Origin of the sequence: Allorhizobium borbori, from assembly GCF_014196535.1 — a bacterium.
GTDB classification, from domain to species: domain Bacteria; phylum Pseudomonadota; class Alphaproteobacteria; order Rhizobiales; family Rhizobiaceae; genus Ectorhizobium; species Ectorhizobium borbori.
Genome location: NZ_JACIDU010000009.1, coordinates 112,507 through 166,544, shown reverse-complemented (window position 1 = coordinate 166,544; position 54,038 = coordinate 112,507). Strand labels below are relative to the sequence as shown.

Sequence of the window (54,038 nt, the reverse complement as noted above, 5' to 3'; positions counted from 1 at the left end):
CTTGTTGATCGGCACGAGGATATCGCGCAGGTCGTCACGCACGGCATGCAGCGAAATGGCCAGCATGACGCCAATCTCGTCGCCGGTGCGGAAGATCTCCGGCACGATGCCCGAGGTGGACAGCGTGATGCGGCGCTTCGACAGCGACAGGCCATCGCCGTCCGAGGCGATCAGCAACGCCTTCTTGACGTTCTCGAAATTGTAGAGCGGTTCGCCCATGCCCATCATCACCACGTTGGTGATCTTGCGGCCTTCGGCCGGAACCATGGCGCCAACCGGTGTTTCGGCATCGGGAAAGTCGCCGAGCCGGTCGCGGGCCAGCAGAAGCTGCGAGAGAATTTCTTCCGCCGTCAGGTTGCGCACCAGCTTTTGCGTGCCGGTGTGGCAGAAGGAACAGGTGAGGGTGCAGCCGACCTGCGAGGAAACGCAGAGCGTGCCGCGGCCTTCATCGGGAATATAGACGGTTTCGATTTCCACCGGACGGCCGGCGCCACGCGGCGGAAAGCGCAGCAGCCACTTGCGGGTACCGTCGTTCGATACCTGCTCCTCGACGATTTCGGGGCGGGCGATGGTGAAGTGCCTCGCCAGCATGTCGCGCATGTCACGGGCGACATTGGTCATGGCGTCGAAATCGGATACGCCGCGCACGTAGAGCCAGTTCCAGATCTGCGCGACGCGCATCTTGATCTGCCGTTCCGGCACGCCCTTTTCGCGCAGCAGGGCACCCATCTCCTCGCGCGACAGGCCGATCAGCATCGGCTTCTCGCCGCTGGCATAGGTGACGGCGGACGTCTCAGGTGCTTTCTCGATCACGGCCCCGGTGGCGGACATCGGCGTTATCCCATCATTTCGCTGATGGCCCGGCCGGATCGTTCCGGGGGCGCTGTCAGTCTTTCAAAGTGTTTGCTTGCTGCTGCCCGTTCATGCACTGGTCGCGGGCATTTTCCGGGCGTTTATCATCAAAACGCGGCCAAGTCATCCGGTTTGCACCGAAAGCGTTAAAGCAGGGCGCAAAAAGGCGAAAGCCGGCGCTGTGGCCGGCTTTCCCGTTCTTTCGTGCGGGCAAGGCCCGGAGGCTTACTTGCAGGTCTTGATCTGGTCGAGGGCTGCAGAAATGCCCGACAGCGAATAGGTGTAGCTGGTCTTGGTGCCGCGACCGGATGTCGCCTGCACGGAAAGGTTCTTGCCACCCTTCATCGCCGCGATCAGCGCCGGTTCCTCGGCGGCATTCTCGACCCAGGCAGACTTTTCCTTTGTGAAGAGAGTGAAGGCCTTGTTGTCGATCGTCACCGTGACCTTGGAATTGGCCTGCAGCGGATAGCCCACCATGACCTGCGGTTCGTAGGAAATATTCTGGCCGGGGCGCTGCGAGACGATGAAGAAGACATCGCCGTGATCGACGGAGGCCGGCTGCTTTTCGGTCGGCACGGCCAGCACGTAGCACAGCGTGCCGTTCTGGGCCTTGTAGGAATAGGCGCCCCAGGCCTTGAACTGCTGGATGCGGGTGGGCGATTGGGCAGAGGCCATGCTTGCGCCCGCCAGGAGGATTGCGAGGGTCGTTGCGATGCTTCTTACAAACATGGGGTTGTCCTGCCATTCTGTGATCGTCGGGCATCCTGCAAAGACGAGGACGCGCTCAAAAATTCGATTTATTTTGACTTAATCGAGGTTACCAAATCGTCAACGCGGTTGCGTTTACTGCCGGAAAGGCCCGAAAGCGGTCAAAACGGGACGGAAATCCGGGAGAAGTCCAGCTTCCGTACCGCCCGTCGTTTTCTGATACAAAAAATCCGGCAAGAGTGTGATCCTGCCGGATGTTGCTGCTAAAGTCGGGCAAACTGGTTAACCAGCTTTTTCCGGCGTCTTGATCGTATCGGACAGCGCCCGGTCGGCCGCCTCGTAATGGCGTTCGCGAACATGGCCGCGGATCATTGCGAAAGCAGCGGTCAGGACCGCCATATCGTCGGAAAAGCCGATGACGGCAAAGATGTCCGGAATGACGTCGGCGGGCATGACAAAATAGGCAAGTGCCGCAAAAAGCACGCCTTTTACGCGGGTCGGTGTCTCGCGGTCGGTGGCGCAATACCAGGCGGCCACGGCATCACGGGCGAAGGGAATCCTGGCGGCTACCTTGCGCAGTTTCGGCCAGAAACCCGTGCGCACGACGTCTTCCCTGCGCGCCTCGGTTTCCTCGTCGCCCGGCAAGAGAATTTCGCCATATTTCACATCGTCCATCCGGTTTCCCTCCTGAAGAAGCCGAAAATTACCGATCAAGATATGGTGATGGAATGCGGCGAAATCAAATCAGGCCCCTTCGCCCGCGGTGCTCATGAAGGCCGCCAGCTCGAAGTCGAGTTCGGTAAGACCCTTGGCGCTGTGGGTCGTCAGCGTCACATCGACACGGGCCCAGACATTGAACCACTCCGGATGGTGGTCGAGCTTTTCCGCCTGAATGGCGGCGCGGGTCATGAAACCGAAGGCCTCGTTGAAATTGCGGAAACGGAAGGAACGGAAAATGCCGGTGCCGTCTTCCGTACGCTCCCATCCCGGCAATGTCTCCAGCCACGCCTTGATCGCGATGTCTTCCAGCTTTTGCCGTTTCATGCCAACCTCCTACGCAATCGTGGAACCGAAAGCATAACACATGAGCGTCCAATCCGTTCTCTTCGTCTGTACGGGAAATATCTGCCGCTCGCCGCTTGCGGAGGGGATTTTTCTCCATCTGGCGCGGGAGCGGGGCGAGGCGGGGCTCTACACCGCCGATTCCGCCGGAACTGGCGGCTGGCATCAGGGGAGCTTGCCTGATAGTCGCTCGATCAGAGTTGCAGCCCGGCATGGCATCGATATTACCGACCAGCGGGCCCGCAAGATTGTCGAGCGGGATTTCGAGCGCTTCGATCTCATCCTCGGACTGGACCGAGGCCACGTTCTTAAGCTGAAGGCCCACGCACCGAGCGCATTCGAAAATCGCATTCACCTCTTCAGCCGCTTTGCGACCGGGCGCGATTTCGATGTTCCGGACCCCTATTACGGTGGCCCGGATGGCTTTGATGATGTTTACAACATGCTGTTTTCGGGTTGCGGCCTGTTGCTCGACAGGCTGCGGGCCTCCCGCGGATCGTAAAGCGGGAAGACCTCTTCCGTGAGATAGGGACCGCCGCCGACCGATTCCTTCGAGGACAGCAGCACGAAACGCCTCGCCATGAAGGGCATGGTCTGGAAGTCGCCGCGCCCGGAAAGGTAGTGCACGACATCGTCGACACGGGTGTTGCGCAGGCGCGCGAGCGTGACGTGCGGCGTGAACTTGCGTGGGTCCGGCGGCAGGCCGATCCGCTGGCAGATGCGTTCGATTTCGCCCTGGAGCGCGAACATTTCCGGAGAGGGCGTGACGCTGGCGAAGATCGAATGCGGTTTCTTGGAACCGAAGGCGCCCAGGCCGGACAGCGACAGGGTGAATTGCGGCCGGTCTATGCGATCCAGACGGTTCACCAGTTCATCGGCGGTGCGACCGTCGATATCCCCGAAGAAGCGTAAGGTGATGTGATAGTTCTCGACATCAATCCAGCGGGCGCCGGGTATGCCGCCGCGCAAAAGAGAGAGACTCAAGGCCGCTTCGCGCGGCACTTCGAGGGCGGTGAACAATCTCGGCATGGCGAGGTCTCCCCGAATCTTTTGCAGATGCGTAACAGCGGAACACGCAATGCGGTCTTGCGCAAGCTCTATTTCTTTTTCTCCGAAATCAGTGCAACGAATTTCTCCACGATGGGGAGACTGCGCGACACCATCACGCTCACGCCTTCCCCGGTCGGATGCATGCCATCGGAGAGCTTCAGGCGTTCTTCCGTCACCACGCCATCAAGGAAGAACGGATAGAGCAGTACATCGTATTTCTCGGCCAGCCGCTTATAGACCGGATTGAAGCGGGCGGCGTAATCCTCGCCCATGTTGGGTGGCGCCAGCATGCCGATGAGCATCACGGCAATCCCCCGCTCCTTGAAGCGGGCCAGCATGGCATCGAGATTTTTCTCGCTGTCTTCGGGCGCGATGCCGCGCAGTGCATCATTGGCGCCGAGTTCCAGGATGACGCCATCCGTGCCGTCCGGCACTGACCAGTCGGCGCGGGCAAGGCCGCCGGAGGTGGTGTCACCGGAGACGGCGGCGTTTTCGATGACGATATCCAGCCCCTTGTCTTTCAGCGCCTTTTCGAGCTGTGCCGTGTAGGAGTCCGTTGCGGGAAGCTGGTAGCCGGCCATCAGGCTGTCGCCGAGGCCGACGAGATGCAACGGCTCGGCCTGCACCATGCCGGCGGTGGTGAGAGAGAGCGCGATGACAGCGATTTGAAGGAGGGCTGCTTTAAATCTCATGCGGAGGTTCCTAGATTGGCAGGCGGTGTTGCGTTGCAGCGCCCGCCCTTCGTTTCCCGAATATAGGACGCTTTCCGTGACTGAAAACATCATCGACCTCAGGAAAGCGGATTTGACGCTGGGAAGTGCTGCGGCTGCCGTGCATGTGCTGAAAGGCATCGACCTTTCGATACGGGCAGGTGAGGCCGCCGGCATCGTTGGTCCATCGGGGTCGGGAAAATCGACCTTGCTCATGGTGCTGGCCGGGCTGGAGCGGCTCGACAGCGGCGAAATCATCATTGCCGGTGAGCCGCTGCATGGCCTTTCCGAAGATGCGCTGGCCGATTTTCGCGGCCGCAATATCGGCATCGTCTTCCAGTCCTTCCATCTGATTTCCAACATGACCGCACTCGAGAATGTGGCCGTGCCGCTGGAACTCGCCAATGTTCCCAACGCCTTCGCCATTGCCGAGCGGGAGCTCAAGGCCGTCGGGCTCGGGGAACGCCTCAGCCATTATCCCGGCCAGTTGTCGGGCGGTGAGCAGCAGCGCGTGGCGATTGCACGCGCGCTCGCACCGTCGCCGAAAGTGCTGATCGCCGACGAGCCGACCGGCAATCTCGATACGGAAACCGGCCGGCAGATCGCCGATCTCCTGTTTTCCAAACAGGCCGAGCGCGGCATGACGCTGGTGCTGGTGACCCACGATCCCTCGCTGGCCGCCCGTTGCTCGCGCCAGATCGGCGTGCGCTCCGGCCGTATTGAAAGCGACAGTGCCCGTATTTCCTTGAAGGAGACGGCATGAGCCGCGCGTCGTTCCGGCTCAGGGTGGCGCTTCGGCTGGCGCTTCGGGAAATGCGTGGCGGGCTGAAGGGCTTCTATATCTTCCTCGCCTGCATCGCGCTTGGCGTCGGTGCCATTGCTGCCGTCAATTCGCTGTCGCGGACCATGACGGATGCCATCGCTTCAGAAGGTCGCAGCATTCTGGCCGGCGATGTGCGCTTCGAACTGAACAATCGCGAGGCCACGCCGGCGGAAGCCGAATGGCTGGCGGGGCTCGGCACAGTTTCGGTTTCGACCGGGCTGCGCTCCATGGTGCGTTTGCCCGATGGCGCCGACCAGACACTGGCGGAGGTGCGCGGCGTCGATGGACTTTACCCGCTTTACGGCACGCTGGAGACAGAGCCGAAGCAACCTTCCGCCGATCTTCTGGCGGAGAAGGACGGGGCCTTTGGCGCCATTGCCGCGCCGCTTCTGTTCGAGCGGCTGGGATTGAAGCCCGGCGCCGAACTCCTGCTCGGCAAGGCGAAGCTCAGGCTGACCGCCTCGCTCGTCAACGAACCCGATGCGCTGTCCGAAGGGTTCGGTTTTGCGCCGCGGGTGATGGTATCGCGTGACGCCTTGCAGGCTTCCGGCCTCATCCAGACCGGCAGTCTGGTGGAACATGCCTATCGCATCAGGCTGAAGGCGCCGCTGGGGGACGAGGATGCGATCAGCGCGCTCGCGACCAAGGCCTTCCCGGATGCCGGATGGTCGATCCGCACCAGCGAACGCGCTTCGCCCTCGCTCACCGATAATATCGCCCGCTTCACGCAATTCCTGACGCTGGTCGGCCTGACGGCGCTCATCGTCGGCGGCGTGGGCGTCGCCAATGCCGTGCGGGCTTTTCTCGATTCCAAGCGCAGCACCATTGCAGCCTTCAAGTGTCTCGGCGCGCCGGGTTTCGTGGTGACACTGATCTATTTCGTCCAGATCCTGCTGATTGCCTCGATCGGCATCGCCATCGGGCTCGTCATCGGGGCGGTGACGCCGCTGGTGGCGGCAGGCTTCCTGCGCGATGTGCTGCCGGTGTCGGCGGCGCCGTCGGTCTATCCCTCGGCGCTCGGGCTTGCAGCACTGTTCGGCTATCTGACCACCGCCGCCTTCGCCATTCTGCCGCTTGGCCATGCCCGTGAAGTGCCGGCCACTGCGCTGTTTCGCGAGCAGGGCTTTGAAAAGGCAGGACTGCCTTCCTGGCCCTATCTGCTCGGCGCCGCAATCACGCTCGCGGCCCTTGCAGCGCTTGCGGTCTTCTCCGCCCATGACTGGCGGATAGCCGTGGTGTTTCTGGTGGCCATCGGTGCGGCCTTCGTCGTTTTGCGGCTCGTGGCGGCGGGAATTTCGGCACTGGCCCGGAAAAGCCCGCGCGTTCGATCGCCAGCACTTCGGCTGGCCATCGGCAATATTTATCGTCCGGGCGCGCTGACCGCGTCCGTGGTGCTTTCGCTCGGGCTCGGTCTGGCACTTCTGGTAACCCTGGCGCTGATCGACGGCAACCTGCGCCGCGAACTCGGCAGCACCTTGCCGGAGCGCGCGCCGAATTTCTTCTTCGTCGACATCCAGAGCGCTGAGCGCGACGGTTTCCGCAACATCGTCCGCCAGCAGGCGCCGAACGGCGAGTTGACGGAAGTGCCGATGCTGCGCGGGCGCATCCTTGCCTTCAACGGCGAGGCGGTGAACGCCTCCAATGTGCCGCCGACGGCGCGTTGGGTTCTGCGCGGCGATCGTGGCGTGACCTATTCCGAAACCGTGCCGAAGAATTCGACGGTGTCTGCCGGTGAATGGTGGCCGAAGGATTACTCGGGCGAACCGCTCGTGTCCTTCTCGGCCAAGGAGGCGGGCGAGATCGGCCTCAAGGTGGGCGACAAGGTCACGGTCAACGTCCTCGGTCGTTCGATTACCGCGAAGATCGCCAATCTCCGCGCGGTGGATTGGGAATCGCTGTCCATCAACTTCGTCATGGTGTTCTCGCCCAACACCTTCAAGGGCGCGCCGCATGCCTGGCTGGCCACGCTGTCCGATCCGGGTGCCAGTGCGCAGCAGGAAGGCGCGGTTCTCCGGGCGGTGACCAACGCCTATCCGACCATTACCAGCGTGCGCGTCAAGGATGCGCTGGATACCGCGAACCGCCTTGTCGGGCAGATCACCACGGCGATCCGTGCGGCGGCGGCGATTGCGCTTGTGGCCTCCGTTCTGGTGCTGGCCGGCGCGCTGGCCGCCGGCAACCGGGCGCGGGCGCATGATGCGGTGATCCTCAAGACGCTGGGCGGCACGCGCCGGTTGCTGATCCGCGCCTTCACCTATGAATATCTGATCCTCGGCTTTGCGACGGCGGTGTTCTCGCTGCTCTCGGGTGGCGTGGCGGCGTGGTATGTCGTTTCACGGATCATGAATCTGCGTTCGCTGTTCCTGACGGATGTCGCGGTGACAACGGTCGTGGTGGCATTGGTGATGACCGTCGGTATCGGCCTTGCCGGCACCTGGCGCATTCTCGGCCAGAAGGCCGCACCGATGCTGCGGGAGTTGTAAGCCCCGCGCGGGCAATCAACTTTTCGTCAGGCGGCACGGTTCGTCGGCTTCTTGGGTGCGCGGGCCTTGTAAGTGAAGGCCAATCGCCTCATATTTCAGATATGCTTGCTGTAGCTCCGCAGCGGCGCACGGGTTTATGTCTCAAAGTAGTATCCCGACACCGTACAACTTCGGAGCTTCGAAAGAGGAAACAATGGCTGACTTCAACAATTACCAGAACCGGATGACGCAGACGCGCGCCCAGGCCGGCGTCGATATCGATCAGGGCCTGCGCAGCTACATGCTGAAGGTTTACAACCTGATGGCGCTGGGTCTGGCGATTACCGGCCTTGCCGCTTTCTTCACGTTCAACATGGCGGTTTCCGGTGGCCAGTTGACGGGCTTCGGTCAGGCGCTCTATGCCAGCCCGCTCAAGTGGGTCGTCATGCTCGCCCCCGTGGGTCTCGTGTTCTTCATGAGCTTCAAGATCTCGTCCATGAGCGTTTCGGCTGCCCAGGCCACGTTCTGGGTCTATGCCGCGCTGATGGGTGTGTCGCTGTCGTCGATCTTCCTGGTCTTTACCGGCCAGAGCGTCGTGCAGACCTTCTTCGTCACCGCCGCTTCGTTCGGCGCGCTGTCGCTCTACGGCTACACCACGCGCAAGGATCTTTCGGCGCTCGGCTCTTTCCTGATCATGGGTGTGTTCGGCCTGCTGATCGCATCTGTCGTCAACATCTTCCTGGCCTCCTCGGCGCTGCAGTTCGCCATCTCGGCCATCGGTGTTCTCGTCTTCGCCGGCCTGACGGCCTACGATACGCAGAAGATCAAGGAAATGTACTTTGATGGCGATGATGCCGTCGTGGCCGGTCGCAAGGCGATCATGGGCGCGCTGACGCTCTACCTCGACTTCATCAACCTCTTCATGTTCCTGCTGCAGTTCATGGGCAACCGCAACAACGACTAAGAAGAGAAGACCCTCGGGTTTGGGAAAGGCGGCCTTCGGGCCGCCTTTTTCATGTCTGCTGTCGGGAGAAGAGAGGTCAATCCTTGTCGACCAGTTTCAGTACCTTGTCGAAGACCTTGAGCACCTGGCGCAGGTCGTGCCCGCGCTTCAGGATCATGCCAGCGGTGTTGACGACGCTGTAGGCGCCCTGCCTGGCGGCAAGCTTCGGGTTCTTTTCGATGCGGTAGAGCGGCATTTCGCCGGAACGCTTGAAGACCGAGAAGACGGCCTTTTCCCTGAGGTGATCGATGGCATAGTCGCGCCACTCGCCTTCGCCCACCATGCGACCATAGACCCACAGAATGGCGTCAAGCTCCTTGCGGTGGAAGGTCACGGGCAGGGGATCGCGGCTTTGCCGGTATTCCCCGAGATTGATCACCGGCGGGTGATTTTCTTCGGCACTTGCATCCGAATAGTCGCTCATGGGCCTCGCCGCATCCGATTCATGGCAGGTTCATGACAGTCTGAACGGGAACGGAGAAAATGCAAGCAACGAAAACCATCTTGCTGGGGCGTCGCAGGATTTTTTGCGCCGTCGCAATTCGAACAAAACAGCGCCGCAATTCTGGAGGCATTCTAACGGCGTTGGTTTGGTGCGCTTCGCGCCCAAAAAGGTCCGGGTCGGTAGCGCATTGACCCTTACCCCAGCCCCCAAATGCCCTTCGGGCCCGGACCGCCAACAGCCTTCCGAAAATTATGGAATGAAAACCGTCGCGCCTATGATGGATGACGGTGCGCCGTTTTCCTGAGCGGTTTGCAACAGGATCGCAAAACCGTCCCGATCCTCGCTTTTCATCACGGTTGTCGGCAGGGTCAGCCGCATGGGCAACCCTTCCCACCTGCCAACGGTCTGCACGTCGTAGACGCTGTTGAGATAGGACGCCTTGCGCCCCTTGTTCTCGCCCTTCAATACTTCGACAGTCTGTTCCCGGTGAAAATAGGCAACGACCACTTCCGCCTTGCCGACGCCATTGCCGATATCGATATCCACCTCATCACCGCGCATGGAGGCGGAAACCGGCACGCTGAGGCCGGTGCCCTTGGTCTTCAGCGTATCGAGCCGTGTGTTGATGGCTGCAAGATCGGCGCCATTCACATGGTCGCGACCGTTGATGACCGCCTGCGGCGTGTAGACATTGCTGCGCCCCAGCCCCTTGGCATAGGCATATTGCCGCTCGGTATTTTCCTTGGTGCCGAGCGTATCGGACCAGCCGAGATAGTTCCAGTAATCGACGTGATAGGCGAGCGCCACGACATCGCCCTGGTGGACCAGTTTTTCGAAGGCCGCATCGGCGGGCGGACAGGAAACGCAGCCCTGCGCGGTGAACAGTTCGACAACGCCCTTCAACGCCTGCGTTTCACCGCAGGACGCAACTTGCGGGGCCAGCAGGCCGGCAAGCACGGTCAGACCGGTCAGAAGCTTTGGCGGCATGGACTTCCTGTTTCCTCAAGGGTTTGTCAGGCCGGGTTCCGGCACCATTCTTGTCCGAAGCATAGCGTCGAGCGCCGCCGCATCGAAGTCACGTTGGGGTGAAGGCGGTGTGAGAGTGTCGCTCGTCAAAAAGCCGCCGGATCAAGGCCGGCGGCTCTTCAGTTTCATGAGGCAACGGGATTATGCGGCGAGGTCGCGCAGAACCGTCTGCAGGATGCCGCCATTCTCCATGTAGGTGACCTCATCGAGCGTATCGATGCGGCAGAGAAGCGGAATGTCCTTCACGGTGCCGTCCGCGTAGGTGATCCTTGCGATCTTCGTCTCGCGGGGCTTGATGTCGCCTTCGAGACCTTCGATCGTCACGACCTCGTCGCCCTTCAGGCCCAGGCTCGCCCAGGTCGTGCCTTCCTGGAAGGTGAAGGGCACGACGCCCATGCCGACCAGGTTGGAACGGTGAATGCGCTCGAAGGACTGGGCAATGACGGCCTTTACGCCGAGCAGGTTCGTGCCCTTCGCAGCCCAGTCGCGCGAGGAGCCGTTGCCATATTCGACACCGGCGAAGATGACGAGCGGAACGCCTTCGGCCTTGTACTTCATGGCCGCATCGTAGATCGACAGCTCTTCCTTGGACGGGTAGTGGATGGTGTAGCCACCTTCCTTGCCGTTCGGGCCGAGCATGTGGTTGCGGATGCGGATGTTGGCGAAGGTGCCGCGCATCATGACTTCGTGGTTGCCGCGGCGCGTGCCGTACTGGTTGAAGTCAGCGACCGAAACGCCGTTCTCCAGCAGGTAGGCACCGGCCGGGGAGGTTGCCTTGATCGAACCGGCCGGGGAAATGTGGTCAGTGGTGATCTTGTCACCGAAGAGGCCGAGAACGCGGGCGCCCTTGATGTCGTGCAGGCCTTCGCCCTTCTTCTTCATGCCGACGAAGTAGGGCGGGTTCTGCACGTAGGTCGACTTGTCGTCCCAGGCATAGGTCTGGCCTTCCGGAACCTGCACGGCCTGCCAGTTGGCATCGCCCTTGAACACGTCAGCGTATTTCGTTTCGTAGAGTTCGCGGGTGACGTATTTCAGGATGAATTCCTGAATTTCCTTGGAGGTCGGCCAGATATCCTTGAGGAACACCGGCTTGCCGTCCGAACCGATGCCGAGCGGCTCGGTTGTCAGGTCCTTCTGCACCGTACCGGCGAGCGCGTAGGCGACGACGAGCGGCGGCGATGCGAGGTAGTTTGCCTGCACATCCGGCGAGATGCGGCCTTCGAAGTTACGGTTGCCCGACAGGACGCCCGCGGTGATGAGGCCCTTGTCGTTGATCGTCTTCGAGATCGGCGCCGGAAGCGGGCCGGAATTGCCGATGCAGGTGGTGCAGCCGAAGCCGACGAGGTTGAAGCCGAGCGCATCGAGATCGGTCTGGAGACCGGACTTGGCGAGGTATTCGGCCACGACCTGCGATCCCGGTGCCAGCGAGGTCTTGACCCACGGCTTGGACGTCAGGCCCTTGGCAACGGCGTTGCGGGCAAGAAGACCGGCGGCGATCAGCACGCTCGGGTTCGACGTGTTGGTGCACGAGGTGATGGCGGCAATCGCCACGTCGCCGTGGCCAAGGTCGAAGTCCTCGCCTTCCACCGCATAACGGCTGGAGAGCTGGCCCGGCTTCTTGTAGTCGGCTTCGAGCGCGGTCGCAAAGTTCGGGGCGATGGTTTCGAGCGGCAGGCGGCCTTCAGGACGCTTGGGGCCGGCCATCGAGGGCACGACATCGCCGAGGTCAAGCTCCAGCGTATCGGTGAAGACGAGGTCGGCGCCGTCGCCTTCGCGCCACATGCCCTGCGCCTTCGAATAGGCTTCGACAAGCGCGATACGATCCTTGGTGCGGCCGGACATGGTGAGGTAGTTGATGGTTTCGCCGTCAACCGGGAAGAAGCCGCAGGTGGCGCCGTATTCCGGGCCCATGTTGCCGATGGTGGCGCGGTCGGCCAGCGACATGGAATCGAGACCGGGGCCGAAGAACTCGACGAATTTCGAGACGACGCCCTTCTTGCGCAGCATCTGCACGACGGTCAGCACGAGGTCGGTGGCGGTGACGCCTTCCTTCACCTTGCCCGTCAGCTTGAAGCCGATGACTTCCGGCAGGAGCATGGAGACCGGCTGGCCGAGCATGGCGGCTTCCGCCTCGATGCCGCCCACGCCCCAGCCCAGAACGCCGAGGCCGTTGATCATGGTGGTGTGGCTGTCGGTGCCCACGCAGGTGTCGGGGTAAGCGACTGTTTCGCCATCCTCGTCCTTCGTCCAGACTGTCTGGCCGAGATATTCGAGATTCACCTGATGACAGATGCCGGTGCCGGGCGGAACCACACGGAAGTTCTTGAATGCCTGCTGGCCCCACTTGAGGAAGCGGTAACGCTCGCCGTTACGCTCATATTCCAGTTCCACGTTGCGGGCGAAGGCCTGCGGCGTGCCGAATTCGTCCACAATGACCGAGTGGTCGATGACGAGGTCGACGGGTACGAGCGGGTTGATCTTTTCCGGATCGCCGCCGAGGGACTTGAGGCCGTCGCGCATGGCGGCAAGATCGACCACGGCGGGAACGCCGGTGAAGTCCTGCATCAGCACGCGGGCAGGACGGTAGGCGATTTCAGCTTCTGTGAGGCCCTTGTTGGTCAGCCATGCGGCGACGGCTTCGATATCGGCCTTGGTGACCGAGCGACCGTCTTCGTTGCGAAGCAGGTTTTCCAGCAGAACCTTCATCGAATAGGGCAGCCTGGAAACACCGGCCAGACCGTTCTCCTCTGCTTTCGGAAGGCTGAAATAGACGTACTCTTTCCCGTTCACTTCAAGGGTGGAGCGGCATTTGAAACTGTCGAGTGATTTGGACACTTTGGACCCCGTCTCTCATTGAGCCTACACAATCGTGTGGACGCCTATGCACTGTCATGCAATGAGGATGCGGGTGCGGCCATTTCCGCTGTCCGCACGTAAAACTGCTCTCCGCAGTTTTTTGTTCGGCGCCTGGATGAAAATCACGCCGGCCGCTGGCGTGGTTGAAACTGATATAGATACTTTCTAAGAAAGGTTCCAGACCAGAACGCGTTGAAACGCGACATTTTTTACGGTGCGATGCGAAATCGCCGGAAAGCGAGCCTGCCATGGGGCTGATAGCGGAAAACCTGGCCGCCAGACGCGGCGAAGATCTTCTTTTCGTTGATATTTCCTTTTCCCTTGATGAGGGAGGCGCGCTTATTCTGACGGGGGCGAACGGCTCGGGAAAATCGACGCTTCTGCGCGTGGTGGCGGGACTTTTGCGACCTGATTCCGGCTCTGTTTCCTATACGCCGCAGGGTGGTGGCGAGGCTCGCCCGGCTGGAGAGGCGGCGCACTATCTCGGCCACCGCAATGCAATGAAACCGGAACTGACGGTGGAGGAAAATCTTTCCTTCTGGAAGGATTTTCTGGGTGATGCTGGGGGTGGCGCCGGTCTTTGCGTTGGCGAGGCGGCGGAAACGGTCGGGCTTGGCGGCATCGCTCACCTGCCCTTCGGCTATCTCTCCGCCGGTCAGCAGCGACGATTCGCCTTTGCCAAGCTTCTCGTCGCCTGGCGACCGGTCTGGATTCTCGACGAACCGACCGCCGCGCTCGATGCGGCAGCGGATCGCATGTTCGCCAGCCTCGTTTCCGGCCATCTTGCCAGGGGCGGCATCGTGCTGGCCGCCACGCATCAGCCGCTGGGGCTGGAGGGAGCGAAGGAATTACGGATGAAGGGATTTGCAGGAACGCCGCAGGATCGCGCGGCATGATGTCACTGTTCCTTCGTGACCTGAAGCTCTCCGTGCGCGCCGGTGGCGGGGCGTTGATCGGGGTGCTGTTCTTCATGACCGTGGTCGCCGTCGTGCCGTTCGGTGTCGGGCCCGATCTCAACCTGCTCTCGCGTATCGGCCCGGCCATCGTGTGGATCGGGGCGCTGCTCGCCGCCCTGCTCGGGCTCGACCGGCTGTTTCAGGCCGAACGCGACGACGGCTCGCTCGATCTCATCCTGATGCAGGAAACGCCGTTGGCGCTCACCGTGTTCGTGAAGTGCCTGGCACACTGGGCAGGCACGGGCCTGCCGCTCGTCATCGCCTCGCCGCTTCTGTCACTGTTCATGAACATGAACGAAGTGGCGATCGGCGCGGTGATGCTGACGCTTCTCGTCGGCTCGCCGGCGATCACGTTTATTGGAGCGGTGGGGGCCGCCGTTGCCGTGGCCTTGCCGCGCGGCGGGCTTCTGGTATCCATTCTCGTGCTGCCGTTTACGATCCCGGTGCTGATTTTCGGCGTGTCGGCCACCTATGCGGCGGTAGAAGACCCGGCCCCCTTCCTGCCGCCGTTCATGATCCTTGCGGCGCTGACACTCCTGTTTGCCGCGCTCGGCCCCTTGGCGGCCGCAGGGGCGCTCAGACAAAGCTCGGATTGACCGGGATCAATTGCAGGCGACCAATTCTGAGGTTAGAAAGGCTCCATGAGCACCACAAGCCTTGTCCTGAACAAAGTCACCGGTCTGGCCAACCCGACGCGCTTTCTGGCGCTCTGTCGTAGCATTCTGCCGTGGATGTCGGGCATCACCGCCCTGCTGTTTGCGGTCGGGCTGTATATGAGCTTTTCCAGCACCAGCGATTACCAGCAGGGTTACACCGTGCGCATCATGTATGTGCATGTGCCGGCGGCGTGGCTAGCGATGATGTGCTATTCGGTCATGGCGGTTTCGGCCATCGGCACGCTGGTCTGGCGTCATCCGCTGGCCGATGTCAGCCACAAGGCGGCGGCTCCTCTGGGCGCTGCCTTCACGCTGATTTCGCTGATTACCGGTTCGCTGTGGGGCAAGCCGATGTGGGGCACCTGGTGGGTGTGGGATGCGCGGCTGACCTCCGTCTTTATCCTCTTCATCATGTATCTCGGCCTGATTGCGCTTAACCGCGCCATGGATGAGCCGGCCAAGGCGGCGCGCGTTTCGGCAGTGCTGATCCTCGTGGGCTTCGTCAACATCCCGATCATCAAGTTTTCGGTGGAATGGTGGAACACGCTGCACCAGCCGGCGAGCGTCGTGCGCATGGATGGGCCGACCATCGATCCGTCCTTCCTGTGGCCTCTGCTCGTCATGGCGACGGCTTTCACCATGCTGTTCTTCACGCTGCATATTGCCGCCATGCGCAACGAAATCTGGCGTCGCCGGGTGACATCGCAGCGCCGCATGGCCGCCCGCATGGCTGGCCGCGAGGAGTGATGCCATGAGCCATACGTTCTATATTCTCGCGTCCTATCTGGTGGCCGGTGCCATATCTCTCGGTCTCTGTCTCTGGGTCTGGCTTGATGGCCGCGCCCGCCAGCGGGAAATTGCCGAACTGGAAGCCGCCGGTCATCGGCGACGCTCGGCGGCCAAGACGGCCGGTGGTGAAGTGGCATGAGCGAGGAGACGCAACCCACCAAGGGTGGTTTCGGCCGCTACGCGCTGGCGCTCATACCGCTGGTGCTGTTTGCCGGTTTTGCCGCCATCACCGGCAAGGTGCTTTACGATCAGCAGGTTCATGGCAAGGACATATCCGCCATTCCCTCGGCGCTGATCGGCATGGTGGCACCCGCGCTCGACATGCCGCCGCTCGAAGGGTCGGATACTCCGCCGCTGACGGATGCCGCCATCAAGGGCAAGCTGACGCTGCTCAATGTCTTTGCGTCCTGGTGCATACCCTGTCGCGAGGAACATCCGATCCTGCTCGAGCTTTCGAAGGATCCCCGCATCAATCTCGTCGGCATCAATTACAAGGACCGCAACGACAATGCGCTGCGCTTCCTTGGCGAGCTTGGCAATCCCTACAAGGCGATCGGTGTCGACCCGAACGGCAAGGCCGCTATCGACTGGGGTGTCTACGGCATTCCGGAAACCTACCTCGTCGCCCCGGATGGCAGGATCCTCTACAAGCGGGTCGGGCCGTTCGACCCCGTCAGCCTGAGGGAAGGGCTGATGCCGGCCATCGAGAAGGCCCTTGCGGCGCCATTATCCTGAAGTAGCATGGCCCCGAATCATTTCGGGGTTTTTCATGGCCGGTTATTACACGCCTATCCTGCTGCTTTTCGCTTCCAACATCTTCATGACCTTTGCCTGGTATGGTCATCTCGGCCATGAAAAGACGCCGCTATGGATCGCGGTGATGACCTCGTGGGGTATCGCCTTCTTCGAATACTGGCTGGCAGTGCCGGCCAACCGCATCGGCCATCAGGTCTATAGCGCCGCCCAGCTCAAGACGATGCAGGAGGTGATTACCCTTCTCGTCTTCGCCGCCTTCTCTGTGTTTTACCTGAAGGAGTCCATCGGCTGGAACCATCTGGTCGGCTTCGGACTCATTGCCTGCGGCGCAGCCTTTATCTTCAAGCCTTAAAGGCCCGCCTGCCAGACCTTGATGGCTTCGACCGGCCAGACGAGCATCAGCACGTTGAGCGTGAGATTGTCACGGATGACGAAGAGCGTCAGAAGCTCAAAGGCGATGGCAAGCGCCACCGTGACCCAGACCGGCATGCGCGCGGCGAAGAAGAAGCCGAGCGCCATGAACACGGTGTCCATGCCGGAGTTCAGGATGCTGTCGCCGGTATAGCCGAGCGCCATGGTGGCGGTGCGGTAGCGGTCGATGACCATCGGCGAGTTTTCCGCCAGTTCCCACGCGGCCTCGATCAAGACGGCAAACGAGAGGCGGGCAAACAGGGGCTGCCTGCGAAACAGCAGCCAGCCGAGCCCGTAGAACAGGAAGCCGTGGATGATATGAGAGGGCGTGTACCAGTCCGACAGGTGCTGCGAATTGCCCGGTGTGTTCGCACCCGGCTCGAACAGCTTGATATAGCCGCATTCGCAAATCGGAATACGGCCCATGAGATGCAGGATGACGATCTGGGCGAGCAGCAGGCCAAGGGCGACGCCGAGCCAGAGCGTATTGCGGCTTGCGGTCGGAGCGGCCTCGGCTGTCACGGTTTGTCCTTCATGATGGGTTCTACGGAGTGTTTCATGATGAGCGGCATCTGTGCCATCGTGAAAAGGACGGTGATGGGCATCGTGCCCCACACCTTGAAGGCGACCCAGGTATCGGTCGAGACCGTTCGCCAGACGGCCTCGTTCAACACGGCGAGGAAGAGGAAGAACACGCCCCAGCGGAGCGTCAGCTTGCGCCAGCCCTCATCCGTCAGCTTGAAGGCGGAGTTGAAGACATAGCCCAGAAGCGACTGGCCGAAGAACAGGCCGCCGAGCAGGATGGTGCCGAACAGCGCGTTGACGATGGTCGGCTTCATCTTGATGAAGGTGTCGTTCTGTAGCCAGAGCGTCAGCGCACCGAAGACGAAGACGACGATGCCGGAAATGAGCGGCATCATCGGCAGTTTGCGGGTGAGAAGCCATGATACGGTCAGCGCCACGGCTGTTGCGATCATGAACAGGCCGGTGGCGATGAAGATCGGCCCACCGAATTCGGTGAGAACCGGAAAGCGGCTCGCCAGCCATTCGCCGCGGGCATTGGCGAAGAAGAAGACCAGCAGCGGCCCGAGTTCCAGCGCCATTTTCAGGAGCGGGCTGATCTCGGCGGCCATTTCGGCACTTTCTTTCTGATTGCTCTCGATGTCCACGCGTCAAACTCCCGCAATCGCCTTGGCGAAATCACCTGCCTCGAAAGGCTCCAGATCGTCGATCCCTTCACCGACACCGATGAAATAGACCGGCAGCTTGTGCTTGGCGGCGATGGCGACCAGGATACCGCCGCGAGCCGTGCCATCCAATTTTGTCATAATCAGGCCGTTGACGCCCGCCACATTGCGGAAGATCTCGACCTGGCTCATGGCGTTCTGGCCGGTGGTTGCATCGAGCGTCTGGAGAACGGTGTGCGGCGCATCCGGATCGAGCTTGCCGAGCACGCGGACGATCTTTTCCAGTTCCGCCATCAGTTCCGCCTTGTTCTGCAGGCGGCCGGCGGTATCGATGATGAGCACGTCGCTCTTCTTCGCCTTCGCCTGTTCGAAGGCATCATAGGCGAGGCCCGCGGCATCGGCGCCAAGCCTGGTGCCGATGAAGTCGGAGCCCGTGCGCTCGGCCCAGATCTTGAGCTGTTCAATGGCAGCGGCGCGGAAGGTGTCGCCTGCGGCAAGGGTGACCTTGAGGCCCGCGCCCGAAAGCTTGGCGGCAAGCTTGCCGATCGTGGTGGTCTTGCCGGTGCCGTTGACGCCGACGACGAGGATGACGTGCGGCTTGTGCGAGAGATCGAGCTTCAGCGGCTTCGCGACGGGGGACAAAACCTTCTCAACCTCGGCGGCCATGATGCGGGCGACATCCTCGCCGCTCACATCCTTGCCGTAACGCTCGGAAGACAGCGCGCCGGTGATGCGCATGGCGGTTTCGACGCCGAGATCGGACTGGATCAGCAGGTCTTCAAGTTCGTCGAGCGTGTCTTCATCCAGCTTGCGCTTGGTGAACAGGGCGGAAATCTTCAGGCTAAGCTGGGAGGACGTGCGTGAAAGCCCGGCCTTGAGACGCTGGAACCAGGTGAGTCTGGGGGCTTCTTCCGGCTCGACCTCTTCCTCAGGCTCATTTTCGCTCAGCGCGAAGCCGGCTGGCAGGGCCGGGGTGTCGGTCCCGGCCATCCGTTCGTCCACCTGTTCTTCGGCTGGTTCGATGACCGGTGCGGCCTCCAGGCTTTCGGAGATCACGGTTTCCAGCGGTTCCTCGGCGCCGGCAACTGTCTCCGGTTCGCGCTCGACCTCCTCCAGCACCTTTTCGAATTCGGATGGTTCGTCTTCGGCCGGGATTTCGGCTTCCGCCGCATCGGGTGCGGGCGTCTCAGCCTCCGGCGGGCGCTCCTTGCCGAAGGAGAAGATACGTTTGATGAAACCGGCCATGGGGTGTTATCCGTACTCTTTGAACAATCAGGCGGCGCGGGCCGCCTCGACATCGATGATGAGGTGGCGGCCATTGTGACCGGCGATGGTCGCCGACACAAGGTCACGGGGTTTTAGACCCGGCGTCGCGACACCGGTGAAATTTTCCGTATGCGCCATGCCGTTGTTCTCGATCAGCAATGTCTGACGCGTGCCGGTCATGCGATTGAGATGGGCGGCGTAAAGGACTTCACCGCGTTCGCGCAGGCGCGCGGCGCGGGCCTTGACAAGCGCGCGATCGATTTGCGGCATCCGAGCGGCGGGGGTTCCCGGACGCGGACTATAGGGAAAGACGTGAAGCTGGGCGATGCCGCAGGCTTCCGCCAGCCGCGCGGAATTTTCCGCAGCCTCGTCCGTTTCTGTCGGGAAACCGGCGATCATATCGGCGCTGAAGGCGATTTCCGGACGTAGGCGACGAGCGTCGCCGCAGAAGCGGATGGCATCGGCGCTGAGGTGACGGCGCTTCATGCGCTTCAGGATGAGATCATCGCCATGCTGGAGCGAAAGATGCAGATGCGGCATGAAGCGCGGCTCATTCGCGATCAGGTCCATCAGATGTGGGTCGACCTCAATGCTGTCGATGGAGGAAAGGCGGAGTCGCAGGATTTCCGGCACCTGTTTCAACACGGTTTTCGCCAGCAGTCCAAGCGTCGGCGTACCAGGCAGGTCAGCGCCATAGCTCGTCGCGTCGACGCCGGTCAGCACGACCTCGCGATAACCGCCCTCCACCAGCCGGCGGGCCTGTTCCACCACGGCGCCCATGGGCACCGAACGGGAATTGCCGCGGCCATAGGGAATGATGCAGAAGGTGCAGCGGTGATCGCAGCCGTTCTGCACCTGCAGGAAGGCGCGCACATGGCCATCGATGGCGTTGACCATTTGCGGGGCGGTTTCCGTCACGCTCATGATGTCGTTGACGCGGATCTTTTCTTCCGCCGAAACACCGAAATCGGGCAGGGCGCGATAGGACGCGCTTTTCAGCTTTTCTTCGTTGCCGAGAACCGCATCCACTTCCGGCATGGCGGAAAAGGTATCGGCTTCCGTCTGCGCGCCGCAGCCGGTGACGATGATGCGGGCATTCGGATTTTCGCGCCGGGCGCGGCGAATGGCCTGCCGCGCCTGCCGGGTCGCCTCGGCGGTGACGGCGCAGGTATTGAACAGTATGGCATTGTTCAACCCGGCTGCCTTTGCCTCGGCCCGCATCACTTCCGATTCATAGGTGTTGAGACGGCAGCCGAAGGTGATGACCTCGACACCGCTCACCGGGCTTCGGCTCCCGCTTCCGGGCTGCGGGTGAAGCTGCCGGTTTCCGGGTTCAGCGTGCCGGCCCATTCCCATTCGGCGGGGCCGGTCATGACGACGTGATTGTCGGGACGCCATTCGATCACGAGCTTGCCGCGGTTCGGGCTGGAAGCAACTGTAACTTCCACCTTGCGGCCCGTGCGGCCGGTGCGAGCGCCGGAAACGGCGGCGGAACAGGCAGCGGAACCGCAGGCGAGCGTCAGGCCCGCGCCACGCTCCCAGGTGCGGGTCGTCATCGATGTCGGCGACGTCACCTGCGCCAGCGTGATGTTGGCCTTTTCCGGGAACATCGGATGGTTTTCGAGCAGCGGACCGAAACGGTCGAGATCGAAGCTCATCGGATCGCGGTCGACCCAGAAGATGGCGTGCGGGTTCCCCATCGACATGACCGCCGGCGAATGCAGGACGGGATTGTCGATCGGGCCGATCTGCAGTTCGATACGGCTGGTATCGTGGAACTCTTCGGAGAGCGGGATGCGGTTCCACTCGAAGACGGGCTGGCCCATATCGACCGAGATCGTGCCGTCCTCATGCTCGACGGCGTTGAGAATACCGGCAATGGTCTGGAAGGTGAAGGACTTGCGGCCCGTCTCGGAGGCGAGCGCCTGCACCACGCAGCGGGTGCCGTTGCCGCAGGCCTGCGCCCGCGTACCATCGCAGTTCACGATGTCGATATAGGCATCGGTGCCGTTCACCTTGGGATCATGGATCGCCATGATCTGGTCGAAGCGGGTCAAGGGATCGGCGGCCAGTGCGATGGCGGCCTCCGGCGTCACCTTGTCCTTGCGGCCACGCATATCCACGACGAGAATCTGGTTTCCCAGTCCGTTCATCTTCGCGAATTCGACCGTTTCCGACATGGCGCTGCACTTCCCTTGCTTTCTCTGGCCTATATGGAGGAAAAAGCCGCGGATTACCAGTAGAGAGCACGGGGTCAGCGGTCGGGAACATCGAACATCTGGCCCGCGCCGAGCGGGCGAAAGCGGGTGCTTTCGATTTCGGCGGCAAGAAGCGCTTCGGCCAGGTGATCGACCGGGGCGCCGATGGGCTCGTTGGTGAGCTGGAACGTGCCGAAATGATGGCCGATGGCGTGCGCCGCATTGATGAGGCGGAAGCCTTCCACGGCCTCTGCCGGGTTCTGGTGCTGGGCCTCCATGAACCAGCGCGGCTCATAGGCGCCGATCGGCAGGATGGCGAGACGGAAGTCGCCGTATTTTTCGGCGAGCGCCCGGTAGTTGCGGCCGCCATGAAACCCGGTGTCGCCTATGTGATAGATGCGGCCCGCCGGGGTTTCGATGACGAAGGCAGCCCACAGCGCCATCGAGCGATCGCGCAGGCCGCGCGCAGACCAGTGGTGGCAGGGTTCGGCGGTGAAGGTGACACCTTCCACGTCCCAGCTTTCCCCCCAGTCGAGCGGCACGATGCGGGCATCGGGTGCGGCAAGACGGATGATCGTGTCATTGCCGAGCGGGGTCAGGATCAACGGGTTGAAGGCCTCGCACAACCGCTTCAGCGTCGCGAGATCGAGATGGTCATAATGATTGTGGGTGACGATGACGACATCGACCGGCGGCAGGTGGTCGAATTCGATGCCGGGTTCGATCACCCGTTTCGGGCCGGCGAAGGAAAGCGGGCTGGCACGCTCCGACCAGACGGGGTCGACCAGAATGTTGAGGTCCGCCACCTGGATGAGCATGGAGGCATGGCCGATCATGGTGACGCGCAGATCGCTGCCGGAAACCTTTTGCGCGGGCCGGGCCGGCATTGCCAACTCCAGTCGTTTCGGCCAGCGGGCGCGACTTTCCCCGAAGTTCCAGCGCAAGAGTTCCCTGAACCCCAGCGGCTCTATGCCATCGGGATTGAAGAACCGGGTACCGTTGAAATGGTCGCTCGTCGGTCCGCCGTAATAGGGGTTCCTCGCCATGTCGGGTCTTCTCCCTGCCCGCCTGTTCTTGCTCTGACCGTTGAGATATGGTCGCGACGGGCGTCCGGCAACGGTCTTGCCGACCGAAAACGTGCTTTTCCGGCCCTGCGGTTGACTTTTGCGCGCTCTTGTTGTTTAAGCCCGTCGATCTGCTGACAAGTGACAAGACTTGGAGCCGCCGACCGGAACAGGATTCCGGAGGTCAACACCCGACAGCGCGTTGCGCCCTCGGGTGCTTTTTGGCTTATGCGTCTTGTAACTGTCGGCCTGAGACCCAAGCTTTTCGGGCACCACCGGAAGCGAGAAGGAAGAACCAATGTTTGAAAGCCTCCAGGACCGTCTTGGCTCCATTCTGAATGGACTGACCGGCCGCGGTGCGCTCTCCGAGGCGGATGTCTCGGCGGCACTGCGCGAGGTGCGTCGCGCGCTGCTCGAAGCGGACGTGGCGCTGGAGGTCGTGCGCGGCTTTACGGATCGCGTGCGCGAAAAGGCCGTTGGCGCGGAAGTTCTGAAATCGATCAAGCCCGGCCAGATGGTCGTCAAGATCGTTCACGACGAACTCATCGCGACGCTGGGTGCCGAAGGCGAGGTCATCGACCTCAATGCACCGGCGCCTGTCGTCATCATGATGGTCGGTCTTCAGGGCTCGGGTAAAACGACGACGACGGCGAAGATCGCCAAGCGGCTGACGGAACGCGAGCGCAAGAAGGTCCTGATGGCCTCGCTCGATACGCGCCGCCCCGCCGCGCAGGAACAGCTTCGCCAGCTCGGCAGCCAGACCGGCGTCGAAACGCTGCCGATCATCGCGGGCCAGTCGCCCACCGATATTTCCGCCCGCGCCGTGCAGGCCGCCAAGCTCGGTGGTTACGACGTGGTGATCCTCGATACCGCCGGCCGTACGCATATCGACGAGCCGCTGATGGCCGAGATGGCCGAGATCAAGCGCCGCTCGAACCCGCATGAAATCCTGTTGGTCGCGGACTCGCTGACCGGTCAGGATGCCGTGAACCTTGCCCGCTCCTTCGATGAGCGCATCGGCATCACCGGCCTCGTCCTGACCCGCATGGACGGCGATGGCCGTGGCGGCGCCGCCCTTTCGATGCGCGCCGTCACCGGCAAGCCGATCAAGCTCATCGGTGTCGGCGAAAAGATGGGCGAACTCGAGGAGTTCCACCCGCGCCGGATCGCCGACCGTATCCTTGGCATGGGCGACATCGTTTCGCTGGTCGAAAAGGCCGCGGAAAACATCGACGCCGAAAAGGCCGCGGCCATGGCCGCGCGCATGGCCAAGGGCAAGTTCGACCTGAACGACCTCGCCGACCAGCTTCGCCAGATGCAGAAGATGGGTGGCATGGGCGGCATCATGGGGCTTATGCCCGGCATGGCCGGCATGAAGGACAAGATGGCCGCCGCCGGTCTGGACGACAAGCTGTTCCGCCGCCAGCTCGCCATCATCTCTTCGATGACGAAGGAAGAGCGTGCCAACCCCGATCTGCTCAAGCATTCCCGCAAGAAGCGCATCGCCAGCGGTTCCGGAACGGATGCCGCCGAAATCAACAAGCTGCTCAAGATGCATCGCGGCATGGCCGACATGATGAAGATGATGGGCGGCAAGGGCAAAGGCGGCATGATGAAGCAGATGATGGGCGGCCTTGCCGGCAAGATGGGCCTTGGTGGCCTTGGCGGCGGCATGCCCGATCTGTCGAACATGGACCCCAAGCAGCTCGAGGCGCTGGCCAAGCAGGCGGAAGCCTCCGGCCTGACGAAGCCTGGCGCGGGGCTGCCGAGCGGTCTTGGCGGTCTTCCGGGCCTGGGCGGCGCAAAGCTTCCGGGTCTCGGTGGCCTTCCCGGTCTGCCGGGCTTCCCGAAGAAGAAGTGAGGGGAGGAGACCATGATCGATCCTGAAATCCGCGCGCAGCTTTCGGGCTACCGCCAGTCCATCGACAATATCGACGCGGCGCTGGTCCACATGCTGGCCGAGCGGTTTCGTTGCACCCAGGCCGTTGGGGTTCTCAAGGCCAAGCATAGCCTGCCGCCGGCCGATCCGGCGCGGGAGGAATACCAGATCGAGCGGCTGCGCCGCCTGGCCAAGGATGCCAATCTCGATCCCGATTTCGCGGAAAAGTTCCTGAATTTCATCATCAAGGAAGTGATCCGCCACCATGAAGCCATCGCCGCCGAACACGTAGGCGAAGCCAAGTAACACCGCCCAAAAGGCGGAAACCGAACACAGAAAACACCTAAAGGAGTAAACCCATGTCCCTCAAGATTCGTCTCGCCCGTGGCGGTTCCAAGAAGCGTCCGTACTACCAGATCGTCGTTGCCGACGCCCGTTCGCCGCGCGATGGCCGCTTCATCGAAAAGCTCGGTTCCTGGAACCCGATGCTTGGCAAGGACAACGAAAAGCGCGTTGAACTGAACGTCGACCGCATCAAGCATTGGCTCGGCAACGGCGCTCAGCCGACCGACCGCGTTCTGCGCTTCCTCGACCAGGCCGGTCTCGCCAAGCGCGAAGCCAAGAGCAACCTGGAAAAGGGCAAGCCGGGCAAGAAGGCCATCGAGCGCGCCGCTGAAAAGGCCCAGAAGGCTGAAGAAGCCGCTGCTGCCGCAGAATAACCGGGATCGTCCGATTCCGTTCAGCGGGCGGCGTGATACCACGCCGCCCGTTTTCCGTTTTTCAAACTGGCCCATCGCTCGCGATTTATTGTTTTGCATCGAATTCGGCGCAAAACCGGTTCGCACTTTGGCGGGAACTGCTCTAATAAAGGCGGGTCAGGGAGGCTCTCATGTCGAAACTCGAAAACCCTATCCTGCTCGCTGTCATCGGCGCGGCCCAGGGCCTGCGCGGTGAAGTGCGCGTGCGTTCCTTCACCGACGATCCCATGGCCATCGGCGATTACGGTCACCTCCACTCCAGCGATGGCCGCACCTTCGAGGTGCTGGAAGTGCGTGAGGGCAAGAATGTCGTCATCGTCCGCTTCCGCGGCGTCAACGACCGCAATGCGGCCGAGGCGCTCAACGGGCTCGAACTCTATGTGGAGCGCGCAAACCTGCCGGACGATGAACTGGAAGACGACGAGTTCTATTATACCGATCTCGAGGGGCTTGAAGCCGTCGATGCCGAAGGCAAGAGCTACGGTAATGTCAGTGCCGTCTATGACTTCGGCGCGGGCGACCTTCTCGAACTCAAGGGACCGGGCAAGCGCCCCGTTCTTATTCCCTTTTCCGAGGCCGCGGTTCTTGAAATCGACCTCGATGGCGGCAAGATCCTGATCGATCCCATGGCGGCCGGTCTTGTCGACAACGACGACGACAAGACGCTGAAACCGGGCCAGCCGAAACCATGACGTTTCGCGCCACGGTCCTGACGCTCTACCCGGAGATGTTTCCGGGGCATCTGCAATATTCTTTATCCGGTAAGGCGCTGGAGCGGGGCGACTGGTCGCTGGAGGCCGTGCAGATCCGCGATTTTGCCGCCGACCGTCATCGCACGGTGGACGATACGCCCGCCGGTGGTGGCGCCGGCATGGTGCTGAAGCCCGATATTCTGGCAGCTGCTATCGATGCGGCGGCGCCTGAAGGCGATACCCGCCCGAAACTGCTGATGAGTCCGCGCGGACGTCCGCTGACGCAGACCCGTGTCCGCGAGCTGGCTGACGGAGAGGGCTGCCTCATCGTGTGCGGCCGGTTCGAAGGGGTCGATCAGCGCGTCATCGAGGCGCGTGGGCTGGAGGAGGTCTCCATCGGCGATTACGTACTGTCCGGCGGCGAACCGGCGGCGCTGACGTTACTCGATGCCTTGGTGCGCATCCTGCCGGGCGTCATGGGCAATGCGCTCTCCGGCGTCCATGAAAGCTTCGAGGGCGACCTGCTGGAGCACCCCCATTATACCCGCCCGCAGGCTTTCGAGGATCGCGACATTCCGGCGGTACTGACCTCCGGCAACCACGCGGCCATTGAAAAATGGCGGCGGGAACAGGCCGAGGAACTGACGCGAACACGCCGACCCGATCTTTGGCAACGCTATCTCCGGAACAGATCATGAGCCTTCTGCTGAAACTCGAGAGCCTCGCCATCGCGCTTGCTGCTCTCGGCGGCTATTGGGTGACAGGTGCAAGCTGGAAGCTGTTCTTCCTGCTCGTGCTGGCACCGGACATTGCCCTTCTCGCCTATCTCTTTGGGCCGAAAATCGGCGCCTGGGGCTATAATGCCGCGCATAGCTTTATCGGCGTTGCCGTGCTGCTCGCCGTCGGGCTGTTCGGCGGTTGGGAGCTGACGCTTCCGATTGCGCTGATCTGGACGTTCCACATTGGTCTCGACCGGGCGCTGGGTTACGGCCTGAAATATGAAAGCGCCTTCACCGATACGCATCTCGGCCCCATCGGCAAGGCGAAATCGGGCTTTTGAGCAGCCCTGCCTGTTGATTCCCCGGGAGCGATGGTGTATTGCGCACCCGGAAATGCGGGTACGCCCGTCTGCCACAAACAAAGATCTAGCTCTCCGCTCCCGCCTCTTCGGCGCATTCCCGCGGATATCAAGGGAATGACGCGAGCGTTCTGGCTGTTCGAGAAAAACCTAGAGGTTAGACCTATGACCAACATCATCAAGCAGCTCGAAGCTGAACAGGCTGCAAAGATCGAAGCCCAGCGCACCCTGCCGGAATTCTCCCCGGGCGATACCGTCCGCGTCAACGTGAAGGTGACGGAAGGCAACCGTACCCGCGTTCAGGCCTATGAAGGCGTCGTCATCGCGCGTTCTGGTTCGGGCATCAACGAAAGCTTCACCGTTCGCAAGATCTCCTATGGCGAAGGCGTCGAGCGCGTGTTCCCGGTCTACTCCCCGCTGGTCGAAGGCGTTGAAATTGTCCGCCGCGGTAAGGTCCGCCGTGCCAAGCTCTACTACCTGCGCGATCGTCGCGGCAAGTCGGCTCGTATCGTCGAGAACACCGGTACCCGCGCCCGCAAGCTCAACGAAGCCGAGCGCGCCGCCGTTGCCGCTGAAAAGGCCCGCGTCGAAGCTGAAAAGATCGCCGCTGCCCAGGCTCTGGCCGCTGAAAAGGCTGCTGCCGAAGCCGCTGCCGCCGCAGAAGCCGCTGCTGCAGAAGCAAAGAGCGAATAAGACTTTCACCCTTTACGGGTTCGGAAAGGCGGCCTTCGGGTCGCCTTTTTTCGTTGCGGTGCAGCACATCGGTTTGTTGCGCCTTTCTTGCCGCCCGGCTGAAAAGCTGGTAATGAGGCGCCCATGGAATCCAAATTCGGTTGCGCAGATCACAGGATTGTCGTGCTGCAGGATCACAAGCGCCTGCCAGCCCGCTTCTATGCGCAATTTTCCGGCGCCCTATTCGCCCGACTTCCCTGATTTGGGCTCGCCGGCGTACCGGCCTTTTCCTGTTTTCAAAATTTCAAAACTTTCGGACGGATGTGAACCATGAGCGCACCGCGTACCCTTTACGACAAGATCTGGGACGACCACGTCGTCGACCGCCAGGAAGACGGCACCTGTCTTCTCTACATCGACCGTCACCTCGTTCACGAAGTGACGAGCCCGCAGGCCTTCGAGGGCCTGCGCATGACGGGCCGCACGGTGCACGCACCGGCCCGCACGCTGGCTGTGGTCGACCACAACGTGCCGACGACGCCGGATCGCGTCAACGGCATCAAGAACGAGGAAAGCCGCATTCAGGTCGAGGCGCTCGCCCAGAACGCCCATGAATTCGGTGTCGAGTATTATTCCGAGCGCGACAAGCGCCAGGGCATCGTGCACATCGTCGGTCCGGAACAGGGCTTCACCCTGCCGGGCATGACCATCGTGTGCGGCGACAGCCACACCTCCACGCACGGTGCGTTCGGTTCTCTGGCGCACGGCATCGGCACGTCCGAAGTGGAACACGTTCTGGCCACCCAGACGCTGATCCAGAAGAAGGCCAAGAACATGTTGGTGCGTGTCGATGGCAAGCTGCCGGAAGGCGTGACGGCCAAGGACATCATCCTTGCCATCATCGGCGAGATCGGCACGGCTGGCGGTACCGGCCACGTCATCGAATTCGCCGGCGAAGCCATCGAAGCCCTGTCGATGGAAGGACGCATGACGGTCTGCAACATGACCATTGAAGGCGGCGCCCGCGCCGGTCTCATCGCTCCGGATGAAAAGACCTTCGAATACATCGCCTCCAAGCCGCGTGCGCCGAAGGGCGAGGCGCTGGCCCAGGCAATTGCCTACTGGAAGACGCTGAAGACCGACGAGGGCGCTCACTTCGACCGCGTCGTCGTGCTCGATGCCGCCAACCTGCCGCCGATCGTTTCCTGGGGCTCCTCGCCCGAGGATGTGATCTCGGTCGATGGCGTCGTTCCTAACCCGGACGAGATCGAGGATGAGAACAAGCGCACCTCCAAGTGGCGTGCTCTGGACTATATGGGTCTGAAGCCGGGCACGAAGATCACCGACATCACCGTCGACCGCGTCTTCATCGGCTCCTGCACCAACGGTCGCATCGAGGACCTGCGCGCCGCTGCCGCGGTTGTCGAAGGCAAGAAGGTGGCTTCGACCGTCAACGCCATGATCGTTCCGGGCTCCGGCCTCGTGAAGGAGCAGGCGGAAGCCGAAGGTCTGGACAAGATCTTCAAGGAAGCCGGCTTCGAATGGCGCGAACCGGGCTGCTCCATGTGTCTGGCCATGAATGACGACCGCCTGAAGCCCTACGAGCGTTGCGCCTCGACCTCGAACCGCAACTTCGAAGGTCGTCAGGGCTACAAGGGCCGCACGCACCTGGTGTCGCCGGCTATGGCGGCGGCTGCAGCAATCGCCGGACACTTCGTGGACATCCGCGACTGGAAGTAAGCCTTCTGGCTTGAAATGCGAAAGGCCGGGCTATTTTGCCCGGCCTTTTTCGTTGCGGTGGCTTTCGCCGCCTTCCTTTTCGATGGCCTTGATCTTACCGGACCACGGGTGTGTTCTCGGGCTGCGCGACCGGCGCGGCGGCCATGCGGGCGCGGGTATCGGCCTCATGCAGCATGTAAAGCGGTACGGCGGATGCGATGGCGGTGACCACGATGATGCCCATCAGCAGCTTCATCATGTAGCGTTCCATCTGATTCAACTGTTCCGGCGATGCTTTCATGGTTCCCTCCCGTGGATGCCATGATGGGGAGATTAAACGCAAAACGTTAAAACTCGTTCCCATGTCTCAGGCCCATGTCACGGACGCGCTTATTTCAGTACGCGAACCACAGTTTTGGGGTTGATGTGTGGCAGCAGTCGCAGCATATCGCGCCGGGAAACAGCCACGCACCCGGCCGTCGGTTCATAGCCTGGACGAATGAGGTGAAAGAAAATGGCGGAACCGCGTCCCTGCCTGCGGGACGTCACATTCCAGTCCATCACGAGAATGATGTCGTAAAGGCCATCACTCCGCATCAATTCTTCGTGACTTTTTCCGAAGGGGGCGGTCACCGGACGGTTGTAATTGGCATCGCCCGGTGCGTCGCACCACAGCATGTCGGCGCGAATCCGCTTCAATTCGAGCGACGATGGCGCGGTGCGAATCCGCTCGCCGCGCCGGTATCCACCCATGATTTTCATGGCAGCACAGGGGGTAGCGCCGTCTCCCTCGCGTTTGAAGGCGGAAATTCCCGATCGTCCGATGGCGGCGGGGAGGCGCAGCGTGCCGGCCTGAACGATGGCTCTCTGCGGGTTGCGCGGCGCGCGGCGCACCACGATCGTTGGAATGAACCCGCCGTGACAGGGCTTGAAGCGCCGCATTTTCTTCCCAATTCTTCCCAATGTGACAAAAGTCTGCACCCGCAGGCTCAACCGATCATATCACGCTCGTCACAGGCTTGAAGCTTTTGACTTCTGAAGCGTGCCGATATCGCGTACAAGCGATGAGACGATAGAAAGGCGAAAGCAACGCATGACCGCTCGGACGATTCTTCTGGTAGATGACGACAACGATCTCCGGGAAACGCTGGTTGAACAGCTTTCGCTTTATGACGAATTCGAACTGATCGAGGCAGACACTGCCGCCAGTGCCATGAACGTGGCGCAGGAAGGGCGGATCGACCTCGCCGTGATGGATGTGGGGCTGCCGGACATGGACGGCCGCGAGGCGGTGAAGCTTATGCGTCGCAACGGTTTCAAACCGCCGATCATCATGCTGACCGGGCACGATACCGATTCCGATACGATCCTGGGCCTTGAGGCCGGCGCCAATGACTACGTGCCGAAGCCCTTCCGCTTCGCGGTGCTTCTGGCGCGCATTCGCGCCCAGCTTCGCCAGTACGAACAGAGCGAGGATGCGACGTTCACCGTTGGCCCCTACATCTTCAAGCCCAGCCAGAAGCAGTTGACGACCGCCGATGGCAAGAAGATCCGCCTGACGGAAAAGGAGGCGGCGATCATCCGCTATCTCTATCGCGCCAGCCAGCAGGTCGTGACCCGCGACGTGCTGCTGGAGGAGGTGTGGGGCTATAATTCCGGCGTCACCACCCACACGCTGGAAACGCATGTCTATCGCCTGCGGCAGAAGATCGAGCGCGATCCCTCCAATGCCGAGATCCTCGTGACGGAAAACGGCGGCTACAAGATCATTCCCTGAGCGGTTTCATCCGGGCAGGCAGGCGGAATACGAGGCGGATCGAATTTTGCCTGTGTCGGGGCGCAGAACCGTGTCGCACTTTTGCCGGAAATGCTCTAGTTTCTCCCGATGCGATTGCGTGGGCAGGGTTCTCCGGCTGCTGCCGGAACCGGTCTGGACAGAGGGTTTTTCATGGCGCTTGCCGACGATATCAGCGTGCTTTCACAGGCACCGGTCTTTTCCAGCCTTTCCGGCGACGCATTGCGTCTTGTCGCGTTCGGTGCGGAAAAGAAGGTGCTGAGTGCGGGCCAGGTTCTGTTCAAGGAAGGTGCCCCGGCTGAATCCGCCTATATCGTGATTGCCGGGCGCGTGGCGATCTACGCCTCCGGCAGCAGCGAACCGGAGAGCTTTGCCGGGCCCGGCGCCCTTCTCTCCGAACTGGCGCTGATTACCCGCGTCGAACGCAAGTTCACGGCGGTGGCTGAAGGCGACCTGGAAGTGATCCGCATCGCGCGGGCGCTGTTTCGCCGCCTGATCGAGGAATATCCGCAGGTGGCGCGCGTCGTTGAGGATCGCATTCGCGAGAATATCGCGCGGCTGGCCGAGGAAGCGACGGCCATGCAGCCGCGCTTCGCCTGACAGCCTCTTCTTAAAGCGCGAAGCGGGCCGTCACCGGCACATGGTCGGACGGGCGGTCCCAGCCTCGGGCTTCCCTCAGCACCGTAATTTCCTCCAGGGCCGGGCCAAGATCGGCGGATGACCAGATATGGTCCAGACGACGGCCACGGTCGGCGGCATCCCAGTCCTTGGCGCGGTAGCTCCACCACGTATAGATCTTTTCCGGCTCCGGGCGGTACTGGCGCATCAGGTCGAGCCAGGCGCCACGGGCGATGACTTCCTTCATGCCATCGGTTTCGACCGGTGTGTGGCTGACGATCTTCAGAAGCTGCTTATGCGACCAGACGTCGTTTTCAAGCGGTGCGATGTTCAGGTCGCCGACCAGAATGGAGGAAACGCCGGGTTCGGCATTCTCCTTGAGAAGCTTCATTTCTTCCAGAAAATCCAGCTTGTGGCCGAATTTCGGGTTGATGGCGCGGTCCGGCTCGTCACCGCCGGCCGGCACATAGAAGTTATGCAGGCGAATGCGCTTGCCGCCCTTCTCGAAGATGGCTGAGATGTGACGGCTGTCGCCCACCCCGCAGTAATCGGTGCTGTAGTCCTCGGCAAGCGGCAGACGCGAGACAAGCGCCACGCCGTGATAACCCTTCTGCCCGTGGATGAGGATATGGTCGTAGCCGAGGGCCTTCAGCGGCTCCATGGGGAACTCGCTGTTCTGGCACTTTGTTTCCTGCAGGCAGAGAATGTCCGGCGAATAACGCGTCAGGAACTGTTCCACGATCGGCATGCGCAACCGGACCGAGTTGATGTTCCAGGTGGTGATCGTCAGGGACATGAAAAGCTCCGTCATGTTGGCTTGACGGAGCTTTAGAACAGGACGGACCCGCAAACAAGCACGGGCCGCGCAAGGCGCTTACCGGGAGCCCGGCAGCCTGCGCACGTCGTCGTAGGGAATGGTGAAAACCTTCTCATCGAAGTGCACGCCGGTCTTCACGTTGAAGATCATCACCGAGGTGTCCTTGCCCTGATTGTCGGTGATCGTCCACTGGCGCAGGTCGCTCGTCGCGGGGTCGAACATCAGGGTAATCGTCTGGTCGCCGAAGATCGACTTGTCGCCCATGACGATCGTGGTGAGGTCGGCGCTCTGCTGGACGTCGCGCACCATCTGGTGCTGCAGGTCGATCCGGTCGGCCAGAAGCAGGCTGAGCGGCGTCTTGGAGAGCGGATAGATATCCCAGGTCTTCAGCTTGAGATTGCCGATCACCACGTTCGAACCATCGGCGATGACGCGGATGGGCGAGGGGTCGTCATAGTTGAAGCGCAGCTTGCCGGGGCGTTGGATGAAGAACTTGCCGCTGGTCTGCTCGCCGCGCGGGCTGAACTGCATGAACTCGCCCATCATGCTTTTCACCGAGGAGAAATGATCGGCGATTTTCTGGGCGGCGCCCGGGTCCGCAGTCTGCGCGCTGGCAACTGCCGGCATGAGGCCTGCCGCTGCGGCACCCGCCATCAATCCCAGCAGCGTGCGCCGGGTCGCGACCTGATCCGCAAACGGGGAAGAGGACGCGCCGGATGCTGCCGTAAATCGAGTCTTTTCAGTCATTCCTGTCTCCTTTGCCTCCTTTTGGAAGCAAAACGCGGCGTCTTCGTGACGGCCCGACCGAATCCGTCGCGCGCATCTATAGCACGCGCAACGGGGGCGATGGGAAGCACTTCAGCCGATTATCGGTCGAGCACGTCTGCTTCCGTCGGAACGAGGATTTCCCGCTTGCCGGCATGGTTGGCGGGGCCGATCAGCCCTTCCTGTTCCATGCGCTCGATGAGCGAGGCGGCGCGGTTGTAGCCAATGCCGAGGCGTCGCTGGATATAGGAAGTGGACGCCTTGCCGTCGCGCAGAACGATGGCAACGGCCTGATCGTAGGGGTCGTCGGAGCCGGCGAGATTGCCGGTGCCGGCCGGGCCGTGGCCGCCTTCTTCGTCGTCATCGGCTGTCACGGCTTCAAGATATTGCGGCGCCCCTTGCGTCTTCAGGTAGGCGACGATCTCCTCGACTTCGGTGTCGGACACGAAGGGGCCGTGAACGCGCTGGATGCGTCCGCCGCCGGCCATGTAGAGCATGTCGCCCATGCCGAGAAGCTGCTCGGCACCCTGTTCGCCGAGAATGGTGCGGCTGTCGATCTTCGAGGTCACCTGGAAGGAAATGCGGGTGGGGAAGTTCGCCTTGATCGTGCCGGTGATGACATCGACCGAAGGGCGCTGGGTGGCCATGATGACATGGATACCGGCCGCGCGCGCCATCTGGGCAAGCCGCTGCACGGCGCCTTCGATATCCTTGCCGGCCACCATCATCAGGTCGGCCATTTCGTCGATGATGACGACGATATAGGGAATGGGTTCCAGATCGAATTCTTCGGTCTCGTAGATCGCCTCGCCTGTCTGACGGTCGAAGCCGGTCTGCACGGTGCGGTTCAGAACCTCGCCCCTCGCCAGCGCCTGTTCCACGCGGCTGTTGAAGCCGTCGATGTTGCGCACGCCGATCTTCGACATCTTCTTGTAGCGCTCTTCCATCTCGCGCACCGCCCATTTCAGGGCCACGACGGCCTTCTTGGGATCGGTGACAACGGGGGTCAACAGATGCGGAATGCCGTCATAGACCGAGAGTTCGAGCATCTTCGGGTCGATCATGATCAGGCGGCACTGCTCCGGCGTCATGCGATAGAGCAAGGATAGGATCATCGTGTTGATGGCGACCGACTTGCCCGAACCGGTGGTGCCGGCGACCAGAAGGTGGGGCATCTTGGCGAGATCGGCGATGACCGGTTCGCCGCCGATGGTCTTGCCCAGCGTGATGGCGAGCTTGGCCTTGGAGCCGTCGAAATCACGGTTGTCGATCAGTTCCCGCAGGAACACAGTTTCGCGTGACCGGTTCGGCAGTTCGATGCCGATGGCGTTGCGGCCGGGCACCACGGCGACGCGTGCGGCAATCGAACTCATGGAGCGGGCGATGTCGTCGGCGAGGCCGATGACGCGCGATGACTTGATGCCGGGGGCCGGTTCGAGTTCGTAAAGGGTCACGACCGGACCGGGACGCACATGCAGGATTTCGCCGCGGACGCCGAAATCCTCGAGAACGCTTTCCAGCATGCGGGCATTCTGGTCCAGAGCATCGGCGGTAAGCGTCGCATCGCGCTTGACGTTTTTCGGTTCAGCCAGAAGCTGCACGGACGGCAGCGTGAAGCCATCGGCGGAGGAGGTGCGGAAACTTTCCGGCGCAGCCGAAATGGGCCGCGAACGCGCTGCGGGTTCTGAGCGGGCCGAAGCCGCCGGGTGGTCCCACTCGTCGTCTTCATCGACAAGGATGTCCGCCGGGTGGCGCGCAAAGCGGTCGTCGTCATCGAAGGGCGGATCATCGACATCCGCGCGGGCGCCAGGGGAGACCGGTGGCGGTGTCAGCACGCGACGGTTCTGATGCGTATCGCGCTCAAGGCTCGGTTCGCTGCGCGTGTCGGGCGTTCCCTTGGCGCGAACCGGTTCGTTCAGCGTGCCGAATTCATCCTCGTTGAAATCGTAGGGGGCGTCGATATCTGCCTTGCGACGGCTGAATTCGAACCCCGTCAGGCGACGAAGACGGGCCTGCATCGTGTACCAGATATGGGTGGTGGCGCCGGCAATCAGCATGATGAAGGGATGCGGATCGTCGTTCTCGGCTTCCATCTCACGCAGGGAGCGTGCCTTGCCGGGGCGAACAGGCTCCTCCTCGACGGCGGGCAGATGCAGTTCGGGCTCGCGCCCGACAAGGCCGGAGGCGATGAGCAGGAACCAGATGGCGGGCAGAGCCATGGTCGAACCGATGACGATGGCCCCGGTGCCGGACGGATAGGCGCCGATGAAAAGGGCGGGGAAGCGCAGGATGAGATCGCCGGCCACGCCGCCAATGCCATTCGGCAGTGGCCATGTCTGCGGTGCGGGCATGCAGCCGGCGGCGGCGGCGGCCAGCAGCGCCCCAAGCCCCCAGGAGGCAATCCGGGTCGGCAGGCGGTTGATGCGGCGGCCACTGATAAGGGACAGTGACCAGGCGAGCGCAGGCAAAAGGATGACGACGCCGGCCAGGCCGAACAGTTGCATGAACCCATCGGCGAAGAAGGCGCCGCCGATACCGAGAATGTTGACGGGTTCCGTGCCGGTGGCATGCGAAAGGCTGGGGTCATCGATGTTCCACGTCGCCAATGCCGCGACGCCGAGAGCCAGTGCGATGAAGATGGCGAAGCCCGTAAAGACGCGAATTTGCCGCCACAGGAACGCCGTGAAGACGAAACGCGCGGATTGGCGACCGAGGTTCGCCGTATGACTTTTTGCCATGTTGCCAGCCCTGTTTCCGGGGTGGTGCTGCCGCAGACACGCTGTCGCAGCACCCGATTCAGCCGCAGACTAACCGCATGACGGTTAAAGGCGCATTAACCATCCATGAAAACGCAATCTTTACGGCGGGGCAGGGGGCCAACGCAAAAAAAAGGCCCGGAACCAGAGGTCCGGGCCAATGTAGCCACGCGTGCTGCAGGCTACGACGGGATTGGAAAAGGGCGCCGGATGAACGGCGCCCCCGATTGTCGATGCGGTTCCGGAAGGGAGACCGTTGCCGGTGCGGCTTAGTGGTAAGCCGTTTCGCCGTGGGACGACAGGTCGAGACCTTCGCGTTCGGCTTCGACCGAGACGCGCAGACCGACGATGAGGTCGACAACCTTGTAGAGGATGGCCGAGACGATGACGCCCCAGACGATCGTGATGGCAACGGCGACGAACTGGATCCACAGCTGGCTGGCGATCGAGAAGTCTTCCTTGCCCGTGCCGCCGAGCGACGGAGCGGTGAAGATGCCGGTGCCGAGAGCGCCGATGATGCCGCCCACGCCGTGTACGCCGAAGACGTCGGCGCTGTCGTCATAGCCGAACTTGGCCTTCACGACGGCAACGAAGAAGTAGCAGATCGGCGAGACGATCAGGCCGAGGACGATGGCGCCGATCGGGCCAACCGAGCCGGCAGCCGGGGTGATGGCAACGAGGCCGGCGATCATGCCCGAGACGGCGCCGAGCAGCGAAGCCTTGCCGCGGGTCAGGCTTTCAACCAGCGACCAGGAAACGATGGCGCCAGCGGTCGCCAGGAAGGTGTTGATGGTGGCGAGAACGGCACCGCCCGAAGCTTCCAGGTTGGAGCCGGCGTTGAAGCCGAACCAGCCGAACCACAGGAGAGCGCCGCCGATGAGGGTCATGGTCAGCGAGTGCGGAGCCATGTTGTCCTTGCCGTAGCCAGTACGCTTGCCGACCATGATCGCGCCAACCAGACCGGCAATACCGGCGTTGATGTGAACGACCGTGCCGCCAGCGAAGTCGAGAGCGCCGAGGCCGAAGATGTAGCCGTTGGCATCCCAGACCATGTGGGCGATCGGGAAGTAGACGAAGGTGGCCCACAGGATGCAGAACAGGACGGCAGCCGCGAACTTGATGCGTTCTGCGAAGGCGCCGATGATGAGGGCCGGCGTGATCGCGGCGAACGTCATCTGGAAGGCGATGAAGGTGTATTCGTAGATCACGACGCCTTCAGAGAAGGTGGCGGAGGTGCTTTCGCCCGTCACGCCCGACAGGAAAAGCTTGGCGAAGCCGCCGAAGAAGGGGCTTTCGGAGCCGCCGAAGGCGAAGGAGTAGCCGTAGACGACCCAGACGATCATCAGGGCGGCCGGAATGACCGTGGTCTGCATCAGGACGGAGACCATGTTCTTGGAACGAACCAGACCGCCGTAGAACAGCGAAAGGCCCGGAACCGTCATCAGCAGCACGAGGATCGTGGCGAGGTACATGAAGGCGGTGTCGGCCTTTTCCGGAACCGGAGCGGCAGCAGCGGCGTCCTGGGCGAATGCCGGCATGGCAAGCGCGGCGGAAGCCAGCGCAAGTCCGGTTACGAGTTTGAAATTCTTAAGCATGGATACTATACCCCCTGACGCCTTAGAGCGCTTCGTTGTCGGTTTCGCCGGTGCGGATGCGCACGGCCTGGTCGAGCGAGTAGACAAAAATCTTGCCGTCGCCGATCTGACCCGTCTTCGCTGCCGAAGCGATCGCTTCGATGGCCTTCTCGACGAGTTCGGAGGCAACCGCGATCTCGATCTTCAGTTTCGGCAGGAAGCTCACGGCATATTCAGTGCCGCGATAAATCTCGGTGTGTCCCTTCTGGCGTCCGTAACCCTTGACCTCGGTTACGGTCAGGCCCTGAATACCGACAGCCGTCAGTGCTTCGCGCACTTCGTCCAGCTTGAACGGCTTGATAATGGCCATCACAATCTTCATCTGGTTTCCCATCCTCAATGTTTTGCTCGGCTCGGAGCCGACTCTCCTCGCCGCTGGCAAGGCATCTATGCAGCGACTGTCACTTACGCATTCAAGGGCCGTGCCAGATTCGATTTGCTGAATAAGTTATTGAAAAGTAAAGCAAGCTTTGCAGGCATCCAGAAAAGCGGCAAATGAATCGCTGATAATCGCGCATTATATGGGCAATTTTGAAAAAATGCACATAATTTCGCCAAATGCCTTTTTCAGAATCAAAGCGCTGCGACCATCCGCGGCGCTTCACGGTGCTTTACGCGGCTTCGCGCTGGACTATATAAAGGAGACGAAGCGCCCGGTGCATGGTCAGGAATGATCCGAACCTGTTCGTGTGCATGAATGGGACGGGATTTTTGCGGCCTTCCGGTTGCAGGTGAGAGGAACGACGATGCTCGATATTCTGGTCGCCGGTGGCGGATATGTGGGCCTTGCCGTGGCCGCGGCGATCAAGCAGGCTGCGCCGCATCTTGCCGTCGAAGTGGTTGAAATTGCGCCCGAAGACGCGTGGCGGCGCGATCCGCGCGCCTCCGCCATCATTGCTGCGGCTTCGCGCATGCTGGACGTGCTGGGCGCCTGGCAGGCGATCCTGCCGGAAGCGCAGCCAATCGAGAAGATGGTGATTACCGATTCGCAGACGGGTGATCCCGTGCGCCCCGTTTTCCTGACCTTCGACGGCGAGGCGGGCGCGGCGGGTGAACCCTTTGCCCACATGGTGCCCAATGTCGCCATGGTCGGCGCGCTGCTCGATGCCTGCGCCCGTTTCGGCGTCACCGTTCGCAATGGTGTGGCGGTATCAGGCTTCTCCACTGGCGAGGCATCGACCGAAGTGACGCTCTCCAACGGAGAACAGCGCTCGACGCGGTTGCTGATCGCCTGCGATGGCGTGCGTTCGAAACTGCGGGACATGGCCGGAATCAAGCATATCCGCTGGGAGTACGGCCAGTCGGGGATCGTGACGACGGTGGAGCATGAGCGCCCGCATAACGGTGTCGCCGAAGAGCATTTCCTGCCCGCCGGCCCCTTTGCCATTCTGCCGCTCAAGGGTAATCGCTCATCGCTGGTTTGGACAGAGCGCACGCCCGATGCCGACCGGCTGGTGGCGGGCGATGATTTCCTGTTCGAGGAAGAGCTGGAGCGGCGCTTCGGCCAGAAGCTCGGCTCCTTGCGGGTTGCGGGCGACAAGCGGGCGTTTCCGCTGGGTCTGACGCTGGCGCGTGCTTTTGTCGCGCCGCGCTTTGCGCTGGTGGGCGATGCCGCCCATGGCATCCATCCGATTTCCGGGCAGGGCCTCAATCTCGGCTTCAAGGATGTGGCGGCGCTGGCGGAAACCGTGGTGGAGGCCGACAGGCTCGGGCTGGACATCGGCTCGCTTGCCATTCTCGAACGCTACCAGACCTGGCGGCGTTTCGACACGTTCCGCATGGGCGTGACAACCGATGTGCTGAACCGGCTTTTCTCCAACGATATCGGCCCGGTGCGACTTGTGCGTGATCTCGGTCTCGGGCTCGTGGACCGCATGCCGGCGCTGAAGTCTTGGTTCATCGGTCAGGCGGCGGGTGTCGCGGGGCCGGGTGATCCGCGGCTTCTGGCAGGCACGGCGCTCTGAAGCCTTTCAGTCCTTCAGTTCGCGCGCTTCGGAAATCAGCATGATCGGCACGCCGTCGCGAATAGGATAGGCGAGGCGGGCGCTTTCCGAAACCAGTTCGCTCTTTTCCCGGTCAAGGTGGAGGTGTCCCTTCGTCAGCGGGCAGACGAGCAGTTCGAGCAGTTTCGGGTCTACTTCCGAGGTTCTGGCGTCCATTGCGATCGTCCTATTGCAGCGTGTTCGACGGGGTGCCGGGGCTGCGGGCCACCAGCATTTCCAGCATGGCGACGAGCGTTGCCGAGCGCGCCTTGAGGCTCGCGGCTTCCAGCAGCGCCTGCTTTTCCGCCGCGCCGAAGGGCGACATCATGCACAGCGAATTGACCAGCGCGAGATTGCCGGCCCGCTCGATGCTTTCCCAGTCCGCTTCCAGCCGATGCTGCTCGAGATAGGCGCGGAACACGGTCATCAGTGCGTTGCGGTCGACATCGGGTTCCTCACCGGCAACGCCGAGATCCGACAGAAAGGGCAGGATGCGAATGCTGCGGAACAGATCGTCTCCCGTCGTTGTCTCTTCGAGAAGCCGGACGCGGCAGATGCCGGCCAGCGAAACGATGTAGCGCCCGTCGCCGGTTTCCGAAAAGGATGTGATGCGCCCGAGGCAACCGACATCGCAGAGTGCGGGATTGGTCGTTTCTCCCGCAGTTTCCGTCAGCCGGGGTTGCACCATCGTGACCAGCCGGTTGGAGGCGATGGCGTGATCCATCAGTGCGATGTAGCGCGGTTCGAACACGTTGAGCGGCAGGTGGCTGCCAGGCAGAAGCAGTGCGCCGGTCAGCGGAAACACCGGCGCAATCTCCGGAAAATCATCCGGTCCGTCATATCTGGCGTTGCCAACCTTCATAACGGCCTCCCGGCATGACTGCGTTTATCCTCCACGTCTATTTGGGGCGTCGCAGGCGTTCCGCAAGCCCCGACGTATCAGGAGAAGAGGATCGACGACATCTTGCGCCGCGCGGCGATCGTTGCCGGGTCCTTCGGCCCCCAGGTTTCGAAGAACTGCACCAGTTCCTTGCGGGCGAGGTCGTCGCCATAGGTGCGGTCCTTGCGCATGATGAGCAGCAGGTGATCCGCAGCTTCATCGCGCCGGCCTTCGACATTACGGATCTTGGCGAGCTTGATGCGCGATTCGTGATCGTCCGGGCTCAGCGCCAGCATATGTTCCAGCGCTGCGGGGTCGCCGAGCTTGCGGGCTTCCTCGATCTGCGCGATCTGCTTGAGAATGGCCTGAATGCCGGCATCCTTGGCGGTTTCTTCCGGCAGGCTCGACAGCAGATCGCGGGCGCGCTCATGCTGGCCGGCCTCGATCATGCAGCGGGCGATACCAGCAACCGCGCGCGGATTTTCCGGAGCGTGCTGGAGAACGGCGCCAAAAAGCTGGCCCGCGCTGTTGATGTCGCCGGCATCGAGCAGGGTCTGGGCTTCGTCCAGTGCCGCATCGATTTCCGCCTGCTCGTCGCCGGCGCCACCGGCACCGCCGAGCTTGTCGATGAACTGGCGGATCTGGCTTTCGGGCACGGCGCCCATGAAGCCATCGACGGGCTGGCCGCCGACGAAGGCGACAACGGCGGGGATGGACTGGATGCCGAGCTGGCCGGGAATGGCCGGGTGGTCGTCAATGTTGAGCTTGACGAGCTTCACCTTGCCGGCCGCTTCCTTCACCACCTTTTCGATGACCGGCGCGAGCTGGCGGCAGGGGCCGCACCAGGGTGCCCAGAAATCGACGAGTACCGGCTGCGTCTTCGATTCCTCGATCACGTCGCGACCGAAGGCCGACGTCGTCGTATCCTTGATGACATCACTGCCGGCAGCGGCGGGAGCGGCGGACTGTCCACCGAGATTGACGGTGCCGTGGAGGCCGCCGCCGAAGGAGCCGTTATAGGGATTGTTCGGGCCGCTCATGGTTGTCTCCTGTCCTCGCCGTTACCGGTTTTCTGTCGCATAGATCGTATGTCAGTCCGCCACTTTCAAGACAAGCGGCGTGTGGCCGGTTGCCTCAAGAAAGCGGATGAGATCGTCGCGCGCGACGGCAGTCGTTGCCGTGTTGCGCAGGGGATGACCGGTGATCCGGTCGTGGGCCATCAGGCTTTCGTCCAGCACGAAGGTGACGTTGCCCCCGGCATCACAGAGCGCGCTGAAAACCGTCACCGAGCCCGGCGTGACGCCAAGATAGTTCACCATGGTTTCCGGCTTGCCGAAGGAAACCCGGCCCGATGCGCCGATCACCGTGTGGATGGTCTTGAGATCGACGACCGCACGTTCTTCCACGGTGACGACGAAATGCCGGTCCTTTCGGTCGCGCAGGAACAGGTTCTTGGTGTGAGCGCCGGCAATGGCATCGCGCAGCCATTCCGATTCGCCGACGGTAAAGACCGCCTCATGCTCCAGGGTTTCATGGGCAATGCCGAGGCTGTCGAACAGGTCGAACAGGTCACGGTCGGTTTTCTGGGTCTTCTCGGTCATGGCAGAAGTGTCCGGCAGTCTGAAATGCGTGGTTCTCCATAAAGCGCGCCATTTTTGACTGCAAGCAAAAGCCCGTATTTCAGGCATTGTGACGGGCCACGCTCAAAAAACTGCATGTTTTCGAGAATTCCCTGTTGCATTTGAAAGGGCCTTGCGTCATATAGCCCCCCGTCGGCGCAACACGCTGACCCAGGGCTCAACGATCTACCCCGAGCCCTCGGATTTATGAGCGGGTGTAGCTCAGGGGTAGAGCACAACCTTGCCAAGGTTGGGGTCGAGGGTTCGAATCCCTTCGCCCGCTCCAAATCTTCCTAAGTGAATGTTATTGAAAAACATGCTATGCCGTTGGCGTAGTTCGGTTTTCTGCGTTTTGTCTCTGCTTTTTCTGTTCCTGAAAAAGCATGTCGATTTTCGACATTTCCCTGTTGCATTTGCTCAAGGCTTGGGCCATATAGCCCCCGTCAGCGCATCGCGCCGACCCGAGGCTCAGCGATCTACCCCGAGCCTTTGGACTGATGAGCGGGTGTAGCTCAGGGGTAGAGCACAACCTTGCCAAGGTTGGGGTCGAGGGTTCGAATCCCTTCGCCCGCTCCAAATCTCCCAAGTGCTTTTAGTCTATAGAGCGTTCAAGTTTCGGCACTGCGACGGTCGTTCATGCCGATTGCTGGTTCGTTGCAGTGCAGACCTTGTCGGTTTCGGCGTCCGGGCAAAATGCTGTGTGCAGCGCTTCGACGATCGCCAGTATTTCGAGACGCGTGATGCGGTAGTGAACGCTGGTTCCCACCCGTCGGGCGGCCACAAGGCCATCGGCGCGCAGGCGCATCAATTGCTGCGACATCGGCACCTGATCGATCCCCAGTTCGTCGCGCAGGTCTGCCACCGAACATTCCTTTCGGCCAAGCGCACAAAGAATCAACAGCCTTTGCGGGTGCGAAAGGCTTTTCAACAGTTGCGCGGCCTTGTCGGAAGCCGGAATTAATTCTTTCACATTCATATTTTTGAATTTAATGTTTTTGAATGTATGATTGGTGTAGGTTCTGTCGTGGTCAGCCCAGACTACATCGCGAAGGCGGGTTTGGGAATCGCGTGTGGAGCACTTTGCGTCGGTAACCCGGGGAGGGGATGCCGAAAGCACTTCGGGAGGAAGTCATGGCTCATATTGTTGTACTTGGTGCAGGTCTTGGCGGCATCGTCATGGCCTATGAAATGCGTGAAAAGATGCGCGGCGAGGATCGCCTGACCGTTGTCAATCTCGGCTCCACTTATTCCTTCGTGCCTTCCAACCCCTGGGTGGCCGTCGGCTGGCGCGAGCGCGAGGATCTGACGGTTGATATTGAACCGGTGCTCAGGAAACGCGGCATTGCGTTGCGCCCGGAAGGAGCGCGCAAGGTTTTGCCGCAGGAAAATCGTCTGGAAATGAACGATGGGTCGTTCCTAGACTATGATTATCTCATCATTGCCACCGGGCCGGATCTTGCCTTCGATGAGGTGCCGGGACTTGGTCCGCAGGGCTATACGCAATCCATCTGCCATATCGATCACGCGCTGGCTGCCCGGGGTCAGTTTGACGTGCTGGTTGCCAAACCCGGGCCGGTGGTCATCGGTGCCGTTCAGGGCGCGTCCTGCTACGGCCCGGCCTACGAGTTCGCCTTCATCGTCGATTCGGCGCTGCGCAAGGCTAAGAAGCGGGATCAGGTGCCGATGACCTTCGTGACACCGGAGCCCTATGTCGGCCATCTGGGACTGGATGGCGTGGGTGACACCAAGACGCTTCTGGAAAGCGCGCTGCGGGAACGTCACATCAAATGGATCACCAATGCCAGGGTTACCTCCGTGGAAGAGGGGGTGATGCATGTGGAAGAGGTTAACGATGATGGCACGGTGAAGATGAAGCACGATCTGCCCTTCGCCTATTCCATGATGCTTCCTGCTTTTCGTGGTGTGCCGGCGGTGGCGGGCATCGAAGGGCTCGTCAACCCGCGCGGTTTCGTCACCATCGATAAACACCAGCGCAACCAGGCTTATCCGAACATCTTTTCGGTCGGTGTGTGTGTTGCCATTCCGCCAGTGGGCAAGACGCCGCTGCCGGTCGGGGTGCCGAAAACGGGCTTCATGATCGAATCCATGGTCAGCGCGACGGCCGAAAACATTGCCGCGCTGCTGAAGGGGGATGCGCCGCGCGCCGTGGCCAGTTGGAACGCCGTCTGCCTTGCGGATTTCGGCGATGAGGGGATTGCCTTCGTGGCGCAACCGCAGATCCCGCCGCGAAACCTGAACTGGGCCGTGCGCGGTAAATGGGTTCACGCCGCCAAGATCGGCTTTGAAAAATATTTCCTGCACAAGGTGCGCACTGGCAAGGCCGAGACCTTCTACGAGGGCATTGCCCTTGACATGATGGGCATCAAGAAGCTGAAGGGCGTGCAGTTCGAGCAGGGCTGAGACCTTGCGGGTGGAAATCGCGACAATCGCCGGGTTATAAGGAGCTTGCGATTGTCGCGTCCTTACCCGGAGAAGCCATGCCTCGCCTTCTGCTCATCCTTTTCGCCACACTGGTTTCAGGTGCCTTTGCCGCTGCGCAGGCCGAATGGAAGGCTGCGGAGAAGATCGTGACCTATCCGGTGTCCGGAACCACGGGCATGGCGCTTTACCAGTCGATCGGCGAGAACGGGCCGGTGATCGGCAATGGTGTGCGGGCCATCGCGCATACGACCTTCAAGCTTCTGTGGAGCCGGGATTACCAACCGCGAGGCACGGCCTGCGTGCTGGCCTCGGCGCGGCCGAGCCTGACCATCACCTATACGCTGCCGAAGCCGAGCGCCGCGCTCCCGCCGGCCATGAAGGCGAAGTGGGACATGTTCCTGGCCGGCATCCGCAAGCATGAGGCGGTGCACGGACAAAACATCCGTGATCTGGTGGGTGAGATCGAGCGGGTTTCGGTGGGTTTGACGGTTGAGAACGATCCGGGCTGCAAGAAGATCCGCGATGACCTGCAGGGCAGGCTCAAGGTGCTTTCGGATGCGCGGCTGAAGAAGGAAAGCGATTTCGACAGGCTCGAGATGAGCCCGGGCGGCAATGTCCATCAGCTTATTCTGGCGCTGGTGAACGAGTGAATGGAAGAGGCCCGCCGGATTGCTCCGGCGGGCCTCTTCCATTCACGATGGGCTCTGCGATCAGAAGCTCAGTTCGCGGTCGCCGTTTTCGTCACGGATGCAGGTCTGCAGACCGATGCGGTTGAGAACGTTGATAAACGGCTTCGGCGGCAGTTCCTCGACGTTGACCATCTTCTTCGCATCCCATTCGCCGGTGGCGACAAGGATGGCGGCTGCGACCGGCGGCACGCCGGCGGTGTAGGAAATGCCCTGCGAACCGACTTCCTCGTAGGCTTCCTTGTGGTCGGCCACGTTGTAGATGAACACGGTGCGTTCCTTGCCGTCCTTGAGGCCCTTCACGTAGTCGCCGATGCAGGTCTTGCCTTCGTAGCCCGGCGCCAGCGATGCCGGATCAGGCAGCACGGCCTTGACGACCTTGAGCGGCACGACTTCGAGGCCTTCAGCGGTCTTGACCGGCTGCTCGGAGAGCAGGCCGAGGCTCTTCAGAACGGTGAAGACGTTGATGTAGTGATCGCCAAAGCCCATCCAGAAGCGCACGTCGGCACCGTCCATGTTCTTTGCCAGCGAGTGAACCTCGTCGTGGCCGCAAAGATAGGCGCGGCGGGTGCCGACGACCGGCAGGTCGTAATCCTTGCCGATCTCGAACATCTTGTTCACGTTCCACTGGTTGTTCTGCCAGGAATAGACGACGCCGGTGAATTCGCGGAAGTTGATTTCCGGGTCGAAGTTCGTGGCGAAGTACTTGCCATGGCTGCCGGCATTGATGTCGACGATGTCGACATCCGTCACCTTGTCCAGATATTCGTCCTTGGCGAGGCGCGCATAGGCGTTGACGACGCCCGGATCGAAACCGGCGCCGAGGATGGCGGTAATGCCCTTTTCCTCGCATTCGGCGGCGCGCTTCCACTCGTAGTTACCGTACCACGGCGGGGTTTCGCAGATCTTGCCCGGTTCTTCGTGGATGGCGGTGTCGATGTAGGCGACGCCGGTATCCATGCAGGCGCGCAGCACCGACATGTTGAGGAAGGCCGTGCCGACATTGATGACGATCTGGCTGTTCGTCTTGCGGATGAGATCCTTCGTTGCCTCGATATCGAGCGCGTCGAGAGCATGGCCTTCGAAAATGCCAGGCTGCTTCATCGCCTTCTTTTCATGCACGCTGGCGATGATCTTCTCGACCTTCGCCTTGGTGCGCGAAGCGATATGGATATCGCCCAGGATGTCATTGTTCTGCGCACACTTGTGCGCCACGACCTGAGCTACGCCACCGGCGCCGATAATCAGGACATTCTTCTTCATCTCACACAAAAGCCTCCGTGGACCTTGATAGGGGTGGGGAAATTGTCCGCCTGATCGCTTCAGGACAGACTCTGCTTGTAATCCTCGTAAGAGAATTCGCGAACGGTTCGAACCGTGCCGTCGAGTTCCCTGACGGCAATCGCCGGCATCTTCACGCCATTGAACCAGTTTTTCTTGACCATCGTATAACCGGCTGCATCCTGAACCGAAAGACGGTCGCCGGCCTTGACGGGGGCGGGGAAGCGGAAGGTACCGAAAATATCGCCGGCAAGGCAGGACTTGCCGCAGATCATCACCTCATACTCGCCTTCGTTCGGCTCCATCTTGGCGCTCTGGCGGTAGATGAGCAGGTCGAGCATGTGCGCCTCGATGGATGAGTCCACGATGGCGAGGTTCTTGCCGTTGTAAAGCGTGTCGAGCACGGTCACTTCCAGCGTGGCGCTTTTGGTGATCGCGGCTTCGCCGGGTTCCAGATAGACCTGAACGCCGTATTTCTCCGAAAACTGCTTCAACCGTGCTGCGAACTGTTCCAGGGGATAGTCATCGCCGGTGAAGTGGATGCCGCCGCCGAGGCTCACCCATTTGGCGCGAGCGATGAGAGAGCCGAAGCGGTCCTCGATGAGGGTCAGCATCTCATCGAAGCGGCCGAAATCGGCGTTTTCACAATTGTTATGGAACATGAAGCCGGAAATCTTGTCCATCACGGCTTCGATCTTCTCCGGGTCCCATTCACCGAGACGGGAGAAGGGCCGGGCCGGGTCGGCGAGATCGAAATCGGAGGTCGAGACGCGCGGATTGACGCGCAGGCCCCTCACCTTGCCTTCGGACGCCCCGGCGAAACGCTCGAGCTGGCCGATGGAATTGAAGATGATCTTGTCGCAATTGGCGAGGACTTCGGCGATCTCGTCGTCGGCATAGGCCACGGAATAGGCGTGCGTTTCGCCGCCGAACTTCTCGTAGCCGAGCTTGACCTCGTAGAGGGAGGACGAGGTGGTGCCGTCCATATAGTCGCGCATCAGGTCGAAGACGCCCCAGGTCGCAAAGCATTTCAGCGCCAGAAGCGCCCGGGCACCGGAGAGTTCGCGCAGAAGCTTGATCTTCTCGAGGTTCTTGAGAAGCTTCGACTTGTCGATGAGGTAATAGGGGGTCTGGAGCATCGGCATATTCCGTCAGGTTAAGAAAGGCGGCGATCCATTCGCCTTTTCCGCGTGGCGGGTGCTGCGCCCCATGGGGTCAGCGGCTTGCTCCATACAAGCCTTGCCCCCTCTTCTCAAGGGGAATCGGACCCCGCGCCCAGAAAGGGCGCGGAATCATGCGTTCAGGCGACGTGCGGGCGTCGCTCCTTGCCCAGAAGATGGCCAATGGCCGTCTTCACCTCTTCCGGGTTGCGGAAATGCTGGCCATCAAGACCGATGACATGGAATTTGACGGCGATGAATTTCAGTCGATCCTCATCGGGAACAACGATGCCCACCGGAACGCCCTCGAATTCTATGGTCTGCTTTTCCATGAAACCTCCTTGCCGGTTTCGTCTGAACTGATCCCGTACTCCGATACGCCTACCCATCCGGAGCAGGTTTCGCTTTTGCGAGCCTTACATAAGAAGGGTGTTCGGCGCTTCAATGGCGAAATCGAGCTAATTTGACAGAATTTTCTGTCATTCTTTTGTCGTAATCCTTAACGCGGAAAATGATTCCGAATCATTGGCTTCTCTGGAAATTTTGAACTATTTCACCCATGTCCGCGTTGGCCCGTCTTAATAAAGATGAATATTATAGTCAATTTTTTGTACGCGAATGCATCTGCTGCGATCGTCGCATGTCGCCCAAGGGGCTAAAGTCGGTTTGCCGCCTCACGGGCAAGGGCCAGGGAGGCGGTCAGGCCAGGACTTTCGATGCCGAAAAAGTTGATGAGGCCGGGTAGGCCGTGAAGGCTGGTATCATCGACGCGGAAATCCGGGGCGGGGTCGTTCGGGCCGCAGATTTTCGGGCGGATGCCGGAATAGCCGGGGGTCAACGCGTCTTCCGGCAGGCCGGGCCAATAGCGACGGATCGCCTCACCGAAGCCATCGCCCCGGTGCGGATCGACCTCATAGGCGATGGCGTCCACCCATTCGATGTCCGGGCCAAAGCGGGCCTGTCCGCCGAGATCGAGCGTCAGGTGCACGCCGAGCCCGTGAGCATGGGGAGCGGGATAGATGAGGCGGGAGAAGGGGGCCTTTCCCGACAGGAGGAAATAATTGCCCTTGGCGTAGTTTGTCGGCGGGATGTGTTCGGGTGACAGCCCTTCGATCTTTGCCGCGACCTTCGAGGCATATAGTCCGGCGGCGTTGACCAGGATCGTGGTGGAGAGTTCCATCGGTTCTGTACCGCCGGTCCGCACGGTGAATTCGCCGCTTCGCGCGGTGGCGCCTTCGAACGGAGTGTTGAAGGCGAAGGCTGCGCCCTTGTCTTCCGCACCGCCCTGAAGCGCCAGCATATAGGCGTGGCTGTCGATGATGCCGGTTGAGGGGGAGTGGAGCGCGGCGCGGCAGGCGAGCGCGGGTTCGAGCGCCAGCGCCGCATCGCGATCGAGAAGGACGAGGTCGTCGCAGCCATTGGCGAGGCCCTTGGCGCGCAGGGTCTCCAATGCAGCGATTTCCGCATCATCGGTCGCAACGATCAGTTTGCCGCAGCGGCGATGGGGAACCCCGTGGGTTTCGCAGAAGGCGTAGAGAAGGTCGCGGCCTTCGACGCACAGGCGGGCCTTGAGACTGTCTTCCGGATAATAGAGACCGGCGTGGATGACTTCGCTGTTGCGCGATGACGTGCCCGTGCCGATAGCACCGGCGCTTTCCAGAACGATGACGGAATGGCCACGGAGCGCCAGTTCCCGTGCCGTGGCCAGACCGACCACGCCGGCACCCACGACGATTGCGCCTATGTCGGCCATGACCCGTATTCCCCTCGCATCGTTGATACGGGGCAGTATAGGAGGCGCGCCGACCGGCTCAAGCGCAAACAAACCCGCATGCGGGGCTTGTTTTCGCTTTTGAAGAAATATATATGAATATCACTATATATAATTCGTTCCTCACTTGTGGAGAGAAATCATGACGCTCGATCGCGCCGTTCTTGCCTTTGCCGGTTGCATGGTCCTGCTTTCGGTGGTGCTCACCGTTTTCGTGCATCCTTATTTCGTCTGGTTCACCATGTTCATCGGCGTGAACATGCTGCAATCCGCCTTCACCGGCTTTTGCCCGGCTGCGATGCTCTTCGCAAAGCTCGGCATCAAGCCCGGTTGCGCCTTCTGATTGGCTGCTGACCATTTTCAATGGAGTATGTTCATGGCGACCAAGCTGCTACCGCGCATTCTGGTGCTCGCTGCCGTTTCCGCGACCCTGCCGGGGCTGGCGCTGGCTGACGGGTTCCGCGTCGAGCCGGTGACAATGCCGGAATGGAAGGCTGTCTATGGCCGGGTTGAGGCGCGCGACACCGTGGCTGCGCGCGCGCGCATCGGCGGCACCATCCTGTCGCTCAAGGTGACGGAAGGTGACCGGGTGGCTGCGGGAGACGTGATCGCCACCGTTCAGGACGACAAGCTTGAGTTTCAGGTGAAAGCGGTCGATGCCCAGCTTGCCGGGCTGACGGCTTCGCTCGACAATGCCCGGGCCGAACTGGCGCGCGGCGAGGAGCTTATCAAGCGCGGCGTGACGACAGCGCAGCGGCTCGACCAGTTGCGCACCCAGGTCGATCTGGTGGTCAACCAGATTGCGGCGGCCGAGGCCCAGCGCGCGGTGCTGCAGGAACAGCAGCGCGAAGGCTCGGTGCTGGCGCCGGTCGACGGGGTTGTGCTTACCGTTCCGATTACCCGTGACACCGTCATCATGGCCGGCGAGACCGTTGCCACCATCGGCGGCGGCGGCTTTTTCCTGAGGCTCGCCATTCCCGAGCGTCACACGGCGCTTCTGACGAAAGACGCGCTTCTGAAAATCGAGGGTGGCGCCGGTCGCGAAGTCGAAGGCAAGCTCGCGCGTATCTATCCCGAGATCGACAATGGCCGGGTCATCGCCGACGTGGATGTGGCCGACCTGCCGGAAGGTTTTGTCAACAAGCGGCTTCTGGTGCGCGTGCCGATTGGTGAACGCCAGGCCATTCTGGTGCCGGCGGCAGCGGTGGTGCGGCGGTTCGGTATCGATTACATCTCGGTTCGGGCGGGCGATACCACAGCGGAACGTTCTGTCGTGGCCGGTGAACGCATGACGGTTGCTGGCAAACCCATGGTGGTCGTCCTGACCGGCATTGAAGTCGGCGATGAGGTTGTCACACCATGAAGGCTCCCGGTCTCGGTATTGCCGGCGGGCTGACGCGGTATTTCATAACCTCGCCCCTCACGCCGCTCTTTCTTCTGGCCGCGCTGGCGCTCGGCCTTGTCGCCCTCATCACGCTGCCGCGTGAAGAAGAGCCGCAGATTTCCGTGCCGATGATCGACATCATTGTGCAGGCTGCCGGCCTGAAAGCCGAAGACGCCGCCAAGCTGGTCACCGAGCCGCTGGAAACCATCGTCAAGGGCGTCAACGACGTCGAGCACGTCTATTCCCAGACCGCTGACGAGCAGGTGATGGTCACCGTGCGCTTCAAAGTCGGCACTTCGCCGGATGCGGCAGTGCTGCGCGTACATGAAAAGATCCGCGCCAATCTCTCCGCCATTCCCGAGGGTATCCCGGAACCTGTGATCGTCGGTCGCAGCATCGATGACGTTGCCATTGTGGCGCTGACGCTGACGCCTTCGCCCGATAAGGGCAAAGACGTCACCCCTGCCGATCTCACGCGGATTGCGCGGGAACTGCGCGTCGAATTGTCGAAGATCGAGGATGTGGGCCTGAGCTATCTGGTCGGCGAGACCGGCGAGGCAATCCGCATTTCGCCCGATCCGGAAAAGCTGGCGCTTTACGGCGCGACGCTGCAGCAGCTTGCCGCCAAGGTGACAGCAGCGAACCGGTCCTTCTCGACCGGCCTCGTTCGTCAGGATGGCCAGCAGATCGACATCGTTGCCGGCGAAACGCTTTCCACGCCGAGCGAAATCGCCAACCTGCTTCTGACGACGCGCGACAATCGCCCCGTCTATGTCCGGGATGTCGCCGATGTCTTCTTCCTGACAGATACGGCGGAAGCCCGCGTTTCGACTGTAACCCGTAACCCGGACGGCAGGGTGGAGCGCGTTCCGGCCGTGACGCTCGCCGTTGCCAAGCGGGCGGGCGCCAATGCCGTCGTCGTTTCTCACGGCATTCTGGACCGGGTGGAGGCGCTGAAGGGCAGGCTCATTCCCGACAGCATGTCGGTCGAGGTAACGCGCGATTACGGCGATACCGCCAACGAGAAGGCCAATGAACTTCTCTTCCACCTGGGCCTTGCGACGGTTTCGATCATCGCGCTGGTGTGGATCGCCATCGGCTGGCGTGAGGCGCTGGTGGTGGCGGTGGTCATTCCCGTGACGATCCTGCTGACGCTGTTTGCCGCCCGTCTGATGGGCTATACGCTGAACCGCGTCTCGCTCTTCGCGCTCATCTTCTCCATCGGCATTCTGGTGGATGACGCCATCGTCGTTATTGAGAATATTGCCCGCCATTGGGGCATGGGCGGCAAGGATCGCCGTCAGTCGGCCATCGAGGCGGTGGCCGAGGTCGGCAACCCGACCATCGTCGCGACGCTGACCGTGGTCGCCGCCCTTCTGCCGATGCTGTTCGTGTCCGGCATGATGGGCCCCTATATGAGCCCCATTCCGGCCAATGCCTCCGCCGCGATGATCTTCTCCTTCTTTGTCGCGGTGATCGTCACACCCTGGCTGATGCTAAGAGTGGCCGGCAAGGCTCCGGTTCATGCCGGCGCCCATGATGGTCATGGCGATGGCGGAATGCCGGGCCGGCTCTACCGCAAGGTGGCCGAGCCGTTGCTGGCCACCAAGAAGCGGAGCTGGATCTTTCTTGCCGCCGTCGGCTTTGCCACGCTTGCCTCGCTGTCACTGTTCTACACGAAGCATGTGACGGTGAAGCTCCTGCCGTTCGACAACAAGTCCGAGCTGCAGGTGGTGATCGACCTCAAGGAAGGCTCCGCTGTCGAGACGACGGATGCCGTGGCCCAGGACATTGCCCGCATCGTTCTGGCCATGCCGGAAGCGCTGTCGGTGCAAACGCACGCGGCAACGGCGGCTCCCTTCAACTTCAACGGTCTCGTGCGACATTCCTACATGCGCTCGGCGCCCTATATGGGTGACGTGCAGATCAACCTGAAGCCGAAGGGTGAACGCGAGCGTTCGAGCCACGACATCGCGCTCGATCTGCGCGAGCGGCTGAAAGCGGTGAAGCTGCCGCAAGGCGCGGTGCTGAAGGTGGTCGAGCCGCCGCCGGGTCCGCCCGTCATGGCTACACTCCTTGCCGAAATCTACGGACCGGATGCCGCAACGCGCCGCGCCGTGGCTGAAAAGGTCAAGGCGGCCTTCCTCTCCGTGCCCTTCATCGTCGATGTGGACGACAGCTATGGCGAGCCGGCCAAGCGTTTGCGTGCCACGGTTTCCACCGATGCGCTGGAATTCTTCGGCGTGCAGGAATCCGATGTGTTCGACACGCTGGCGACGCTCAACGGCACGTCGGTCATCGGCTATTCGCATCGCGGCGGCGGACAGGCCCCGATCCCGATCGAGGTGGCGCGGCTGAAAGGCGAGAAGCGCTTTGACGAAAAGTTCCTCTCGACGCCGGTTCCCGCCAATGTTCTGCCGGGGTCGCGCTCGGTGGTGGAACTGGGCGATGTGGTGACGGTGCGCGAGGAGCAGGCCTCTTTCCCGATCTTCCGCCACAATGGCCGCTATGCGGAAATGGTGCAGGCCGAACTGGCAGGCGCCTATGAAGCGCCGCTTTATGGCATGATCGCGGTGCAGGACGCGCTCGACGCGATGGACTGGACAGGTCTGGAAAAGCCGGTGATCTCGCTGCATGGCCAGCCGGCCGACGAGGCGAAGCCGGTGCTTCTGTGGGATGGTGAGTGGGATGTGACGTGGATCACTTTCCGTGACATGGGGGCCGCGTTCGGTGTCGCCTTGCTCGGCATCTATATTCTCGTCGTCGCGCAGTTCCGTTCGTTCAAGCTGCCGCTCGTCATCCTCGTGCCGGTGCCGCTGACCTTCATCGGCATTCTTCTCGGGCACTGGCTGTTTTCGGCACCGTTCTCCGCGCCCTCGATGATCGGTTTCATCGCGCTCGCCGGCATCATCGTGCGCAATTCGATCCTGCTTGCCGATTTCGTGCGCCATGCCGCAAGCCCGGAACGTGCGTTGAAAGATGTGCTGATCGAAGCCGGCGCCATCCGCTTCAAGCCGATCATGCTGACGGCGCTCGCGGCGATGATCGGGGCGGTCGTCATCCTGACGGACCCGATCTTCCAGGGGCTCGCCATCTCGCTGCTCTTCGGTCTGGCTTCCTCGACACTTCTGACCGTGCTGGTCATTCCGGCGATCTACCGGGTGCTGCGCACCTGAGCGGATGATCCACCCCGCCAATCAGGGCCGCGGATGGCGTCAAGCCTCTGCGGCCTCTTCATTTTCCCCGCTTGCATCGGGCGTGCGGTGGTGGCAAGGATCATCAGGTAGGGATCCTGTTCCGATTTCTTGGGAAGCGGGATGGTTCGGGAGGATGGGCAAATCGGGAACCTTTGCCTGTGCAAACAATTTAT

57 protein-coding genes and 2 tRNA genes (1 of these 59 running past the window's edge) are annotated in these 54,038 nt (G+C 61.6%); 28 read left to right on the top strand and 31 right to left on the bottom strand.

What is annotated here, in order from left to right; genetic code table 11:
- The 4 genes from rlmN to GGQ66_RS12755 all read right to left on the bottom strand — a co-directional run.
- Window positions 1-831, bottom strand: partial view of a dual-specificity RNA methyltransferase RlmN gene (rlmN, locus tag GGQ66_RS12770; RefSeq protein WP_183793076.1) — the 5' portion only. The gene continues 399 nt to the left of window position 1, outside the view; the window shows 831 of its 1,230 coding nt (coding positions 1-831); its start codon is at window positions 829-831; the stop codon falls past the left edge of the window.
- Between the two features lie 246 nt (window positions 832-1,077).
- A complete protein-coding gene (locus tag GGQ66_RS12765; protein ID WP_183793074.1) occupies window positions 1,078-1,581 on the bottom strand; it encodes an invasion associated locus B family protein in 504 nt (167 codons plus the stop codon).
- 261 nt (window positions 1,582-1,842) lie between these two features.
- Window positions 1,843-2,235 (bottom strand): YkvA family protein, encoded by a 393-nt coding sequence (locus tag GGQ66_RS12760; RefSeq protein WP_183793072.1) that lies wholly within the window; start codon window positions 2,233-2,235, stop codon window positions 1,843-1,845.
- 69 nt (window positions 2,236-2,304) lie between these two features.
- Window positions 2,305-2,604 (bottom strand): 4a-hydroxytetrahydrobiopterin dehydratase, encoded by a 300-nt coding sequence (locus GGQ66_RS12755; RefSeq protein ID WP_183793070.1) that lies wholly within the window; start codon window positions 2,602-2,604, stop codon window positions 2,305-2,307.
- 40 nt (window positions 2,605-2,644) lie between these two features.
- On the opposite strand from GGQ66_RS12755, the gene GGQ66_RS12750 reads away from it, so the two are divergent.
- Entirely contained in the window at window positions 2,645-3,124 is a 480-nt protein-coding gene (locus GGQ66_RS12750; protein WP_183793068.1) for a low molecular weight protein-tyrosine-phosphatase, read from the top strand.
- Here the strand turns inward: GGQ66_RS12750 and thpR are convergent.
- Both thpR and GGQ66_RS12740 read right to left on the bottom strand, forming a co-directional pair.
- Window positions 3,058-3,651 carry an RNA 2',3'-cyclic phosphodiesterase gene (gene thpR, locus GGQ66_RS12745; protein WP_183793066.1) on the bottom strand — a complete coding sequence of 198 codons (594 nt, stop codon included), beginning with the start codon at window positions 3,649-3,651 and terminating at the stop codon, window positions 3,058-3,060. The two genes, GGQ66_RS12750 and thpR, sit on opposite strands and share 67 nt — an antisense overlap.
- A 68-nt stretch (window positions 3,652-3,719) precedes the next feature.
- Window positions 3,720-4,364 (bottom strand): arylesterase, encoded by a 645-nt coding sequence (locus tag GGQ66_RS12740; protein WP_183793064.1) that lies wholly within the window; start codon window positions 4,362-4,364, stop codon window positions 3,720-3,722.
- A gap of 76 nt (window positions 4,365-4,440) precedes the next feature.
- On the opposite strand from GGQ66_RS12740, the gene GGQ66_RS12735 reads away from it, so the two are divergent.
- The 3 genes from GGQ66_RS12735 to GGQ66_RS12725 all read left to right on the top strand — a co-directional run bounded on the left by GGQ66_RS12735 (window position 4,441) and on the right by GGQ66_RS12725 (window position 8,631).
- On the top strand, window positions 4,441-5,145 hold the full coding sequence (locus GGQ66_RS12735) for an ABC transporter ATP-binding protein (protein ID WP_183793062.1): 705 nt from the start codon (window positions 4,441-4,443) through the stop codon (window positions 5,143-5,145).
- The gene (locus GGQ66_RS12730; protein WP_183793060.1) at window positions 5,142-7,688 is read left to right on the top strand and encodes an ABC transporter permease; all 2,547 of its coding nucleotides are present in this window, start codon (window positions 5,142-5,144) and stop codon (window positions 7,686-7,688) included. Before GGQ66_RS12735 ends, GGQ66_RS12730 begins: the two co-directional genes overlap by 4 nt.
- Window positions 7,689-7,881: 193 nt before the next feature.
- Entirely contained in the window at window positions 7,882-8,631 is a 750-nt protein-coding gene (locus tag GGQ66_RS12725) for a Bax inhibitor-1/YccA family protein (RefSeq protein ID WP_183793058.1), read from the top strand.
- Window positions 8,632-8,707: 76 nt separating this feature from the next.
- Here GGQ66_RS12725 and GGQ66_RS12720 read toward each other — a convergent pair whose 3' ends face one another.
- The 3 genes from GGQ66_RS12720 to acnA form a co-directional block, all read right to left on the bottom strand.
- Complete coding sequence (locus GGQ66_RS12720; protein ID WP_183793056.1) at window positions 8,708-9,094, bottom strand: DUF2794 domain-containing protein; 387 nt, start codon at window positions 9,092-9,094, stop codon at window positions 8,708-8,710.
- 270 nt (window positions 9,095-9,364) lie between these two features.
- Window positions 9,365-10,102: a DUF1223 domain-containing protein gene (locus GGQ66_RS12715; RefSeq protein ID WP_183793054.1), complete on the bottom strand. Its 738-nt coding sequence runs from the start codon at window positions 10,100-10,102 to the stop codon at window positions 9,365-9,367.
- Window positions 10,103-10,282: 180 nt separating this feature from the next.
- The gene (acnA, locus tag GGQ66_RS12710; RefSeq protein WP_183793052.1) at window positions 10,283-12,976 is read right to left on the bottom strand and encodes an aconitate hydratase AcnA; all 2,694 of its coding nucleotides are present in this window, start codon (window positions 12,974-12,976) and stop codon (window positions 10,283-10,285) included.
- Window positions 12,977-13,245: 269 nt separating this feature from the next.
- Here acnA and ccmA point away from each other — a divergent pair, with 269 nt between their 5' ends.
- From ccmA to GGQ66_RS12680, 6 genes are read left to right on the top strand one after another with little or no spacing between them, the layout of a single operon-like run.
- Window positions 13,246-13,893, top strand: coding sequence for a heme ABC exporter ATP-binding protein CcmA (gene ccmA, locus GGQ66_RS12705; protein ID WP_183793050.1), 648 nt, complete (start codon window positions 13,246-13,248; stop codon window positions 13,891-13,893).
- Complete coding sequence (gene ccmB / locus GGQ66_RS12700; protein ID WP_183793048.1) at window positions 13,890-14,549, top strand: heme exporter protein CcmB; 660 nt, start codon at window positions 13,890-13,892, stop codon at window positions 14,547-14,549. The genes ccmA and ccmB overlap by 4 nt, the downstream gene beginning before the upstream one ends.
- A gap of 45 nt (window positions 14,550-14,594) precedes the next feature.
- A complete protein-coding gene (locus tag GGQ66_RS12695) occupies window positions 14,595-15,356 on the top strand; it encodes a heme ABC transporter permease (RefSeq protein WP_183793046.1) in 762 nt (253 codons plus the stop codon).
- 4 nt (window positions 15,357-15,360) lie between these two features.
- Window positions 15,361-15,537 carry a heme exporter protein CcmD gene (gene ccmD / locus GGQ66_RS12690; protein WP_183793044.1) on the top strand — a complete coding sequence of 59 codons (177 nt, stop codon included), beginning with the start codon at window positions 15,361-15,363 and terminating at the stop codon, window positions 15,535-15,537.
- On the top strand, window positions 15,534-16,133 hold the full coding sequence (locus tag GGQ66_RS12685; RefSeq protein WP_183793042.1) for a DsbE family thiol:disulfide interchange protein: 600 nt from the start codon (window positions 15,534-15,536) through the stop codon (window positions 16,131-16,133). Before ccmD ends, GGQ66_RS12685 begins: the two co-directional genes overlap by 4 nt.
- Window positions 16,134-16,167: 34 nt before the next feature.
- Entirely contained in the window at window positions 16,168-16,506 is a 339-nt protein-coding gene (locus GGQ66_RS12680) for a DMT family protein (RefSeq protein ID WP_183793040.1), read from the top strand.
- On the opposite strand, the gene GGQ66_RS12675 is transcribed toward GGQ66_RS12680, so the two are convergent.
- The 6 genes from GGQ66_RS12675 to GGQ66_RS12650 form a co-directional block, all read right to left on the bottom strand.
- A complete protein-coding gene (locus GGQ66_RS12675) occupies window positions 16,503-17,087 on the bottom strand; it encodes a DUF2585 domain-containing protein (RefSeq protein WP_183793038.1) in 585 nt (194 codons plus the stop codon). The genes GGQ66_RS12680 and GGQ66_RS12675 overlap by 4 nt on opposite strands.
- Window positions 17,084-17,698 (bottom strand): septation protein A, encoded by a 615-nt coding sequence (locus GGQ66_RS12670; protein WP_183793140.1) that lies wholly within the window; start codon window positions 17,696-17,698, stop codon window positions 17,084-17,086. The genes GGQ66_RS12675 and GGQ66_RS12670 overlap by 4 nt, the downstream gene beginning before the upstream one ends.
- 39 nt (window positions 17,699-17,737) lie before the next feature.
- Window positions 17,738-18,997, bottom strand: a complete 1,260-nt coding sequence (ftsY, locus tag GGQ66_RS12665; protein ID WP_183793036.1) for a signal recognition particle-docking protein FtsY — start codon at window positions 18,995-18,997, stop codon at window positions 17,738-17,740.
- A 27-nt stretch (window positions 18,998-19,024) separates the two neighbouring features.
- Window positions 19,025-20,299, bottom strand: a complete 1,275-nt coding sequence (mtaB, locus tag GGQ66_RS12660) for a tRNA (N(6)-L-threonylcarbamoyladenosine(37)-C(2))-methylthiotransferase MtaB (protein ID WP_183793034.1) — start codon at window positions 20,297-20,299, stop codon at window positions 19,025-19,027.
- Entirely contained in the window at window positions 20,296-21,198 is a 903-nt protein-coding gene (gene dapF, locus GGQ66_RS12655; protein ID WP_183793032.1) for a diaminopimelate epimerase, read from the bottom strand. The genes mtaB and dapF overlap by 4 nt, the downstream gene beginning before the upstream one ends.
- A gap of 74 nt (window positions 21,199-21,272) precedes the next feature.
- The gene (locus GGQ66_RS12650) at window positions 21,273-22,262 is read right to left on the bottom strand and encodes an MBL fold metallo-hydrolase (protein WP_183793030.1); all 990 of its coding nucleotides are present in this window, start codon (window positions 22,260-22,262) and stop codon (window positions 21,273-21,275) included.
- Between the two features lie 316 nt (window positions 22,263-22,578).
- Here GGQ66_RS12650 and ffh point away from each other — a divergent pair, with 316 nt between their 5' ends.
- From ffh to leuC, 8 genes are all read left to right on the top strand, one after another.
- The gene (ffh, locus tag GGQ66_RS12645) at window positions 22,579-24,141 is read left to right on the top strand and encodes a signal recognition particle protein (protein ID WP_183793028.1); all 1,563 of its coding nucleotides are present in this window, start codon (window positions 22,579-22,581) and stop codon (window positions 24,139-24,141) included.
- A gap of 12 nt (window positions 24,142-24,153) precedes the next feature.
- On the top strand, window positions 24,154-24,465 hold the full coding sequence (locus tag GGQ66_RS12640) for a chorismate mutase (RefSeq protein ID WP_183793026.1): 312 nt from the start codon (window positions 24,154-24,156) through the stop codon (window positions 24,463-24,465).
- 53 nt (window positions 24,466-24,518) lie between these two features.
- Window positions 24,519-24,878: a 30S ribosomal protein S16 gene (gene rpsP, locus GGQ66_RS12635; protein ID WP_183793024.1), complete on the top strand. Its 360-nt coding sequence runs from the start codon at window positions 24,519-24,521 to the stop codon at window positions 24,876-24,878.
- Window positions 24,879-25,048: 170 nt separating this feature from the next.
- Window positions 25,049-25,609, top strand: a complete 561-nt coding sequence (gene rimM, locus GGQ66_RS12630; RefSeq protein WP_183793022.1) for a ribosome maturation factor RimM — start codon at window positions 25,049-25,051, stop codon at window positions 25,607-25,609.
- Window positions 25,606-26,307, top strand: coding sequence for a tRNA (guanosine(37)-N1)-methyltransferase TrmD (gene trmD / locus GGQ66_RS12625; RefSeq protein WP_183793020.1), 702 nt, complete (start codon window positions 25,606-25,608; stop codon window positions 26,305-26,307). The genes rimM and trmD overlap by 4 nt, the downstream gene beginning before the upstream one ends.
- Window positions 26,304-26,669: a DUF4260 domain-containing protein gene (locus tag GGQ66_RS12620; protein WP_183793018.1), complete on the top strand. Its 366-nt coding sequence runs from the start codon at window positions 26,304-26,306 to the stop codon at window positions 26,667-26,669. Before trmD ends, GGQ66_RS12620 begins: the two co-directional genes overlap by 4 nt.
- Window positions 26,670-26,852: 183 nt before the next feature.
- On the top strand, window positions 26,853-27,380 hold the full coding sequence (gene rplS / locus GGQ66_RS12615; protein WP_183793016.1) for a 50S ribosomal protein L19: 528 nt from the start codon (window positions 26,853-26,855) through the stop codon (window positions 27,378-27,380).
- Between the two features lie 309 nt (window positions 27,381-27,689).
- Window positions 27,690-29,099: a 3-isopropylmalate dehydratase large subunit gene (leuC, locus tag GGQ66_RS12610; protein WP_183793015.1), complete on the top strand. Its 1,410-nt coding sequence runs from the start codon at window positions 27,690-27,692 to the stop codon at window positions 29,097-29,099.
- A 94-nt stretch (window positions 29,100-29,193) separates the two neighbouring features.
- On the opposite strand, the gene GGQ66_RS12605 is transcribed toward leuC, so the two are convergent.
- Together GGQ66_RS12605 and GGQ66_RS12600 are read right to left on the bottom strand one after the other, a co-directional pair.
- Window positions 29,194-29,379 (bottom strand): hypothetical protein, encoded by a 186-nt coding sequence (locus tag GGQ66_RS12605; RefSeq protein WP_183793013.1) that lies wholly within the window; start codon window positions 29,377-29,379, stop codon window positions 29,194-29,196.
- Between the two features lie 89 nt (window positions 29,380-29,468).
- The gene (locus GGQ66_RS12600) at window positions 29,469-30,020 is read right to left on the bottom strand and encodes a L,D-transpeptidase family protein (RefSeq protein WP_183793139.1); all 552 of its coding nucleotides are present in this window, start codon (window positions 30,018-30,020) and stop codon (window positions 29,469-29,471) included.
- Window positions 30,021-30,171: 151 nt separating this feature from the next.
- Here GGQ66_RS12600 and GGQ66_RS12595 point away from each other — a divergent pair, with 151 nt between their 5' ends.
- Both GGQ66_RS12595 and GGQ66_RS12590 read left to right on the top strand, forming a co-directional pair.
- Complete coding sequence (locus GGQ66_RS12595) at window positions 30,172-30,855, top strand: response regulator transcription factor (RefSeq protein WP_183793011.1); 684 nt, start codon at window positions 30,172-30,174, stop codon at window positions 30,853-30,855.
- A 171-nt stretch (window positions 30,856-31,026) separates the two neighbouring features.
- A complete protein-coding gene (locus GGQ66_RS12590) occupies window positions 31,027-31,473 on the top strand; it encodes a cyclic nucleotide-binding domain-containing protein (protein WP_183793009.1) in 447 nt (148 codons plus the stop codon).
- Window positions 31,474-31,483: 10 nt separating this feature from the next.
- Here GGQ66_RS12590 and GGQ66_RS12585 read toward each other — a convergent pair whose 3' ends face one another.
- The 5 genes from GGQ66_RS12585 to GGQ66_RS12565 form a co-directional block, all read right to left on the bottom strand.
- On the bottom strand, window positions 31,484-32,287 hold the full coding sequence (locus tag GGQ66_RS12585) for an exodeoxyribonuclease III (protein WP_183793007.1): 804 nt from the start codon (window positions 32,285-32,287) through the stop codon (window positions 31,484-31,486).
- Window positions 32,288-32,365: 78 nt separating this feature from the next.
- Entirely contained in the window at window positions 32,366-33,055 is a 690-nt protein-coding gene (locus GGQ66_RS12580; RefSeq protein ID WP_183793006.1) for an outer membrane lipoprotein carrier protein LolA, read from the bottom strand.
- A gap of 119 nt (window positions 33,056-33,174) precedes the next feature.
- The gene (locus tag GGQ66_RS12575) at window positions 33,175-35,811 is read right to left on the bottom strand and encodes an FtsK/SpoIIIE family DNA translocase (protein WP_183793004.1); all 2,637 of its coding nucleotides are present in this window, start codon (window positions 35,809-35,811) and stop codon (window positions 33,175-33,177) included.
- 287 nt (window positions 35,812-36,098) lie between these two features.
- A complete protein-coding gene (locus tag GGQ66_RS12570; protein WP_183793003.1) occupies window positions 36,099-37,424 on the bottom strand; it encodes an ammonium transporter in 1,326 nt (441 codons plus the stop codon).
- A gap of 22 nt (window positions 37,425-37,446) precedes the next feature.
- On the bottom strand, window positions 37,447-37,797 hold the full coding sequence (locus GGQ66_RS12565; RefSeq protein WP_183793001.1) for a P-II family nitrogen regulator: 351 nt from the start codon (window positions 37,795-37,797) through the stop codon (window positions 37,447-37,449).
- Between the two features lie 412 nt (window positions 37,798-38,209).
- Here GGQ66_RS12565 and GGQ66_RS12560 point away from each other — a divergent pair, with 412 nt between their 5' ends.
- Complete coding sequence (locus GGQ66_RS12560; RefSeq protein WP_183792999.1) at window positions 38,210-39,427, top strand: ubiquinone biosynthesis hydroxylase; 1,218 nt, start codon at window positions 38,210-38,212, stop codon at window positions 39,425-39,427.
- A 6-nt stretch (window positions 39,428-39,433) separates the two neighbouring features.
- Here GGQ66_RS12560 and GGQ66_RS12555 read toward each other — a convergent pair whose 3' ends face one another.
- The 4 genes from GGQ66_RS12555 to GGQ66_RS12540 all read right to left on the bottom strand — a co-directional run bounded on the left by GGQ66_RS12555 (window position 39,434) and on the right by GGQ66_RS12540 (window position 41,926).
- Window positions 39,434-39,622, bottom strand: a complete 189-nt coding sequence (locus tag GGQ66_RS12555; RefSeq protein ID WP_183792997.1) for a Trm112 family protein — start codon at window positions 39,620-39,622, stop codon at window positions 39,434-39,436.
- 10 nt (window positions 39,623-39,632) lie between these two features.
- On the bottom strand, window positions 39,633-40,307 hold the full coding sequence (locus GGQ66_RS12550; RefSeq protein WP_183792995.1) for an LON peptidase substrate-binding domain-containing protein: 675 nt from the start codon (window positions 40,305-40,307) through the stop codon (window positions 39,633-39,635).
- Between the two features lie 77 nt (window positions 40,308-40,384).
- Window positions 40,385-41,365: a thioredoxin gene (gene trxA / locus GGQ66_RS12545; protein ID WP_183792993.1), complete on the bottom strand. Its 981-nt coding sequence runs from the start codon at window positions 41,363-41,365 to the stop codon at window positions 40,385-40,387.
- Between the two features lie 51 nt (window positions 41,366-41,416).
- Window positions 41,417-41,926, bottom strand: coding sequence for a prolyl-tRNA synthetase associated domain-containing protein (locus GGQ66_RS12540; RefSeq protein ID WP_183792991.1), 510 nt, complete (start codon window positions 41,924-41,926; stop codon window positions 41,417-41,419).
- A 229-nt stretch (window positions 41,927-42,155) separates the two neighbouring features.
- Here GGQ66_RS12540 and GGQ66_RS12535 point away from each other — a divergent pair.
- Window positions 42,156-42,230 (top strand) — tRNA-Gly (locus tag GGQ66_RS12535).
- 215 nt (window positions 42,231-42,445) lie between these two features.
- Window positions 42,446-42,520 (top strand) — tRNA-Gly (locus tag GGQ66_RS12530).
- 58 nt (window positions 42,521-42,578) lie between these two features.
- Here GGQ66_RS12530 and GGQ66_RS12525 read toward each other — a convergent pair.
- Window positions 42,579-42,920 carry an ArsR/SmtB family transcription factor gene (locus tag GGQ66_RS12525; protein ID WP_183792990.1) on the bottom strand — a complete coding sequence of 114 codons (342 nt, stop codon included), beginning with the start codon at window positions 42,918-42,920 and terminating at the stop codon, window positions 42,579-42,581.
- Window positions 42,921-43,075: 155 nt separating this feature from the next.
- On the opposite strand from GGQ66_RS12525, the gene GGQ66_RS12520 reads away from it, so the two are divergent.
- Both GGQ66_RS12520 and GGQ66_RS12515 read left to right on the top strand, forming a co-directional pair.
- Window positions 43,076-44,365 (top strand): NAD(P)/FAD-dependent oxidoreductase, encoded by a 1,290-nt coding sequence (locus GGQ66_RS12520; protein WP_183792988.1) that lies wholly within the window; start codon window positions 43,076-43,078, stop codon window positions 44,363-44,365.
- Between the two features lie 77 nt (window positions 44,366-44,442).
- On the top strand, window positions 44,443-45,036 hold the full coding sequence (locus GGQ66_RS12515; protein WP_183792986.1) for a DUF922 domain-containing Zn-dependent protease: 594 nt from the start codon (window positions 44,443-44,445) through the stop codon (window positions 45,034-45,036).
- 60 nt (window positions 45,037-45,096) lie between these two features.
- Here GGQ66_RS12515 and GGQ66_RS12510 read toward each other — a convergent pair whose 3' ends face one another.
- The 4 genes from GGQ66_RS12510 to GGQ66_RS12495 form a co-directional block, all read right to left on the bottom strand.
- Window positions 45,097-46,335, bottom strand: coding sequence for a saccharopine dehydrogenase family protein (locus GGQ66_RS12510; protein ID WP_183792984.1), 1,239 nt, complete (start codon window positions 46,333-46,335; stop codon window positions 45,097-45,099).
- 59 nt (window positions 46,336-46,394) lie between these two features.
- Entirely contained in the window at window positions 46,395-47,492 is a 1,098-nt protein-coding gene (gene nspC, locus GGQ66_RS12505; protein WP_183792982.1) for a carboxynorspermidine decarboxylase, read from the bottom strand.
- A gap of 161 nt (window positions 47,493-47,653) precedes the next feature.
- On the bottom strand, window positions 47,654-47,845 hold the full coding sequence (locus GGQ66_RS12500; RefSeq protein WP_183792980.1) for a hypothetical protein: 192 nt from the start codon (window positions 47,843-47,845) through the stop codon (window positions 47,654-47,656).
- A 323-nt stretch (window positions 47,846-48,168) separates the two neighbouring features.
- Complete coding sequence (locus GGQ66_RS12495) at window positions 48,169-49,266, bottom strand: NAD(P)/FAD-dependent oxidoreductase (RefSeq protein WP_183792978.1); 1,098 nt, start codon at window positions 49,264-49,266, stop codon at window positions 48,169-48,171.
- A 160-nt stretch (window positions 49,267-49,426) separates the two neighbouring features.
- Between GGQ66_RS12495 and GGQ66_RS12490 the strand changes: the two genes are divergently transcribed.
- From GGQ66_RS12490 to GGQ66_RS12480, 3 genes are read left to right on the top strand one after another with little or no spacing between them, the layout of a single operon-like run.
- Window positions 49,427-49,627: a YgaP family membrane protein gene (locus GGQ66_RS12490; protein ID WP_183792976.1), complete on the top strand. Its 201-nt coding sequence runs from the start codon at window positions 49,427-49,429 to the stop codon at window positions 49,625-49,627.
- Between the two features lie 33 nt (window positions 49,628-49,660).
- Complete coding sequence (locus GGQ66_RS12485; RefSeq protein ID WP_237358897.1) at window positions 49,661-50,647, top strand: efflux RND transporter periplasmic adaptor subunit; 987 nt, start codon at window positions 49,661-49,663, stop codon at window positions 50,645-50,647.
- Complete coding sequence (locus GGQ66_RS12480; RefSeq protein WP_183792972.1) at window positions 50,644-53,844, top strand: efflux RND transporter permease subunit; 3,201 nt, start codon at window positions 50,644-50,646, stop codon at window positions 53,842-53,844. Before GGQ66_RS12485 ends, GGQ66_RS12480 begins: the two co-directional genes overlap by 4 nt.
- Window positions 53,845-54,038 lie beyond the last annotated feature (194 nt).

What these genes read in the sequence shown, in the direction of transcription:
- dapF (WP_183793032.1), bottom strand. Translation starts at nt 21,198, where the DNA reads ATGTCGGAAACGGTCGAATTCGCGAAGATGAACGGACTGGGAAACCAG.
- GGQ66_RS12755 (WP_183793070.1), bottom strand. Translation starts at nt 2,604, where the DNA reads ATGAAACGGCAAAAGCTGGAAGACATCGCGATCAAGGCGTGGCTGGAG.
- GGQ66_RS12695 (WP_183793046.1), top strand. Translation starts at nt 14,595, where the DNA reads ATGAGCACCACAAGCCTTGTCCTGAACAAAGTCACCGGTCTGGCCAAC.
- GGQ66_RS12485 (WP_237358897.1), top strand. Translation starts at nt 49,661, where the DNA reads ATGGCGACCAAGCTGCTACCGCGCATTCTGGTGCTCGCTGCCGTTTCC.
- GGQ66_RS12750 (WP_183793068.1), top strand. Translation starts at nt 2,645, where the DNA reads ATGAGCGTCCAATCCGTTCTCTTCGTCTGTACGGGAAATATCTGCCGC.
- GGQ66_RS12670 (WP_183793140.1), bottom strand. Translation starts at nt 17,698, where the DNA reads ATGGCCGCCGAGATCAGCCCGCTCCTGAAAATGGCGCTGGAACTCGGG.
- trmD (WP_183793020.1), top strand. Translation starts at nt 25,606, where the DNA reads ATGACGTTTCGCGCCACGGTCCTGACGCTCTACCCGGAGATGTTTCCG.
- GGQ66_RS12570 (WP_183793003.1), bottom strand. Translation starts at nt 37,424, where the DNA reads ATGCTTAAGAATTTCAAACTCGTAACCGGACTTGCGCTGGCTTCCGCC.
- GGQ66_RS12685 (WP_183793042.1), top strand. Translation starts at nt 15,534, where the DNA reads ATGAGCGAGGAGACGCAACCCACCAAGGGTGGTTTCGGCCGCTACGCG.
- rplS (WP_183793016.1), top strand. Translation starts at nt 26,853, where the DNA reads ATGACCAACATCATCAAGCAGCTCGAAGCTGAACAGGCTGCAAAGATC.
- GGQ66_RS12620 (WP_183793018.1), top strand. Translation starts at nt 26,304, where the DNA reads ATGAGCCTTCTGCTGAAACTCGAGAGCCTCGCCATCGCGCTTGCTGCT.
- GGQ66_RS12565 (WP_183793001.1), bottom strand. Translation starts at nt 37,797, where the DNA reads ATGGGAAACCAGATGAAGATTGTGATGGCCATTATCAAGCCGTTCAAG.
- GGQ66_RS12515 (WP_183792986.1), top strand. Translation starts at nt 44,443, where the DNA reads ATGCCTCGCCTTCTGCTCATCCTTTTCGCCACACTGGTTTCAGGTGCC.
- rpsP (WP_183793024.1), top strand. Translation starts at nt 24,519, where the DNA reads ATGTCCCTCAAGATTCGTCTCGCCCGTGGCGGTTCCAAGAAGCGTCCG.
- ftsY (WP_183793036.1), bottom strand. Translation starts at nt 18,997, where the DNA reads ATGGCCGGTTTCATCAAACGTATCTTCTCCTTCGGCAAGGAGCGCCCG.
- GGQ66_RS12600 (WP_183793139.1), bottom strand. Translation starts at nt 30,020, where the DNA reads ATGCGGCGCTTCAAGCCCTGTCACGGCGGGTTCATTCCAACGATCGTG.
- ccmB (WP_183793048.1), top strand. Translation starts at nt 13,890, where the DNA reads ATGATGTCACTGTTCCTTCGTGACCTGAAGCTCTCCGTGCGCGCCGGT.
- GGQ66_RS12585 (WP_183793007.1), bottom strand. Translation starts at nt 32,287, where the DNA reads ATGTCCCTGACGATCACCACCTGGAACATCAACTCGGTCCGGTTGCGC.
- GGQ66_RS12540 (WP_183792991.1), bottom strand. Translation starts at nt 41,926, where the DNA reads ATGACCGAGAAGACCCAGAAAACCGACCGTGACCTGTTCGACCTGTTC.
- trxA (WP_183792993.1), bottom strand. Translation starts at nt 41,365, where the DNA reads ATGAGCGGCCCGAACAATCCCTATAACGGCTCCTTCGGCGGCGGCCTC.
- ffh (WP_183793028.1), top strand. Translation starts at nt 22,579, where the DNA reads ATGTTTGAAAGCCTCCAGGACCGTCTTGGCTCCATTCTGAATGGACTG.
- GGQ66_RS12725 (WP_183793058.1), top strand. Translation starts at nt 7,882, where the DNA reads ATGGCTGACTTCAACAATTACCAGAACCGGATGACGCAGACGCGCGCC.
- GGQ66_RS12525 (WP_183792990.1), bottom strand. Translation starts at nt 42,920, where the DNA reads ATGAATGTGAAAGAATTAATTCCGGCTTCCGACAAGGCCGCGCAACTG.
- GGQ66_RS12740 (WP_183793064.1), bottom strand. Translation starts at nt 4,364, where the DNA reads ATGAGATTTAAAGCAGCCCTCCTTCAAATCGCTGTCATCGCGCTCTCT.
- GGQ66_RS12500 (WP_183792980.1), bottom strand. Translation starts at nt 47,845, where the DNA reads ATGGAAAAGCAGACCATAGAATTCGAGGGCGTTCCGGTGGGCATCGTT.
- GGQ66_RS12490 (WP_183792976.1), top strand. Translation starts at nt 49,427, where the DNA reads ATGACGCTCGATCGCGCCGTTCTTGCCTTTGCCGGTTGCATGGTCCTG.
- GGQ66_RS12765 (WP_183793074.1), bottom strand. Translation starts at nt 1,581, where the DNA reads ATGTTTGTAAGAAGCATCGCAACGACCCTCGCAATCCTCCTGGCGGGC.
- GGQ66_RS12730 (WP_183793060.1), top strand. Translation starts at nt 5,142, where the DNA reads ATGAGCCGCGCGTCGTTCCGGCTCAGGGTGGCGCTTCGGCTGGCGCTT.
- GGQ66_RS12480 (WP_183792972.1), top strand. Translation starts at nt 50,644, where the DNA reads ATGAAGGCTCCCGGTCTCGGTATTGCCGGCGGGCTGACGCGGTATTTC.
- GGQ66_RS12595 (WP_183793011.1), top strand. Translation starts at nt 30,172, where the DNA reads ATGACCGCTCGGACGATTCTTCTGGTAGATGACGACAACGATCTCCGG.
- GGQ66_RS12495 (WP_183792978.1), bottom strand. Translation starts at nt 49,266, where the DNA reads ATGGCCGACATAGGCGCAATCGTCGTGGGTGCCGGCGTGGTCGGTCTG.
- GGQ66_RS12720 (WP_183793056.1), bottom strand. Translation starts at nt 9,094, where the DNA reads ATGAGCGACTATTCGGATGCAAGTGCCGAAGAAAATCACCCGCCGGTG.
- GGQ66_RS12520 (WP_183792988.1), top strand. Translation starts at nt 43,076, where the DNA reads ATGGCTCATATTGTTGTACTTGGTGCAGGTCTTGGCGGCATCGTCATG.
- ccmA (WP_183793050.1), top strand. Translation starts at nt 13,246, where the DNA reads ATGGGGCTGATAGCGGAAAACCTGGCCGCCAGACGCGGCGAAGATCTT.
- GGQ66_RS12760 (WP_183793072.1), bottom strand. Translation starts at nt 2,235, where the DNA reads ATGGACGATGTGAAATATGGCGAAATTCTCTTGCCGGGCGACGAGGAA.
- GGQ66_RS12555 (WP_183792997.1), bottom strand. Translation starts at nt 39,622, where the DNA reads ATGGACGCCAGAACCTCGGAAGTAGACCCGAAACTGCTCGAACTGCTC.
- leuC (WP_183793015.1), top strand. Translation starts at nt 27,690, where the DNA reads ATGAGCGCACCGCGTACCCTTTACGACAAGATCTGGGACGACCACGTC.
- GGQ66_RS12605 (WP_183793013.1), bottom strand. Translation starts at nt 29,379, where the DNA reads ATGAAAGCATCGCCGGAACAGTTGAATCAGATGGAACGCTACATGATG.
- GGQ66_RS12680 (WP_183793040.1), top strand. Translation starts at nt 16,168, where the DNA reads ATGGCCGGTTATTACACGCCTATCCTGCTGCTTTTCGCTTCCAACATC.
- GGQ66_RS12715 (WP_183793054.1), bottom strand. Translation starts at nt 10,102, where the DNA reads ATGCCGCCAAAGCTTCTGACCGGTCTGACCGTGCTTGCCGGCCTGCTG.
- GGQ66_RS12575 (WP_183793004.1), bottom strand. Translation starts at nt 35,811, where the DNA reads ATGGCAAAAAGTCATACGGCGAACCTCGGTCGCCAATCCGCGCGTTTC.
- GGQ66_RS12550 (WP_183792995.1), bottom strand. Translation starts at nt 40,307, where the DNA reads ATGAAGGTTGGCAACGCCAGATATGACGGACCGGATGATTTTCCGGAG.
- GGQ66_RS12640 (WP_183793026.1), top strand. Translation starts at nt 24,154, where the DNA reads ATGATCGATCCTGAAATCCGCGCGCAGCTTTCGGGCTACCGCCAGTCC.
- GGQ66_RS12580 (WP_183793006.1), bottom strand. Translation starts at nt 33,055, where the DNA reads ATGACTGAAAAGACTCGATTTACGGCAGCATCCGGCGCGTCCTCTTCC.
- GGQ66_RS12590 (WP_183793009.1), top strand. Translation starts at nt 31,027, where the DNA reads ATGGCGCTTGCCGACGATATCAGCGTGCTTTCACAGGCACCGGTCTTT.
- nspC (WP_183792982.1), bottom strand. Translation starts at nt 47,492, where the DNA reads ATGCTCCAGACCCCCTATTACCTCATCGACAAGTCGAAGCTTCTCAAG.
- GGQ66_RS12510 (WP_183792984.1), bottom strand. Translation starts at nt 46,335, where the DNA reads ATGAAGAAGAATGTCCTGATTATCGGCGCCGGTGGCGTAGCTCAGGTC.
- GGQ66_RS12560 (WP_183792999.1), top strand. Translation starts at nt 38,210, where the DNA reads ATGCTCGATATTCTGGTCGCCGGTGGCGGATATGTGGGCCTTGCCGTG.
- rimM (WP_183793022.1), top strand. Translation starts at nt 25,049, where the DNA reads ATGTCGAAACTCGAAAACCCTATCCTGCTCGCTGTCATCGGCGCGGCC.
- thpR (WP_183793066.1), bottom strand. Translation starts at nt 3,651, where the DNA reads ATGCCGAGATTGTTCACCGCCCTCGAAGTGCCGCGCGAAGCGGCCTTG.
- ccmD (WP_183793044.1), top strand. Translation starts at nt 15,361, where the DNA reads ATGAGCCATACGTTCTATATTCTCGCGTCCTATCTGGTGGCCGGTGCC.
- GGQ66_RS12650 (WP_183793030.1), bottom strand. Translation starts at nt 22,262, where the DNA reads ATGGCGAGGAACCCCTATTACGGCGGACCGACGAGCGACCATTTCAAC.